The 57,671-nt window shown below is 48.3% G+C and carries 55 protein-coding genes and 1 other annotated feature (2 of these 56 only partly in view); of the genes, 45 read left to right on the forward strand and 10 right to left on the reverse strand.

Annotated elements, in window-relative coordinates; translation table 11 throughout:
• From rnhA to P5G61_RS01050, 13 genes are all read left to right on the forward strand, one after another.
• A protein-coding gene (rnhA, locus tag P5G61_RS00990; RefSeq protein WP_301243480.1) for a ribonuclease H crosses the window boundary here: on the forward strand, positions 1-543 show its 3' portion. 120 nt of this gene lie to the left of the window's left edge; 543 of the gene's 663 nt are visible here — the last part of the coding sequence; its start codon lies beyond the left edge, outside the window; its stop codon occupies positions 541-543.
• 194 nt (positions 544-737) lie between these two features.
• Positions 738-1,607 (forward strand): alpha/beta fold hydrolase, encoded by an 870-nt coding sequence (locus tag P5G61_RS00995; protein WP_024628556.1) that lies wholly within the window; start codon positions 738-740, stop codon positions 1,605-1,607.
• A 155-nt stretch (positions 1,608-1,762) separates the two neighbouring features.
• The gene (locus P5G61_RS01000; protein WP_301243481.1) at positions 1,763-2,752 is read left to right on the forward strand and encodes a serine/threonine protein kinase; all 990 of its coding nucleotides are present in this window, start codon (positions 1,763-1,765) and stop codon (positions 2,750-2,752) included.
• 263 nt (positions 2,753-3,015) lie between these two features.
• On the forward strand, positions 3,016-4,329 hold the full coding sequence (locus P5G61_RS01005; protein ID WP_301243482.1) for an ABC transporter substrate-binding protein: 1,314 nt from the start codon (positions 3,016-3,018) through the stop codon (positions 4,327-4,329).
• 67 nt (positions 4,330-4,396) lie between these two features.
• The gene (locus tag P5G61_RS01010) at positions 4,397-5,278 is read left to right on the forward strand and encodes a carbohydrate ABC transporter permease (protein ID WP_301243484.1); all 882 of its coding nucleotides are present in this window, start codon (positions 4,397-4,399) and stop codon (positions 5,276-5,278) included.
• 26 nt (positions 5,279-5,304) lie between these two features.
• Complete coding sequence (locus P5G61_RS01015; protein ID WP_363325722.1) at positions 5,305-6,123, forward strand: carbohydrate ABC transporter permease; 819 nt, start codon at positions 5,305-5,307, stop codon at positions 6,121-6,123.
• Between the two features lie 26 nt (positions 6,124-6,149).
• Positions 6,150-7,715: a DUF4127 family protein gene (locus P5G61_RS01020; RefSeq protein WP_301243488.1), complete on the forward strand. Its 1,566-nt coding sequence runs from the start codon at positions 6,150-6,152 to the stop codon at positions 7,713-7,715.
• Positions 7,716-7,720: 5 nt separating this feature from the next.
• Positions 7,721-8,437 (forward strand): N-acetylmannosamine-6-phosphate 2-epimerase, encoded by a 717-nt coding sequence (locus tag P5G61_RS01025; protein ID WP_301244286.1) that lies wholly within the window; start codon positions 7,721-7,723, stop codon positions 8,435-8,437.
• A complete protein-coding gene (locus P5G61_RS01030; RefSeq protein WP_301243490.1) occupies positions 8,415-9,242 on the forward strand; it encodes a MurR/RpiR family transcriptional regulator in 828 nt (275 codons plus the stop codon). The genes P5G61_RS01025 and P5G61_RS01030 overlap by 23 nt, the downstream gene beginning before the upstream one ends.
• Before the next feature lie 28 nt (positions 9,243-9,270).
• Complete coding sequence (locus P5G61_RS01035) at positions 9,271-10,224, forward strand: ROK family protein (RefSeq protein WP_301243492.1); 954 nt, start codon at positions 9,271-9,273, stop codon at positions 10,222-10,224.
• Positions 10,214-11,806 carry an FAD-dependent oxidoreductase gene (locus P5G61_RS01040; RefSeq protein WP_301243494.1) on the forward strand — a complete coding sequence of 531 codons (1,593 nt, stop codon included), beginning with the start codon at positions 10,214-10,216 and terminating at the stop codon, positions 11,804-11,806. Before P5G61_RS01035 ends, P5G61_RS01040 begins: the two co-directional genes overlap by 11 nt.
• A 143-nt stretch (positions 11,807-11,949) precedes the next feature.
• On the forward strand, positions 11,950-12,393 hold the full coding sequence (gene imm48, locus P5G61_RS01045) for an Imm48 family immunity protein (RefSeq protein ID WP_024628546.1): 444 nt from the start codon (positions 11,950-11,952) through the stop codon (positions 12,391-12,393).
• Positions 12,394-12,481: 88 nt separating this feature from the next.
• The gene (locus P5G61_RS01050) at positions 12,482-13,018 is read left to right on the forward strand and encodes an RNA 2'-phosphotransferase (protein ID WP_301243497.1); all 537 of its coding nucleotides are present in this window, start codon (positions 12,482-12,484) and stop codon (positions 13,016-13,018) included.
• A gap of 503 nt (positions 13,019-13,521) precedes the next feature.
• On the opposite strand, the gene P5G61_RS01055 is transcribed toward P5G61_RS01050, so the two are convergent.
• The 5 genes from P5G61_RS01055 to P5G61_RS01075 all read right to left on the reverse strand — a co-directional run bounded on the left by P5G61_RS01055 (position 13,522) and on the right by P5G61_RS01075 (position 18,140).
• Positions 13,522-14,379 carry an SDR family oxidoreductase gene (locus P5G61_RS01055; RefSeq protein WP_301243499.1) on the reverse strand — a complete coding sequence of 286 codons (858 nt, stop codon included), beginning with the start codon at positions 14,377-14,379 and terminating at the stop codon, positions 13,522-13,524.
• A 140-nt stretch (positions 14,380-14,519) separates the two neighbouring features.
• Entirely contained in the window at positions 14,520-14,939 is a 420-nt protein-coding gene (locus P5G61_RS01060) for an Rrf2 family transcriptional regulator (RefSeq protein WP_301243501.1), read from the reverse strand.
• A gap of 100 nt (positions 14,940-15,039) precedes the next feature.
• On the reverse strand, positions 15,040-15,864 hold the full coding sequence (locus tag P5G61_RS01065; RefSeq protein WP_079349693.1) for a carbohydrate ABC transporter permease: 825 nt from the start codon (positions 15,862-15,864) through the stop codon (positions 15,040-15,042).
• Complete coding sequence (locus P5G61_RS01070) at positions 15,865-16,737, reverse strand: carbohydrate ABC transporter permease (RefSeq protein WP_024628540.1); 873 nt, start codon at positions 16,735-16,737, stop codon at positions 15,865-15,867.
• Between the two features lie 101 nt (positions 16,738-16,838).
• Positions 16,839-18,140, reverse strand: coding sequence for an ABC transporter substrate-binding protein (locus P5G61_RS01075; RefSeq protein WP_301243505.1), 1,302 nt, complete (start codon positions 18,138-18,140; stop codon positions 16,839-16,841).
• Positions 18,141-18,316: 176 nt separating this feature from the next.
• Here P5G61_RS01075 and P5G61_RS01080 point away from each other — a divergent pair, with 176 nt between their 5' ends.
• Both P5G61_RS01080 and P5G61_RS01085 read left to right on the forward strand, forming a co-directional pair.
• Positions 18,317-20,218, forward strand: coding sequence for a cache domain-containing sensor histidine kinase (locus P5G61_RS01080; RefSeq protein WP_301243507.1), 1,902 nt, complete (start codon positions 18,317-18,319; stop codon positions 20,216-20,218).
• Positions 20,208-20,960 carry a response regulator transcription factor gene (locus P5G61_RS01085; RefSeq protein ID WP_301243509.1) on the forward strand — a complete coding sequence of 251 codons (753 nt, stop codon included), beginning with the start codon at positions 20,208-20,210 and terminating at the stop codon, positions 20,958-20,960. The genes P5G61_RS01080 and P5G61_RS01085 overlap by 11 nt, the downstream gene beginning before the upstream one ends.
• A 52-nt stretch (positions 20,961-21,012) precedes the next feature.
• Here P5G61_RS01085 and P5G61_RS01090 read toward each other — a convergent pair whose 3' ends face one another.
• Positions 21,013-21,642: a YfbR-like 5'-deoxynucleotidase gene (locus tag P5G61_RS01090; RefSeq protein WP_024628536.1), complete on the reverse strand. Its 630-nt coding sequence runs from the start codon at positions 21,640-21,642 to the stop codon at positions 21,013-21,015.
• Positions 21,643-21,893: 251 nt separating this feature from the next.
• Between P5G61_RS01090 and P5G61_RS01095 the strand changes: the two genes are divergently transcribed.
• Positions 21,894-22,601 carry a metal-dependent hydrolase gene (locus P5G61_RS01095; protein ID WP_285078158.1) on the forward strand — a complete coding sequence of 236 codons (708 nt, stop codon included), beginning with the start codon at positions 21,894-21,896 and terminating at the stop codon, positions 22,599-22,601.
• 149 nt (positions 22,602-22,750) lie between these two features.
• Here the strand turns inward: P5G61_RS01095 and P5G61_RS01100 are convergent, their stop codons facing one another.
• Positions 22,751-23,824 (reverse strand): M42 family metallopeptidase, encoded by a 1,074-nt coding sequence (locus P5G61_RS01100; protein ID WP_079349688.1) that lies wholly within the window; start codon positions 23,822-23,824, stop codon positions 22,751-22,753.
• Positions 23,825-24,428: 604 nt separating this feature from the next.
• On the opposite strand from P5G61_RS01100, the gene spoVAC reads away from it, so the two are divergent.
• The 16 genes from spoVAC to leuS all read left to right on the forward strand — a co-directional run bounded on the left by spoVAC (position 24,429) and on the right by leuS (position 40,409).
• Positions 24,429-24,932, forward strand: a complete 504-nt coding sequence (gene spoVAC / locus P5G61_RS01105; protein WP_301243515.1) for a stage V sporulation protein AC — start codon at positions 24,429-24,431, stop codon at positions 24,930-24,932.
• Positions 24,929-25,945 carry a stage V sporulation protein AD gene (spoVAD, locus tag P5G61_RS01110; RefSeq protein ID WP_094937958.1) on the forward strand — a complete coding sequence of 339 codons (1,017 nt, stop codon included), beginning with the start codon at positions 24,929-24,931 and terminating at the stop codon, positions 25,943-25,945. The genes spoVAC and spoVAD overlap by 4 nt, the downstream gene beginning before the upstream one ends.
• Positions 25,946-25,948: 3 nt before the next feature.
• Positions 25,949-26,299: a stage V sporulation protein AE gene (gene spoVAE / locus P5G61_RS01115; RefSeq protein ID WP_053781314.1), complete on the forward strand. Its 351-nt coding sequence runs from the start codon at positions 25,949-25,951 to the stop codon at positions 26,297-26,299.
• 217 nt (positions 26,300-26,516) lie between these two features.
• A complete protein-coding gene (locus tag P5G61_RS01120) occupies positions 26,517-27,473 on the forward strand; it encodes an AAA family ATPase (RefSeq protein WP_024628526.1) in 957 nt (318 codons plus the stop codon).
• A 3-nt stretch (positions 27,474-27,476) separates the two neighbouring features.
• Positions 27,477-28,724, forward strand: coding sequence for a DUF58 domain-containing protein (locus tag P5G61_RS01125; protein ID WP_094937957.1), 1,248 nt, complete (start codon positions 27,477-27,479; stop codon positions 28,722-28,724).
• Positions 28,721-30,934, forward strand: a complete 2,214-nt coding sequence (locus P5G61_RS01130; protein WP_301243527.1) for a DUF4129 domain-containing transglutaminase family protein — start codon at positions 28,721-28,723, stop codon at positions 30,932-30,934. The genes P5G61_RS01125 and P5G61_RS01130 overlap by 4 nt, the downstream gene beginning before the upstream one ends.
• Before the next feature lie 109 nt (positions 30,935-31,043).
• On the forward strand, positions 31,044-31,571 hold the full coding sequence (locus P5G61_RS01135) for a YqeG family HAD IIIA-type phosphatase (protein WP_064636329.1): 528 nt from the start codon (positions 31,044-31,046) through the stop codon (positions 31,569-31,571).
• Positions 31,568-32,695 carry a ribosome biogenesis GTPase YqeH gene (yqeH, locus tag P5G61_RS01140; RefSeq protein WP_024628522.1) on the forward strand — a complete coding sequence of 376 codons (1,128 nt, stop codon included), beginning with the start codon at positions 31,568-31,570 and terminating at the stop codon, positions 32,693-32,695. The genes P5G61_RS01135 and yqeH overlap by 4 nt, the downstream gene beginning before the upstream one ends.
• Positions 32,696-32,736: 41 nt before the next feature.
• Complete coding sequence (aroE, locus tag P5G61_RS01145; protein ID WP_301243530.1) at positions 32,737-33,600, forward strand: shikimate dehydrogenase; 864 nt, start codon at positions 32,737-32,739, stop codon at positions 33,598-33,600.
• An 89-nt stretch (positions 33,601-33,689) separates the two neighbouring features.
• Positions 33,690-33,983, forward strand: coding sequence for a ribosome assembly RNA-binding protein YhbY (yhbY, locus tag P5G61_RS01150; protein ID WP_024628520.1), 294 nt, complete (start codon positions 33,690-33,692; stop codon positions 33,981-33,983).
• Positions 33,984-33,998: 15 nt separating this feature from the next.
• Positions 33,999-34,589, forward strand: coding sequence for a nicotinate-nucleotide adenylyltransferase (locus P5G61_RS01155; protein ID WP_301243532.1), 591 nt, complete (start codon positions 33,999-34,001; stop codon positions 34,587-34,589).
• Positions 34,573-35,139: a bis(5'-nucleosyl)-tetraphosphatase (symmetrical) YqeK gene (yqeK, locus tag P5G61_RS01160; RefSeq protein ID WP_301243534.1), complete on the forward strand. Its 567-nt coding sequence runs from the start codon at positions 34,573-34,575 to the stop codon at positions 35,137-35,139. The genes P5G61_RS01155 and yqeK overlap by 17 nt, the downstream gene beginning before the upstream one ends.
• 22 nt (positions 35,140-35,161) lie before the next feature.
• The gene (rsfS, locus tag P5G61_RS01165; RefSeq protein ID WP_024628517.1) at positions 35,162-35,509 is read left to right on the forward strand and encodes a ribosome silencing factor; all 348 of its coding nucleotides are present in this window, start codon (positions 35,162-35,164) and stop codon (positions 35,507-35,509) included.
• Complete coding sequence (locus tag P5G61_RS01170) at positions 35,506-36,411, forward strand: CvfB family protein (protein ID WP_024628516.1); 906 nt, start codon at positions 35,506-35,508, stop codon at positions 36,409-36,411. The genes rsfS and P5G61_RS01170 overlap by 4 nt, the downstream gene beginning before the upstream one ends.
• Before the next feature lie 100 nt (positions 36,412-36,511).
• The gene (locus tag P5G61_RS01175) at positions 36,512-37,321 is read left to right on the forward strand and encodes a class I SAM-dependent DNA methyltransferase (RefSeq protein ID WP_301243536.1); all 810 of its coding nucleotides are present in this window, start codon (positions 36,512-36,514) and stop codon (positions 37,319-37,321) included.
• Positions 37,322-37,626: 305 nt separating this feature from the next.
• Positions 37,627-37,893 (forward strand) — a binding site (T-box leader).
• 71 nt (positions 37,894-37,964) lie between these two features.
• The gene (leuS, locus tag P5G61_RS01180; protein WP_301243537.1) at positions 37,965-40,409 is read left to right on the forward strand and encodes a leucine--tRNA ligase; all 2,445 of its coding nucleotides are present in this window, start codon (positions 37,965-37,967) and stop codon (positions 40,407-40,409) included.
• Here leuS and comER read toward each other — a convergent pair.
• Positions 40,390-41,235, reverse strand: a complete 846-nt coding sequence (gene comER / locus P5G61_RS01185; protein ID WP_301243539.1) for a late competence protein ComER — start codon at positions 41,233-41,235, stop codon at positions 40,390-40,392. The two genes, leuS and comER, sit on opposite strands and share 20 nt — an antisense overlap.
• Positions 41,236-41,421: 186 nt before the next feature.
• Between comER and P5G61_RS01190 the strand changes: the two genes are divergently transcribed.
• From P5G61_RS01190 to P5G61_RS01200, 3 genes are all read left to right on the forward strand, one after another.
• Positions 41,422-42,012, forward strand: coding sequence for a ComEA family DNA-binding protein (locus tag P5G61_RS01190; RefSeq protein ID WP_301243541.1), 591 nt, complete (start codon positions 41,422-41,424; stop codon positions 42,010-42,012).
• 133 nt (positions 42,013-42,145) lie between these two features.
• On the forward strand, positions 42,146-42,667 hold the full coding sequence (locus P5G61_RS01195) for a deoxycytidylate deaminase (protein ID WP_024628511.1): 522 nt from the start codon (positions 42,146-42,148) through the stop codon (positions 42,665-42,667).
• 103 nt (positions 42,668-42,770) lie between these two features.
• Positions 42,771-45,635, forward strand: coding sequence for a ComEC/Rec2 family competence protein (locus P5G61_RS01200; RefSeq protein WP_301243543.1), 2,865 nt, complete (start codon positions 42,771-42,773; stop codon positions 45,633-45,635).
• A gap of 617 nt (positions 45,636-46,252) precedes the next feature.
• On the opposite strand, the gene P5G61_RS01205 is transcribed toward P5G61_RS01200, so the two are convergent.
• Entirely contained in the window at positions 46,253-46,555 is a 303-nt protein-coding gene (locus P5G61_RS01205) for a hypothetical protein (RefSeq protein ID WP_053781298.1), read from the reverse strand.
• A gap of 351 nt (positions 46,556-46,906) precedes the next feature.
• Between P5G61_RS01205 and P5G61_RS01210 the strand changes: the two genes are divergently transcribed.
• The 3 genes from P5G61_RS01210 to holA all read left to right on the forward strand — a co-directional run bounded on the left by P5G61_RS01210 (position 46,907) and on the right by holA (position 49,977).
• The gene (locus P5G61_RS01210; protein ID WP_024628507.1) at positions 46,907-47,455 is read left to right on the forward strand and encodes an RNA polymerase sigma factor; all 549 of its coding nucleotides are present in this window, start codon (positions 46,907-46,909) and stop codon (positions 47,453-47,455) included.
• Positions 47,452-48,702 (forward strand): anti-sigma factor family protein, encoded by a 1,251-nt coding sequence (locus tag P5G61_RS01215; RefSeq protein WP_301243547.1) that lies wholly within the window; start codon positions 47,452-47,454, stop codon positions 48,700-48,702. The genes P5G61_RS01210 and P5G61_RS01215 overlap by 4 nt, the downstream gene beginning before the upstream one ends.
• Positions 48,703-48,960: 258 nt before the next feature.
• Positions 48,961-49,977 carry a DNA polymerase III subunit delta gene (holA, locus tag P5G61_RS01220; protein WP_301243549.1) on the forward strand — a complete coding sequence of 339 codons (1,017 nt, stop codon included), beginning with the start codon at positions 48,961-48,963 and terminating at the stop codon, positions 49,975-49,977.
• Positions 49,978-50,143: 166 nt separating this feature from the next.
• On the opposite strand, the gene rpsT is transcribed toward holA, so the two are convergent.
• Positions 50,144-50,416, reverse strand: coding sequence for a 30S ribosomal protein S20 (gene rpsT, locus P5G61_RS01225; RefSeq protein WP_024628504.1), 273 nt, complete (start codon positions 50,414-50,416; stop codon positions 50,144-50,146).
• Positions 50,417-50,590: 174 nt separating this feature from the next.
• Here rpsT and gpr point away from each other — a divergent pair, with 174 nt between their 5' ends.
• The 7 genes from gpr to hrcA form a co-directional block, all read left to right on the forward strand.
• On the forward strand, positions 50,591-51,592 hold the full coding sequence (gene gpr, locus P5G61_RS01230; protein WP_301243565.1) for a GPR endopeptidase: 1,002 nt from the start codon (positions 50,591-50,593) through the stop codon (positions 51,590-51,592).
• 161 nt (positions 51,593-51,753) lie between these two features.
• A complete protein-coding gene (locus P5G61_RS01235) occupies positions 51,754-53,049 on the forward strand; it encodes a stage II sporulation protein P (RefSeq protein WP_301243567.1) in 1,296 nt (431 codons plus the stop codon).
• A gap of 45 nt (positions 53,050-53,094) precedes the next feature.
• Entirely contained in the window at positions 53,095-53,454 is a 360-nt protein-coding gene (locus P5G61_RS01240; protein WP_024628501.1) for a hypothetical protein, read from the forward strand.
• A gap of 146 nt (positions 53,455-53,600) precedes the next feature.
• Positions 53,601-55,415 carry a translation elongation factor 4 gene (gene lepA / locus P5G61_RS01245; RefSeq protein ID WP_301243570.1) on the forward strand — a complete coding sequence of 605 codons (1,815 nt, stop codon included), beginning with the start codon at positions 53,601-53,603 and terminating at the stop codon, positions 55,413-55,415.
• A 157-nt stretch (positions 55,416-55,572) separates the two neighbouring features.
• Entirely contained in the window at positions 55,573-56,757 is a 1,185-nt protein-coding gene (hemW, locus tag P5G61_RS01250) for a radical SAM family heme chaperone HemW (protein ID WP_024628499.1), read from the forward strand.
• 116 nt (positions 56,758-56,873) lie between these two features.
• Positions 56,874-57,344: an N-acetyltransferase gene (locus tag P5G61_RS01255; RefSeq protein ID WP_301243572.1), complete on the forward strand. Its 471-nt coding sequence runs from the start codon at positions 56,874-56,876 to the stop codon at positions 57,342-57,344.
• 254 nt (positions 57,345-57,598) lie between these two features.
• Positions 57,599-57,671, forward strand: partial view of a heat-inducible transcriptional repressor HrcA gene (gene hrcA / locus P5G61_RS01260; protein WP_062328691.1) — the start only. 959 nt of this gene lie beyond the right edge of the window; the window shows 73 of its 1,032 coding nt (coding positions 1-73); the start codon lies at positions 57,599-57,601; the stop codon falls past the right edge of the window.

The following is a 57,671-nucleotide window of genomic DNA, read 5'->3' on the forward strand; positions in this document are numbered from 1 at the left end:
TCGAAAGCTGCCGCCGAAGAGGCATATCGTGCAGGATGGAAAGGAAACTGGGGTACTGGTGCAAGTGGTTCAGGGGCTTCTTCGAAGACGAAGTCTGGCAGCAGCGGAAGAAGCGCAGGCATGGAAACCTCTGCAGAAATCGACTATGACAGCATCTCGGTTGATGTGGGTACGCGCGGGAATCCAGGGCCTGTGGAATATAAAGGCGTAGATACCCGCACGGGTGAGATTATTTTCTCCGTTGGGCCAATCTCCAAAGGTACAAACAACCTTGGGGAATTTCTGGCCATCGTACATGCCTTGGCGTATCTCAAAAAAGAAGGGAGCACCAAGACAGTCTATACGGACTCCGTCAATGCGATGAAATGGTTAAAGCAAAAAGCGGTGTCCACGACACTCGCAAGGGATGCTTCCACGGAAGAGATTTGGCTGATGATTGACCGTGCGGAGCAGTGGCTTCGGACGAATACGTACAGCAATAAAGTGCTAAAATGGCAGACCAAGCAGTGGGGCGAAATCAAGGCAGATTACGGCCGAAAATAGCCCTATTTCTCTACAATTTCTGTATTATTAATTTTCTATGAGAAACGATGTTTACAATTTCCAGTTTCCATTCTATAATCAGTTCATTATGATAAGTTACACATATGAAGGAGCCTGTCATCAGCGGGCTCTTTTATATTTATGGACATTAAATCCATAGATTGTTGAAAGAGTATACTTTGCAGGAGGCAGACATGAGTTCCATTTATAGAAGTGAAGAAGGCAAGAGCAGCATACTTGAGGAATACGAAGCGTATGTTGAGCAATTGGGCGATGGTTTTACACGAGAGTACGTCGAGACACGTTTTGGACAAACGCATGTTTTATTAACAGGTCCAGAAGACGGTAAGCCGTTATTTATTCTCCAGGGCGGAAATTGTGTGAATCCGATGACGTTGTCATGGTTCTCTTCCCTATTCAAAGAATACCGGATCATCGCGCCGGATACGATCGGTCATCCAGGCTACAGTGAAGAAACACGAATTTCGGCAAGGTTTGATAGTTTGGCTTTGTGGATTTCTGATTTGCTGGACCACTACAAGATCGAAAAAAGTGCGTTTATCGGACCTTCCTTTGGAGGCGGAATAATCCTAAGATTGGCAACCTACATTCCGGACCGAATTGCATGTTCTGTTCTGGTAGCACCCGCTGGCTTGGCCGTGGGATCCAAAATTAAAATGGCTCAGGATATCGTGCTGCCACTCGTAACGTACAGAATGACTTCTTCTCCTACTTCTTTGCAAAAGATCGCGGATATCATGTCATGCAGCTGTATGAAGGAAATAGATAAAAATATTATCGGGAAAATCTTCAAATACGTCAGTTTGGAGCAGGATATGCCGAAGCTTACAGAGCAGGAGGAACTGGTGAATTATACATCGCCAACACTGCTGCTGGTGGGAGAGAAGGATGTCTTTTTCCCGGCAGATAAGGTTATTGAAAGAGCTCAGAAGATTATTCCGAATGTCAAAGCAGTCAAATACGATACAGGTCATTTTCCATCTCAGGATGTGTTAATCCAGATGAACCAGGAAATTCAGCAATTTTTACAGAAGAATTATTAAATTTAGAATTTTTTCAATATTTCCGCATGAATGTGATTCAAATTGCATCATTTGGTTTATATAGATGGTTGGCGATGAAACGCCTGTCTGTTGGAACTGAATGATGCAACATGCGGCAAGTCTTCCGATCGACAAGGTTGAAAAGAGGGTCTGTTATGAAAAAGGACAACTGCAAAATGGCATTGCAACGCAATGTAATTTTAAATGATACATATCAGGTAAGACATCTTATGGCTAGCAGCGAGCTGGCTATTGTATATGCAGGAAGAGATCGAAATACAGGGGCGAAGGTAGCGATCAAAGAGTTTTTCCCGCAGAGACTGGCAGCACGGCAGACCGACAAGCGGAGTGTGTTCTGTTCTTCCCGAGGGTTCAGTGGTCAGTATCAGGAACTTCTTGCCGCATTTTTGGTAGAAGGAGAGCTGTTATCCACGCTGGAGCATCCTCATATTGTTCCGTATGTGGACCATTTCGAAGAAAATGACACAGGGTATCTTGTAATGGAGTACTGCCCAGGCATAACCCTGACCGAATATCTGATTGAGCGAAATCATGCGCTGGATGCTGCATTTATTACGGAGACGCTGCTTCCACTGATAGATACACTCGACTATATTCATAAGCAGGGAATTCTTCATCGCGATGTGAAGCCATCCAATATTATGGTGATGGAAGACGGTACGCCCAAACTACTGGACTTCGGCTCGGCAGCTCGCTGGCCTGTACAATCCGGAGAAAAACAGGCGATCTTTACCTCTACAGGGTATTCACCGCTTGAGTTCTATTCTGAGAAATCCAGTCAGGGACCGATGTCAGACATATATAGCCTGGCAGCGCTGCTTCATTATTGGACATGCGGGCAACCCCCAATGGATGTGAAGCAGCGATTGTTCCGCGATGAATTACCGTCGGTGCGTTCTCATAATGAGTATGTGAACCGATGGCTCGCACGTGTGATTCACTGGGGATTGTCGGTCCGTTCGGAGCAACGCTGTGCATCCCTCGCTTGGATTAAGAGATCGCTTCAAGTACAAGCCTGGATGTGGAAAATACGCAAGCCTGGCACGGTAGAATGGGCATTGTCAGAAAATGAACATACCCAGGTTTACGAAGCGGAGCCGAAGAAACAGCATGAGACGGCTTGAATTCAGCATGGTTCTACCCATGTAGTGAAGCTTAAAAAAGAAGTCAGTTTGGTCCTTTCACGGATCGAACTGGCTTCTTTTTTTGCATTAAAACGCTGGAGCATATAAAGAAAAATTATTTCTTTTTTTTATTTATTTATGGAAGAATACTTCATTCTAACTCCAGAGTCTGCATATACTCCATTGGAAAGATGGAGTGATAAGCCAGGAAACTGACATAAGCGCCGACTCCCGTCTTACACCAAACTGAGGGGGAATGTTGTGTGACCACCAACAGAAAGGGCTTCACAGTATCTTTGCTGCTAGTCGTCATGATGTCTATGCTGCTTGCCGCCTGTGGAGGAAATGGCAATACGGCGGGTACGCCGAGTCCGGGAAGCACTGGGGAGGCGGGTACGGAAGCTGGAAAGCCGGTGACGTTGGAGTTCTGGACGATTGCGCTACAGCCAACCTTCAACGATTACTTCAACGATTTGATTTCTGCCTATGAGAGCAGCCACCCCGGGGTAACGGTGGAGTGGAAGGACTATCCTTATGATGCAATCTCCCAGCGTTTGTTGACCAGCACAGCCAGTGGCAACAGCCCTGATGTTGTGAATCTCAATACCGAATTTGCCAGTCAATTGGGGAGCAAGGGAGCGCTGCTGAATCTGAACGAATACCTGACAGATGAGGAAACGAAGAGTTACTTTGAAGGTATTTATAATTCTACGGTTTTGGATGGTAAAGCTTACGCGCTTCCATGGTACACAGGTATCGAAGTGCTGTTCATGAATACAAAGCTGGTGAAGGAAGCAGGCCTTGATCCGGCAAATCCCCCTCAGACCCGAGAGGAGCTGGTGGAGTGGGCTCGTCAGGTCCATGACAAGACGGGAGTGGCCGGATATGCGCAGCAGCTTGTCTCCAAGCTGTTTCCAATCGACGGCATCCCGATTCTAAATGAGGACAAAACGGCCGCGGCTTTTAATACGCCGGAAGCAGAAGCAATGATCGCTCATATGCGCGACTTGATGGCCGAAGGCGTGGTATTGAAGGAGGATGCGGAATTCAGCAAACAGATCCAGTATTTTTCCGGAGAGCAGGTAGCCTTCCAATTGTCAGGTCCGACGTTTATCAACTTCATCAAGAAGTCGGCGCCGGATGTCTACAAGAATACAATTGCGGTAACGCTTCCAACGGGCAAAGCGAACCTGAGGCTCTCCAATTCCATGGATCTCGTCGTTCCACAGAAATCCAAAAATCCCGAGCAAGCTGTGGAGTTTGCCGCCTTTATCACCAATGCAGCGAATCAGACCGCTTTCTCTAAGGTAGCCAACACACTCCCGTCAAGCAAAGCCTCCATTGAAGATCCGTTCTTTACGGAATCTGACGGTTCACTGGAAGCCGAAGCCAAGGTAGCCTCCTCCCAAAGTCTCGATAAAGCTACGGATTACATGGTCGGTGTGCCGAATGCAGGGGATATCAACTCGGCGCTTGCACGGGGCTTACAGGAAATTCTGATGAACGGGGCAGATATCAAAGAAACGCTCAATGCGGTGGAGAAGGAAGTTAACCGTATTCTTAGCCAGGATTCCTGATTTTTGGTGTATAGCTTGATGAGGGGGACATTCCCCCCTCGATCCTGAAGGAGAGGGAGGCGTAGTGGTGTACAAGGCGATTCGATCTGAATCTTTTGCTGCATGGGCGTTTATGGCACCGGGATTGTTGTGTCTGGCGGTTTTTACCTTTTGGCCGATTATTTACGGGATACCCCTCTCATTAACGGATTATTCTGTCATCTCGGAGACGCATTTTGTTGGTCTGGATAACTTCACTCGGGCCTTCCAAGATCACAATTTCCTGATATCGCTGTGGAACTCGCTGGTGTATGTACTGATTGTGCCGGTGATCCAAATCATCTCGATCCTCATGGCCATTCTGGTCAACAGCCGCATTCCGGGCGTCAAAATGTTCAGGGCAGCCTATTACATCCCTGTTGTAACCTCCATGGTTGCGGTGGCACTGATCTGGAGCTGGCTGTTGGGCAATAACGGAGTGGTCAATTATCTTCTGATGAAGGTTGGCATTCTCAGTGAGCAGGTCTCCTGGCTTTCCACGAGTAGTACGGCGCTGTATGTTCTGATGTTCATCACCATGTGGAAGGGTCTCGGTTATTACATGATGCTCTATCTGGCAGGACTCCAGAACATTCCGGCAGATCTGTACGAAGCTGCAAGGGTGGACGGAGCGGGATCGCTGAGACTGATTGTTCATGTGACGCTTCCGCTGCTGCGGCCGCATATTCTCTTTTGCACTGTAATTTCGGTGATGGGTGCCGTTCGTGTGTTCGATGAGGTCTATATTCTGACCAAGGGCGGGCCGGGAACGTCCACATTGACCTCAAGTGTTTATATTTTTCAAAAAGGGCTGGAGCAGTTCAATTTCGGTTATGCCTCGGCGCTTGGGCTGATCGTCAGTGTAATGATAGCAGCGCTCAGTGTGTTGGTGTTCCGGCTGAACCGGAAAGGCGGGGTGAATACCTATTGATGCGGAGTACGCTATCGTCTAAAAAAATGAAAAAAGGCCTTCGTTATTTGATCACTTACGTATTGCTGATCCTGCTTGCCCTGTTTATGATGGGCCCTTTTCTGTGGCTGCTCAGCGTATCGCTGATGCCTGGCCGTAATGTGTTTGCGAATCCGCCGGCGATCCTCCCGACCTTCATCGCGTTTGATAACTACGTACAGGTGTGGGCGTTCATGGATTTTCCACGCTATATCATAAATACGGTGGTGATTACGCTCCTTGGAGTGGTATTCAACATCTTCTTGTCCTGTCTGACGGCGTATCCACTCGCAACCTTTCGGTTCAAGGGACGTACTCTGGTCTTCACACTGCTCATCTCGACCATGATTATTCCGTCGGCAACGGCGATGATTGTGCATTATTTAACCATTCAGGCCTTTCATTTGGGCAATACGTTTCTTGGGGTTGTGCTTCCGGCTGCGGTGTCGGTATTTAACATCTTTCTGATGCGGCAAACGTTTCTGGGCATACCGACGGATATTCGGGATTCGGGCAAAATGGATGGGGCCTCCGAGTTCCGTATCTTTGTGCAGCTTGTCATGCCATTGGTGAAACCGGGGGTTGCCGTCATCGGTTTGCTTGAAGTTATGGCATTCTGGAACAATTTCCTGTGGCCGATTGTGGTGCTGGATGATCCGCAGAAATACCCGCTGGCTGCGGCCCTGACGTATCTGAACGGGCAGTTCTCGTATAACTTCGGCTGGATTGCCGCGGGCACTATGATCTCGGTGCTGCCGATTATCGTTGTGTTCCTTTTCACCCAAAAATATTATATGGAGGGCATTGCGGGTGCGATTAAAGGATAAGAAACACAGAAAGGGTGATGGCATTCATGCCGAAGCAGTTTAAGCTAACATTTGTCCCGCTGGATGAGCGGCCTTGCAACTATGAGTTTCCGTATTTATTGGCGCAAGGAACGGAATTTTCATTGGAGCGGCCCCCGCTTGAACTCATGGGTCTGAAAAAGCGTCCGGGCGATGTGGAGCAGTTGTGGGCCTGGTTTGAGGAGAACTGTGCCGGGGCGGACGGAGCAGTCGTTGCACTGGATACGCTGCTCTATGGCGGGATCATTCCTTCAAGGCTGCACCAGCTGCAGCTGGATGAACTGACTGCCCGTCTGGAGCGGCTGCGGGGCATTAAGCAGCGGTATCCGCAGCTAACCCTGTATGCGTTTCAACTGATTATGCGCTGCCCGCAATATTCTCTGTCAGATGAGGAGCCGGATTATTACGCCGACTGGGGACGGGAGATTTTTCGAAAAGGTTTCATCAGCCATCGGCTGGAACTTGGGATGGCGACTGAAGAGGAGATCCGCGAGCTGGCTGATATCGATAACCGTCTACCAACGGAAGTGCTGGAAGATTACCTTGGACGCAGGGCGATCAATATTGAAGCGAACAAACAAGTGTTGGCCTTGGCTCAGGAAGGAATTATCGAGTTCATGATTGTTCCGCAGGATGATTCGGCGCCTTATGGACATACAGCCAAGGATCAGGAGAAAGTGCGGTCAAGTATTACGGCCCTTGATCTGGAACTTAAAGTCTATATGTATCCCGGTGCGGACGAAGTTGGCTGCGTATTGCTCACTAGAATGATGAACAAGGCTCGCGGCCAGATGCCGCTGGTGTACCCACGGTTGTCTTCTGTTCAGGGGGCGTTTGTTACGCCGCTGTTCGAGGATCGGTTTTTCTATGAGACGCTGAAATATCAGATTTTGGCTGCAGGGGGGCTGATTGTGCCCAGTGCGGCTGAAGCAGATCTGGTGCTGTTGATCAGCACACCGGGGGAGACGATGGCAGAGGCGGTGTCGCAGCAGCATTCTTTTTACAGCTATGATGTATACCGGAATCTGATGGAACTAGTTGAATATGGACATTTTCTACTCAGGAGCAAGGAGAAGCCAGTCGCTGTAGCGGATGTCGGATATGCCAATGGTGGGGATCAGAAGCTGGTCAAGATGCTGCGGCAAAAAAACATGTTATTTGATTTGGCTGGATACGCCGCCTGGAATACCAGCTCCAACTCGCTTGGAACCGTCATTTCGCAGGCCATGATTTATCTGCTCTATGGTCGTACACCGTCGCATCTTGATTTCCTGGCCCTCCGGTATGCTGAGGATGTCTGCTATTGTTCAGTCGTGCGGGGAGAGCTTAGCAATGGGCCCGTGCAGGATATGGGCTACGGCAAATATTTGCTGGATGGGCCTCGCGGCCGTATTGCCGCTCGGGTAGAGGAACGGCTGCGCCAGGAGCTCGCTGAGCGGATTGACAGTGCGGAGGGGAGCGTCCAGATTACCGACTGTTATATGCCGTGGAACCGGATGTTCGAGGTGGGCTTGTGTGTGCGGTTCATGCCATCCAGCCATATCAAGGGAAGCAGAATAGAAGAGAGAGGGTGAGAACCCTGACTAAAGTAGTGCTGGAGAAACTGCATTTGGGGCTGATTGTCTCCTGCCAGGCGTTGGCTGACGAACCGCTGCATGGCGCGGCGATGATGGCCCGGATGGCTGCGGCTGCGGAGGAAGGTGGGGCCGCTGGCATTCGGGCGAACGGGGCAGCTGATGTGCGTGCAATCAAGCAAGCGGTTTCGCTGCCGGTTATTGGCATCGTGAAACGGAATTACCCGGATTCTGCTGTATACATCACGCCAACGCTCAGAGAAATTGACGAGCTGCTGGAGGCCGGCGCAGATATCATTGCATTTGATGCGACCCGCCAGAACAGACCGGATAATCATACATTGGAGCAAATCACCACTTATCTGAACGCAAGTGGGGCATCTTCCATGGCCGACATCTCCATTCTGGAGGAAGCTTTATACGCTGAATCGCTTGGAGTGAGCTGTGTTTCGACTACCTTATCAGGTTATACATCGTATTCCCGGCAGCAGGAAGGACCGAATTTGGAGCTGCTGGAGATGTCCGCACAACGGTTGAAGATTCCGGTCATTGCCGAAGGACGGATCAGTCAGCCCTCCCAGGTGGAAGTTGCGTTTGATCTGGGGGCATACGCTGTTGTGGTAGGCTCCGCGATCACCCGGCCACAGCTGATCACCCGGCAGTTTGCAGCAGCGACCAGAAAAGTGAGGATGAAGAGCAATGGAAATGAACGACCGAATTAATACGTATTATCCTTCCATGACCAGATCAGAGCAGAAAGTGGCCCGTTGTGTGCTGGAAAACCCGGACAATATCATCTATCTTTCTGTGACCGAGCTGGCTGATTTTGCCGGTACCGGAGAGACCACAGTGATGCGATTTTGCCGCAAAATCGGGTTTAAAGGCTACCAGGATTTCAAGCTAATGCTGGCCCAAGGGCTGCCGAAACGGCAATACCAGTCAGACGGCGAGCAGGGAGAGGACGATTACGCTGACCATCTGTATGCCTCCATGGTTGGTGTGCTGCAATCCAGCTTGGGTATGCTGGATCGGGAGCAGTTGGAGCAGGCGGTGAAGTGCCTGGATGGCGCACGTCATGTGCAATTTTTCGGTGTAGGCTCGTCAGGCATTACCGCTATGGATGCCAAGAACCGCTTTCTGCGCATCGGGCGGCGTGCGGAAGCGAATTCCGACAGTCATATCCAGTCCATGATGGCGGTAACGATGGGAGAAGGGGATGTGGCTTTTGGTATCAGCGTGTCCGGCAGTACACTGGATACCAACGATATGCTGATGAAGGCCAAACAAAATGGGGCTAAGGTGATTGCCATGACCAACTATGCCAAATCTCCGATTGCTTCCATTGCGGATATCCTGCTCTTGACCGCCGGGAAGGAGTCTCCCCTTGAAGGCGGTTCTGTAGGCGCTAAAATCTCTCAGCTGTTCATTATCGACCTGCTCTGCCAGGGACTGGAGCGTCAGCATGGCGAAGAGACCAAAAAGATGAAGGAATTAACGGCGAGGGCGGTTATCGACCGTATTTATTGAAGTGTTGATGTGAATAGGGGGAAAGCAGATGCCGCAGGTTATTGGCGTGGATGTAGGAGGCACAGGCATCAAGGGGCTTGTGGTCAATGAAGCCGGAGCTGTTCTGGCGGAGGCTACGTATGCAACAGAGGCCAGGCTGGGGCGGAACGTCGTACTTGGTCAGCTCTGTGGGTTAGTAGGTGAACTGCTGTCTAGCTATGGAGAAGTGGAGGCACTGGGCATTGCCTCAGCGGGGAGGGTGAATGTGGAAACGGGAGAAGTGATCCACGCTACGAACAATTTACCTGGCTGGCAGGGAATGCCGCTAACCGAGTGGGCAACCGGGGAATTTGGCCTGCCTTCGACTGCCGATAACGACGCTAATGCTGCACTGCTCGGCGAGGCGTGGCTTGGTACTGGCCGCGGTAAGCAGAACCTGGTGATGCTGACTCTTGGTACAGGGGTCGGAGGGGCAAACATGGCATTTGGCAGGCTGCTGCGGGGTGTAAACTGGCGTGGAGGCGATTGGGGACACAGCGTGCTGGTGCCTGAAGGTCGGCCCTGTAATTGTGGTAAACGCGGCTGCGTGGAGCAATATATTTCCGGTAGCGCACTGCTGCGGTTGGCGCGGGAAGAGAAGGACAACATCTATACTCATGGTCGAGAGATTATGACCGCTGCGGACCAGGGAGAAGCAGCGGCACTGTACATTTTGGAGCGTTACATAGCTGATTTGGCTTTGGTTGTTGAGAATATCGCTGCCTCGGTAGATCCCGAGGTAATTATTCTTGGCGGTGGAGTGACCCAAGATCAGGCTATATGGTGGCCGATGCTTACTGCTAAGCTAACCAGTGTCGGGTTAGCAGACCGGGTATCCGTAGCAGAACTCGGTAACTGGGCAGGCTGTTTCGGGGCGGCGCAGCTGGCATTTGAACGCCTGCACGAGGAGGGTGTTGGCTGGTCTGGCGGCAGTGAAGGGGAGGAGACAAAGCATGAGAATTGAACAGGAGAAACGCAGTGACATCATCATTATTGGTGGAGGTCTTGGTGGGACGGCTGCTGCGCTGGCTGCAGCGAAGGCTGGGCAGAGGGTGCTTTTGACGGAAGAGACGGACTGGCTTGGCGGTCAATTAACCTCACAGGCAGTGCCGCCGGATGAGCACCGCTGGATTGAACAATCTGGCAGTACTGCATCGTACCGCGAGTTCCGCAGCAGGGTCAGGGATTATTACAGAAGGAACTACCCCCTTACGGATGCTGCCAAGAGCAATCCTGTTCTCAATCCCGGTAATGGCTGGGTGAGCCGCTTGGCGCATGAGCCGAAGGTCGCGCTTGCCGTTTTGCATGAAATGCTGGCCCCTTACGTGAATACCGGCCGGATCGAGGTGCTCTATCATACCGTGCCAGTTCATGTGGATACAGCAGGTGAGCGGGTGACAGGCGTGACTGTGCGTGAAGGGGGAAGCGGGAGATTGATTAAGCTCCAGGGTGCCTATTACTTGGATGCCACAGAATGCGGCGATTTGCTTCCCCTTGCCGGAGTTGAGCATGTAAGTGGGGCGGAATCTCAGCGGGATACGGGTGAGCCGCATGCCCTGGAAGATGCGGACCCGCTAGACATGCAGTCGATTACCCATGTGGCGGCGGTGGATTTTGTACCGGGTGGAGACTTCAAGATCCCCCGCCCGCAGAATTATGATTACTGGCGTCAGTATGTTCCTTCGTTCTCACTGTATCCGATTTTGAGCTGGTACGCTTCGGATGCGAATGATACCTCCAAGCTGAAGAAGTTCACGATGTTCCCGAATGATCAGGGCATTGTCTCCTTGTGGGATTATCGGCGGATCGTTGACCCGGCTATCTGGACAAAGCCACTGAATGATGGTGAAGTCACGTTGCTTAACTGGGCACTGAACGATTATTACGCCGGGCCGATCATTGGCGTATCGCCGGAGGAACGTGAGCAGCATCTGGAAGGGGCGAGGCAACTCACCCTTTCCTTAGTATACTGGCTTCAGACCGAAGCTCCCCGTCTGGACGGCGGACAGGGTTATCCGGGCGTAAGGCTGCGTGGAGATGTGCTCGGTACGGAGGACGGTCTTGCGAAAGCCCCGTATATTCGGGAATCACGGCGAATCCGAGGATTATATACCATTACCGAGCATGATGTGAGCAAGGAGTTGCGCGGAGCAGAGGGGGCCAAACGTTACCAGGACAGTGTGGGGGTAGGAAGTTATCATCTCGATCTCCATCCGACAACCGTGAGCCAGCGGACCTTTTATATCCCAAACCATCCCTATGAGATCCCGCTGGGTGCACTCATCCCGGTGCGAGTTAAGAACTTGCTCCCAGCTTGCAAAAATATCTCCATGACCCAGATTGCGAACGGTTGTTACCGTCTGCATCCCACCGAATGGAATATTGGCGAGGCTGCCGGAACCCTTGCCGCTTATGCCATTGCACAGCAAGTTGAACCCTCTGAGGTGAGGGCTTCGACGGAGCATCTTCACGCCTATCAGGAGCAGCTAATTCGGCAGGGTGTTCAGCTTCATTGGACAGATGCGGAGCTGGAAGGGGAGTTTTAGATAGACTTTTAGTAGAAGAATGGAAAGAACTCCTTATACTATTTAATCATTATATTTGAACTCATGACCCTAACTCCGATACAATGTTCTCATAGAGTCTGAGAGAATGGATTCAATATAGCTCAGAAATGGAGAATTACAATATGACTGATTTTATTAACGCTGAAGATATTAATGACATGATTCTGGCTGCGGCTGCTTCAGAGCTGGAGCAGATGGTGGATAAGATATGCGACCTGTTGGGTACGCCCTTGGAACAAACGACCGAACTGGAGCGGCAGGTCATGGCTGCATTTGGTTTTGGGGCGGTATACGGCATTACTCATCGGGATCAACTTAAGGAACCACAGGCTCATGCACTGAGCATCCGGATGCTAATCAAGCCGTTTAACTACAGTGAGCAGCAGGCTGTGGATTTCGCCGATGATCTGATCCGGGTGGCTTCAGACCGTGAGGCTCATCCGGTAATGAACACGATTATTCATCGTGGAATTGATGGACACCGTCAATTTAACCAGGAGGACGACGAAGGGCTGGCCCGCAACATTCAAGAGATTTTGGCGGCGGTACAACCGGAGAGAAACTGAAGAAGCAGAGCGTACACCTTTTAAAGTAATGGTACAGTCATTATATATGTCTAATGAATTGTTTAACTTGAGTGGGGAGATGATGGCAATGGATTGGATGAAATTAAGTAAAGAGCTCTCATACGCCTTGCGTCACGCCCCGTGGGAGTATGAGCTGGAGTTGGACGAAGAGGGCTGGGTAGAGATTCCGCAATTATTGGTGGCTTTACATGAAAGTCCACAGTGGAAGGGTGTCACGGAAGTGGATCTGGAGCAGATGATTCTAGCCTCGGAGAAAAAGAGACATGAGATCCGTTCTGGCCGCATCCGGGCATTATATGGTCATTCGACCCCGCAAAAGATATCCAAAACACCTGCCGATCCGCCGGAAATACTCTATCATGGCACCCCGCTGCGGTCGGTTGCTCCCATTATGGAGCAAGGTTTGCAGCCGCGGCAAAGGCAGTATGTACATCTGTCCGCAGATATCGATACCGCCAAACAGGTGGGACGAAGACGTGATGATCAACCTGTAATACTGAGAATTAATGCCGCTCAAGCGGTCAAGGACGGACTTCTCTTCTATCATGGGAATGAAAATATATGGCTGGCTGATCACATTCCTGCACGTTACATCGAGAAATAAGCACGGTCTTGAAGTCCAAGCCGGCTAATCCTGGCTGGCGAATAGTAGACCATTTTCTAAGGAACTCAGTACGTCTTATTTCGCCTTCAGATGCTCTTTCTAATAAGTAAGGAACCTCAGACACGTTATTTTCTGAAACCACCTGTCAAAACCGCAATAAACCGCTGTTATTCTGATATAGCGTGTCTCAGGTTTCTTAGATTTCTGCGGTCACTTCAAATCCCTGAATAAGACGCCTCCGATTCGTTAGTGCGCGCTTGCTTGTACATTCAAGATATCATGCGCTGACACGTTCAGGTTGGCTTCCGATTAAGTGGGTTTCAAACCACGCACTAGAATAAGTAATCTGTTCAGCTTCCATATCGTGTTATAGTCTTAGCTACACCAAAAGGGACACATCCAACATTCGTTGGTGTGTCCCTTTTTAATTTTTTCATTATTCTCTTCTTCACTGTTTATAAAGCAGAGAGAATTCGGATCAGGAAAGCTCTCATACTCAAAACTTACTTACCCAAAATCGCTTTAACACCCTCGCTCAATGGTTGAGCCGGACGGCCAAGCAATTTCTCCAATGTATCACTTTCTACAGCCAGTGCGCCTTCACGGATGGCACTTTGCATTTCTACAAGCATCGATACCACAAAGTCAGGCAGACCTGCACCTTTCATAATGTCAGCATATGCGGCATCGTCCATGTTTTGCACGTTAATGTCCTGTCCAAGCACTTGCCCAACAATAGCGGCGAGTTCAGCTTGGGTACGCAGTTTGCCGGACAACTCATATACTGAATTTTCATGTCCCTCACCTGTAAGTACTGCAGCAGCAGCATGTGCATAATCACTGCGAGTAGCCCAGCCCACTTGGCTGGAGTTCGTTGCATGCACCCACGGTGCGCCTTGGGTAACTGCTTGAACGCTTCCTGCTTCATTCTCCAGGTACCAATTGTTACGCAGGAAGGAATAAGGGATGCCCGATTCACGGATAGCCTGTTCAGTGGCACGATGTACTTCAGCCAAGGAAAGGGTGTTTTTCTCTGCATTCACAACGCTGGTATAAGCGATAAATCCAACGCCTGCTTTCTTGGCAGCATTCACGGCAGCCTGATGTTGGCGAATACGCGTCTCGTTGTCACCATCGGTGGAGATCAGCAGCAGCCGATCTACCCCTGCAAATGCTTTTTCCAGCGTTTCGGGTTGATCGAAATCACCGTGACGAATGTCAACGCCTTGAGCACGAAGGGCGTCAGCTTTCTCCGGGTTGCGTACACTTACAGCTAGATCCCCAGCAGATACCGTTTTTAACAAAGCCTCTACGACCAGTGAACCCAAGTGACCTGTTGCGCCAGTAACCAAAATTTTCATTGTCTTTTCCTCCTAGGGGATATGTTTTGTTTTGATATTCGGTGATACACCAATTGGAAACATATGATGTAATCGTATGTGTTATAACAGGTGTGATTACAACGAAAGGTTTAAAAAAAGCTCGCAATGAGCTTTTTCATTCAGACTTTAACCTGATCCATCATCTGCTGTATCGTTACACGATTCAAGCGCTGCTCCATCGCTGTCTGAGCCTCAATCAGCTCAGCACGCAAGGTTTGTTCGATCATGCTGCCAATAGGACAATTCGGATTCGGATGTTTGTGAAAGTTAAACAACGCACCGTCCTCCACGACCTCAAGAGCACGGTATACATCCAGAAGTGTGATGTCTGCCGGGTCCTTTAGCAAGGAGGCACCGCCCACGCCGGGTCTGACCTCAATCAAGCGTGCTTGTTTGAGTTTGGACATAATCCGCCGGATAATGACGGGATTGGTATTCACACTTTGCGCGATAAAATCTCCCGTGCACTCGTTGGGTACAACAGCGATGAGTGACAGCGTATGAACCGCAATGGAAAAGCGACTGCTGATTTGTTTCATTTGTGATCACCACCGTTGTAACTATAATAGTTACAAATAAACCCGATGTCAATTATAAATTTAGAAGTAACAGGTGAATGAGTTTCATTTCGGACATGTCTCAACCTTTAACAGCTCCGGAAGTCAGACCACCCACAATATATTTTTGCCCAATCAGGAACACAATCAACACAGGCAGGGAGGTAAGCACGATATCCGCACTGACCAGATTCCACTGAGCACTGAATTGTCCGAAGAAGTTATATACAGCGAGTGTCATCGGCCACATCTCGACGGTATTGAGCATGTAGAGTGGTGCGGTAAACTCATTCCAGACGCTCAGGAAATTAAGAACAAAAACCGTAACCAGTACCGAGGTTAACAAAGGCACAATAATTCGGAGAAACAGCTTGAACCCGTTGCATCCGTCCATAATTGCCGCTTCATCCAGTTCTTTCGGAATATTGGATACAAACGCATACGTTATAAATAGCGAGATCGGAATGCCCATAGCTGTATAGAGCAGAATCATGCCCACATGCGAATTAATCATGCCCAGCGACTTCATGACTTCCATTAATGGAATATAGTTTAGGGGCAGTGTAATGCCCAGAATGAGAAAGAAGTACAGGAACTTGCTTAGCTTCGAATAATTACGCGACAGAGTGAAGGCCGAGAACGCCACAACAAACACCAGTAGCAGGGAAGAAGCAGTTGAATGCAGCAGACTGTTGAAAAAGGAACCACCCAAGTGTCCCTGCTCATAGACGATTCTATAATTTTCAAAAATAAACTTTTCGGGAAGCGTCAGTTTCAGCACTTTGGCTTCGGCATCGGATTTGAATGAATTCAGTACAATGACGACAAAAGGAATCAGTACCACCAGGCTAAGCAGCCAGGCGAGTATATTCAACCCGATGGAAACCAGCCGTTTCTTCATTCGCATCTAGTATTCCACCTTTCGGTTCATCAAGCGGATGATGAAGAAGGAGATGATCGCCATAATGACAAACAGAATCGTGGATAATGCACTGCCGAGTCCCCAATAACCTTTGGCAAAAGAGGAATACACCGCCGTGTTAATCACATCTGTCGCGTTGCCTGGCCCACCATTGGTTAGTACATATACCGCATCAAATACCCGCAGCCCGTACGTAATATTGAGCACCGTGGCGATCGTGATTGTAGGCATCAGCATCGGAATCGTGATCCGAAAAAGCTTCTGCCAGAAGCCGGCACCGTCAATCGATGCCGCTTCGTAATAATCGCGAGGAATGGCGAGAAGTCCGGCGATAAATAGCACCATGATATACCCCATGCCTTTCCACGTATCCACCGCCATGATGGATGGCATGGCCCAGGTCAGGGAACCCAGCCAGTTTTGCGCCAGAGCGTCCAGCCCCAGTGAACGCAGGGTTACGTTAACGAAGCCGTTGTTGGGATCGAGCAGGCTTTTGAAGACCAAGCCGACAATCAGGAACGACAGGACTTGGGGTGAAAATATGATCATCCTATGCAGATTCGCAGCCTTCACACCGCTGACCAGCAATAGAGCTAGGAATAGGCCCAGTACGGTTTTGGCGATGGATGTAATCAGGGTGAACAGAACAGTATTCTTGATAAAAAGTAAATACGTTGGATCACCCGCCAGAATGGTGCGGAAATGCTCAAGTCCAACAAAGTTCTTCTCTGAACTGTAGCTGTTCCAGTCGGTGAAGGAATAATAAATGCCCAGCAGGGCGGGAGCGACAATGAACAGCACATACAGCACAATCGCTCCGGAGGAGAAATACCAGGGATAGATTTTGTTTGCATTCATAAGTTGTACCAACGTCCTTCCTGCCAGAATGGCATGAGCGAGGGTTGCCTCGCTGCATGTCAATGGTGGTCAGCTTCATAAGTTTGCCGGGATATGCGTTGTTATTGCCAAGCTTCATCTTTCAGTACCTTGGCTTGTTCGGCTCGGCGTTTGTCAATATTTTGAAGAATCTGATCAGGGGTCATCGATCCGGCGAACATGCCGGAAAGGTCCTTGCCGATATCCATCCATTGCGGATCAATATACTTCACAGCTGCCTGCATGACCGTACCTTTCTCATGAGTTTTCTCATAATCGATGTAATCTTGTGTCAGCTTCGGTTCAATTTCCGGCCAGCAGATGGTCAGGTTGCCTTCTCCGCCATCAAATACACGCTGCAGATGGTCATGCTCGGTGATCCAGCGGAAAAACTTTAACACCTCTTCCGGGTGTTTGCTGTTTTTGTTGCCAAACATCGCAGCCGAACCACCCGGGTTCACACCAATAGTCTGATTATCACCCCATGGCATTACGAAAAATCCCATATTGTCTTTCATGTCTGGATAAGCTTCGGACACTTCCTTTTCGGTACCCGGAACCCGGAGCAGCATCGCTGCCTTCTCCTGACCAAAGGCTTCAATTCCAGCCTCCACCGTATTGGACAGAAAATCCTTGCCGAAGTAACCAAGATCCGCAAACTCCTTCAGCTGTTCAATGACCGTTTTGAGCTGCGTCAAATCCGCGACGTTCATCTCATTGTTGTTTAGCTTCTCGTACGTTCCCGGCGAAGCCTGCTCATAGTTCGGTCCGGTTTCGAATAATGGCAGCACCTGATACCATCCGCTGGCAGGCGCCTGATAGAATGGAATGATGTCCTTGTCCTTGATTTTCTGGCTGATCGCTTTGAACTCGGCATAGGACGTTGGCGGCTCAATGCCAAGCTCTTCGAAGATGCGTTTGTTATAGTACACATACCATATTTTCGATGGTGCAAAAGAAACCCCGTACACCTTGTCGTTATGGCTAACCGTTGGCAAAATCTCCTCGGACATGCGTCCTGTAAATTCCTCATTGGTCAGATCAATGGCATTTTCCTCCGGTCTAACATTGGCGGGCATGCTAAGCGGGTCTACATCCACATTAAAAATATCGGGTGCTTCACCAGAAGCGAGCTTGACCTTAATCAGGTCACGCCACTGGGCGTCAGGGACCACCTGAAAGTCAATTTTCACACCCGTTTCCTGCTCATACTCCTTCGCCATCGTCTGCATGATTCCCGTACGTGGAATGCCGCTCTGGCTTGTTCCGAAGGTTAGCGTAACCTTGCCTGTGCCTTCAGAATTTTCACTGGTGCTGCACCCGGCAAGAAGCAGGCTGGACAGCAACAGCACACCTACAAGGGATAATAGAAATCGTTTTCTCATCAATGAACCTCCCAGGGGATACAGAATATTGGCTCTTGCAGAAACGCTTTATGTAAGCGTATTCTTATGTGGATAACTTTACGCGGAACGAAGAAAGCGCTCAATAGACAAAAGCGTCCTGTTGGGTGGACATTTTCGAGTAAGTTGCAAGATATCAACCAATAACGAGGTGCGAAATGGTTAAGTACCGATTCAGGACGCTTCAGCAAAGCCTGTTTGCCTACTACTCTGCGGTATTCATTGTTTTTTCACTGATTGTGGCAAGCCTCTTGTATGTTTTCCTTGCCAATGACATTCGTAATCGCAGTGCCGAACAGCAGAAACAGCTGGGAAACTCGATGGTGGGCAATCTGGATCAGGAAATCGTCAAAATGAACAATTTCTCTATGAACATCGTATATTCCAACCTGGTCAAGGAGCATTTCAGTCACTACTTATCTCCAGCGGAAGACAATAAACAGATGATGACCAGTGACCCGGCATTTTACAAGGATACAACGACACTGATTGATGTCATTCTGGCGATTATTAGCAGTTCCAACACGGCCAAACAAGCCAATATCTATGATGTGAACGGTAACATGCTGGGTGCGGGCGCGTTCAATGGACAGCTGTCGGTAGATTTGACCCAAAGACCGTGGTACGAGGAAACGTGGACGCGCAATGGCTGGCGTGTCATAAGTGTACTGGATGGTGGAGCTTTACCGATGCCAACAGGGCAGGGGGAATCAGGCAAACGATATCTCTCCCTTACCCGAGTGTATAAGGATGGGAATTATGTCTCGCAAGGAGTCGTCGAAATTTTGCAGGATGCCGGAGCCCTGTTCCAGCATTTGAACGATGTGCAAGCCGGAAACGAAGAACTGAGCGTGTATGTATTGAATGAACGAAATGAGCTTTTATATCCTTTTTTGTCCCATGAGCAGCAGTTAAAGGCAATAGATTCCGACGTTGTAAACTTGATAGGGAACCATCTTTATCACTCAGGAACGATGCAGGAAGTGGTGGCTCCCAATGGAAATTCGAAGCAAATGATGACCTACACCACCTCCCAAGAAACGGGATGGACAGTTATCGTCATGCAGTCCAAACAATCCCTTTTCGCAAATCTGAATCGCATGGCTCTTCTGTTCATAGGGGCTACTTTAGTGACCTTGATTCTTATTCTGCTCCTCTCATATCTGATATCCAAACGCGTTACTTTGCCGCTCCATCGTTTGCAGCGTATTATTCAGAAAACAGGTGTCCATGATCTGACTACAGGCCAGGACTCTGGTCAGTTGTTCAAGCTGGAATATCCGGGTTCCATCCGTGAGATGGATGAGCTGAATGATACGTTTATCCAATTGAATCAACAGCTTGTGCAGTCCTTCCAGGACATGCTGGCGATCAAATCCCAGGAAACGGATGCCAGGTTGCTGGCATTGCAGTCTCAGATGAATCCTCACTTTCTGTATAACAACATTACGAACATCAGCATTATGGCAGAGGAGGGCATGAATGAACAGATCGTTGTGTTCTGCGGTCACATCGCATCCATGCTGCGTTACATCTCGGCTCCGAACAAAAACGGTGTTCCGTTGGAAAAAGAAATCGACTATTGTGAACGGTATTTGGAGTGTATGAAAATTCGGTTCGAGGATGATCTGCTTTACGAATTCCATGTTCCTGACTCAATGAAGAGCCTTCAGGTTCCCATGCTGCTGATTCAGCCTTTGCTGGAAAATGCCATGAAATATGGACTGCGTGATAATCCGCCCTGGAAGCTGCATATCATTGGAGAGCTGGACAGTATGCAGGAAACATGGCGCATCACTGTCGAAGATAACGGCCCGGGCATGGAACCCGAGGCACTTATGCTCATCCAGCAGTACATACAACAATCACAGGAATGGGAGCGTATGCCGGAACTTGAGATTAACGGTATGGGCTTGAAAAACATCTGGATCAGGCTCAAATTATGGTATGGTTCTGCGGCTTTTATGCATATTACAAATCATTCTTCTGGCGGGGTCAGCATCACGATTGGCGGTTCCATTCGAAAGGGGCACAGTGAGTCTCATGGTCATGACATATAGAACCATTATTGTGGAGGATGAGGCGTTAATTCGGCGCAATGTATCCCGGAAATTCAGCGAGCTGAGCACACGGTTTGAGGTTATAGGTGAAGCAAGGAATGGACAGGAAGCATTGGAACTGATTGAACATAGAGTGCCTGATCTGGTTGTTACCGATATTCAGATGCCCGTCATGAATGGGCTGGAACTAGCGAAGCATCTGTATTTTGCCTATCCGCATGTCAAGATCGTGATCCTGAGCGGTCACCATGAGTTTGAATACGCGCGTCAGGCGATCAGTTACAAGGTGGAGGATTATCTGCTTAAACCCCTCACGGAAGGACAGCTTCGGACGCTGCTGGATGCGATGGAATTAAAGCTCGGCAGTGCAGGAGACTCACTGGCACATGTTAGTGCAATGCTGGATGAACAGGTAAAGCCGGAGGATATTGCAGAGGCAGTCAAGCTGTATCTGAAACAGAATTATATGCATGAAATTACGTTGCAAGACATGGCAGGACAGTTGCATTTCAGCGTGGATTACCTGGGGAAGTGTTTCAAAAAGGTGACGGGTGAAACCCCGCTCAAATACATGACCGGGCTTCGAATCAACGAAGCAAAGCGCATGCTAGCGACCTTTAAAGAAATGGATATCAAGGCTGTAGGCAAAGCGGTGGGGTATAGCGATTCCCATTATTTTAGCCGTATTTTCAAAAACAAGACAGGACTGTATCCCAGCGAGTATCGCCAACAGCTGCTATAACGAAAAAAAGCCCTGTCCATGGTTCTTGAAGAACCACGATGACTGGAGCTGATTATTGTGACAAAGCATCTTCCGTGATTTGGCGGATATCGAATGGGGAGCGGTTGCCTTCCTCAATGATGTCGGGGAGAATATGTTCGAGGAAATAGTGTACACAGTGGAGATCAATATTTTTGATTTTGATCAGGGCATATCGATACATGACGATAAATTCCTTTTCGGTATTGCCACGTTGCAGTTCAGCAAACGCTTCGTACACCTGATCCATTTTGTCGGCTACTTCCAGAATGAGTCCTTCAACCGAGTTGTCTTTGCCTTCACGCAGCTGTCTGCGGAATATGGGCTGGAATTCCTCAGGAATATTTTCGTTAATAAAATGCGCAACCATGCCTTCTTCCACCTGCTGCAGCATTGAACGAAGCTCCAGTGAATAATGTTTGACTGGTGTTTTGATATCACCGATGAAGATTTCGCCATAATCATGACTGCTGGTGATTTCGTAAAGTTTTTTCCAATCAATAGCGACCCCATGCTGTTCCTCAATATCGGCAAGTGTTTTGGCATACTGCACGACTTTCCAGGAGTGAGCGGATACGCTGTGTTCCTCGAATTTGAATTTTCCCGGGGTACGAATGATGCGTTCAAGATCGTTGAGTGACCTGAAGTACGTATGAATTCCCATATAAGTAATCATCCTTTGTTGTTTGGGTATGAACCGACTATACACCAGAGATGTTAAGACAAGATTAACGTCGTTTGGCGTAAAGGTAAAAATCCGTTCAGATGATAGTCTGCCCATAGATACAGAGGTAATTCCACAGTTTGAATGGATGAAATGAGAAATGCGAACTATTGTTCTTATATTGTTTTCGTTGTAATATCTGGAGTGGACGGTTTATGTTCCCTATTTCTTCGAAAGGAAGTTTTTGCATCATGATGGGAAGATCCCACCTCATTATTGGGACCACTGTATCCCTCTCTGTTCTGCAATTGGCAGGTATGCCTGTGACTGCACCGGCGGTTACTGTGGCCCTGATCGGTTCGCTGCTGCCAGACATCGATGAACCGAATTCGCTATTGGTATCCAAAGCATTGCCGAACAGCCTGATTCGACTGCTGCAGACCATCCTGCTGCCTGTCGCTGTATTTGTGTACTTCTATGTTCAGGCGAAACCATGGAATCTGCTGCTTGCCATTCTGATTGCGATGGTATCTTTCCTGCCGTCCCGTTCGCTGCGCAAAGTGTTGATGTTTGCGATTGGATTAGGACTCGTATTTTATGGCCATGCATTTGCACCATGGAATCTGATCGCGGGCAGTCTGTTAATGCTGTGCACGACGCTAACTCACCGGGGATTGACGCATACCCTCTATGGAACCGCCGTATGGGCAGGATTGCTCTACAGTACGACTCATTTGCAGGGGCCTGAGATCTGGGTAGCTGGAGGTACGGCATATGCCATGCATCTGCTGGCTGATTCGTTGACGAATCGGGGTATTCGTCCATTGCCGCCAATCAAGTGGCGTATACGGTTCAATCTCATGAGTACAGGCACGAAACATGGGGCCGTTGTGGAGAATGTCTGCATTGTGCTGGCACTTATTTTGGCCTGGATTGCGTTTTCGCCTTTATTTCTGTAACCACCAAATCATGCCAGTCTTTGCTTCTGCAGAGGCTGGCATTGTACTATTCATTTCTATTTCTCACCTTAACCTGATGATTGAAACAAATGTCCTGTTCTGAACATAAAAAAAGATGCCCTTAAAATTAGGGCATCTCTTAATGGTAGTTACGCGTTTTCGATTATTGTGTTCAGTGTTGTCTGATCCAGACCCTTCACCAGCTTCACGAGCAACTCTTTTGCTGCATCATAGTCATCCGTATGAATAATGGAAGAGGATGTATGAATGTAACGTGCGCAGATGCCAATTACTGTTGAAGGCACACCGATTCCGCTCAGATGAACCGCTCCGGCATCTGTACCCCCAGGGGAGATGAAATATTGCATTTTGATCTGATTGGATGATGCTGTGTCCTGAACATATTCAACAATACCGCGATGGGTGAACATGCCCGGATCGAAGATGCGCAGCAGGGCCCCCTGACCAATATGTCCGAATGATTGTTTATCTCCGGTCATATCATTCGCGGCACTGCAGTCCAGTGCGAAGAAAATATCCGGCTCAATCAGATTGGCAGCCGTGCGTGCACCACGGAGTCCCAATTCCTCTTGAACGGTTGCACCGCAATAGAGGGTGTTTGGCAACTTTTCCTTATGTAGTGCTTCAACCAGCTCAAGCGCAAGCCCTACTCCGTAACGGTTATCCCAAGCCTTTGCCATAATTTTCTTCGGATTGGCCATCGGTGTGAACTCACAGATCGGTACGATCTGCATACCCGGATGAATACCCCAAGATTCTGCTTCTGCACGGTTATCCGCCCCAATATCCAAGTACATATGGTTGAGATCAACCGGTTTATTACGCTGGGATTCATCGAGTAAATGAGTAGGTGTTGAACCGACAACCCCGGGAATCCGGCGTTCCGGAGTGATGAGTTCCAGACGTTGAGACAGTACAGCCTGACTCCACCATCCACCGAGTGGACGGAATTTGATCATGCCTGTTTCCGTAATGCCTGTAGTCATGAAGCCAACTTCGTCGAAGTGACCTGCAACCATGACTTTGGGTCCGGACGCCTCTCCTCGCAATACGCCAAAAAGGCTGCCCAACCGATCCTGGACAAATTCATCTGTATAGGGAGACATTTGTTCCTTCATCCATCCGCGAAGTTCGCGTTCAAACCCGGAAACGGAAGGGAATTCCGTCAACGTTCGAAACATTTCCAACGTTTTTTGATTCATGTGTCGACAACTCCTCTGCTTGTATGTAGATCAGGTCTCAGCAGAACGGCTGCCGGACTGTTGTCCTTCGAAAGAGAAGAACGTTTTATTTAACCACTGGTCACACTACAGTATGAACCTTACGCAAGTAATTGTCCATGGTTATGTCACGTATCTCAGGCATGAATGACTGCTCGTTTGATGCTTCATCGGGCTATTAAATCCGCACCAATCACAGTCGCGAGGCAGCTACATTGAATATGCATATAGTGAGGAACAGTTTTGCTTAACCTTTATTTTTAATAAACCCGTCATTTCACTTGCCTGACAAGAGGAAGGAGCTTGGACAATAGATGATTCCACCCGATGAAGGCAATGAAACCATCCTTTGTATCGTCCTTTTTATTTTGCTCGTGATCATTCTGCTTTATTTATAAATTTCATCTGACCTCTGATCCGGCGCTGAGCGACTCATCTGATTCGGCTGCTTCATCTGCTGGAAACAAATGCTGTCTTCCGCCGGATACATAACTTTCCCAACCTTAACAAACAATGAATACAGGATTACACACAGTACATGCAGTCACATCAGTTGACTCATTTTCACTAAGGGAGGTTCTGTATATTGCCAGCTCAATCTAAAGGTAGTGGAAAAAAATCATCATCATCCCTGTCCATCAGTGAACAGGAATATAAAAAAGTCGCCAAAAAACACGAGCCTGCCCGTCCAATCTGGGCGAACTGTATTAAAGCATTCTTCGTTGGCGGATTCATCTGCGTCATTGGACAGGCTATCCAGGAAGCGTTTATGGCCGGGTTCCACATGACATCCAAGGAAGCTGCTAGTCCAACCGTTGCGGTCATGATTCTCATTTCAGTCATTCTGACTTGTATGGGTGTCTACGATAAAATGGCGCAATGGGCTGGGGCCGGGACGGCTGTCCCTGTCACCGGGTTTGCCAACTCCATGTGCTCGGCAGCACTGGAGCATCGTGCCGAAGGGCTGGTGCTTGGTGTCGGTGCTAACATGTTCAAGCTGGCCGGATCGGTCATTGTGTTTGGTGTCGTTGCTGCCTTTATTGTAGGGGTCGTATACGCCATTCTCGGCTTCGGAGGTGGACATTTATGAAACGCCTGGGCAAACAAACCTGGCAATTTGAGAACCGTCCACGCATTATCGGCAGGTCAGCAGTCGGAGGGCCGGATGAAGGCCAAGGGCCTCTTGCATCTGATTTTGATTATGTATATGACAATTTGGAGATTGGGGAGAAAACCTGGGAAAAGGCAGAGCGCAAGCTCCTTGAACAGGCTTCCCAAATGGCGTTAATCAATGCCAATATCACGAAGGAAGAGCTTCAATTCTTTGTTGGCGGAGATCTAATGAACCAGATTATCAGCAGTTCTTTTTCTGCCCGCAAGTTGGGTGTACCTTATCTGGGGGTATTTGGTGCCTGTTCAACCTCAATGGAGACCCTGGCTCTGGCCTCACTCATAGTGGATTCGGGTGCAGGGGATTATGTACTGGCAGGTACGGTGAGTCACAACTGTACGGTGGAAAAGCAATTTCGTTATCCAACAGAGTACGGTTCTCAGAAGCCGCCATATGCGCAATATACCGTTACGGGGTCGGGTTGCAGTGTGATATCCCGCACGGGTCAAGGCCCTGTAGTCACCAAAGCGACAATTGGCCGAATTATGGATATGGGCATTAAAGATCCGTTTAACATGGGGGCTGCAATGGCTCCTGCGGCAGCAGATACCATTGTTTCGCATTTCCGGGATACAGGCCTGGAACCCGGTTATTATGATCTGATTGTTACAGGTGATCTTGCTTCGGTTGGATTGCCCATCGTTAAGGAGCTTTTGCATAAAGAGGGTGTTCCGATGGAACAAACGGTCTTCAATGATTGTGGCCTGATGATATATAACCTGGAAAAGCAGCCTCAGGTTGTGGCTGGGGGAAGCGGCTGCGGATGTTCAGCGACCGTGACCTACGGTCACATTTTGAACCGGATGCAAAAGGGTGAACTCAATAAGGTATTGGTGGTCGCTACTGGTGCATTATTGTCTCCACTTTCATACCAGCAGGGCGAGAGCATTCCTTGTATTGCGCATGCCGTAGCCATAGAAAAGGAGGGATAAAGGATGCAGTTTTTGTGGGCATTTATTGTTGGCGGGTTGATCTGTGTTGTCGGACAGCTTCTGATGGATGGTGTCAAGCTGACTCCTGCACATACGATGAGTACACTTGTTGTGGCCGGTGCGGTTGCGGATGCGTTTGGACTATATGATCCACTCGTCAAATTCGCTGGGGCAGGAGCCTCCATTCCCATTACCAGTTTTGGTAACTCCCTTGTGCACGGGGCATTGACGGAGCTGGAGAAAGAGGGATGGATCGGTGTTATTACGGGGATATTCGATTTGACCGCGGCGGGTATTTCCTCAGCGATTATCTTTTCATTTCTCGCGGCATTGGTGGTTCGACCTAAAGGATAACAAACAAAGGATGCAGAGCTAGACACTATAAACATTATATGGACCCAGCAGGGGCTTCGGATAACTTCTATCCGGGCCTCTTTTTGTCGTAATCATGCGATAACTGCGGTGAATCTGACGGCTGGAAACAAATTATGAGTTCCTTCGAGTGTACTCGCGCCCGTGGATCATGTACAATAAAAGGAAATCTGTATGCTTTTTTAGGAGGTTAGACCATATGCCTGTGCGCAAAGAGTCGATCCAAATCATATCAGCAGTTCGTTCTAATCTGGAATCATGCATAATGGGGAAATCCTTTGAAATTCAACTTTTGCTCACAGCTTTGCTTGCAGGCGGACACGTTCTGATTGAAGACGTACCGGGAACAGGCAAAACGCAGTTGGTTAAAGCGTTATCGAAATCCATGCGCGGAGAGTACCGCCGCATTCAATGTAATCCTGATATTTTGCCGAGTGACATTACAGGGGTATCCGTTTTCCATCCGCGGGACGAGCGCTTTTACTTCCGCCCGGGTCCGGTTATGACCAACATTTTGCTGGCAGATGAGATTAACCGGGCTACAACGAAAACGCAGTCCGCATTGCTGGAAGTCATGGAGGAGCGCAGTGTAACGGTAGATGGTGATACGTATGATCTGCCCCATCCATTTATGCTCTGTGCAACCCAGAATCCAATCGATTTTGAGGGAACGTACACATTGCCGGAAGCGCAGCTGGACCGGTTCATGTTGAAAATAAGTCTGGGTTATCCCGACAAAGATATCGAGAAAACGCTACTGAAACAGCATCAGTCCGGTCAGCCTGTGGACCGGCTTGAATCCGTAACCCACATGGATCAGATATCTGCCATTCAACAGGAAATCAAGGAAGTATTTCTCGGTGATCCAGTCATGGATTATCTGCTTGATGTAGTTCGCAAAACACGCTCCCACCCATCCGTATTGCTGGGCGCCAGCCCAAGGGCAGCGATTTCATTTATGATGGCCGTGAAGGCTTTTGCCTTCTTGCAGGAACGTGACTACGTGCTTCCGGATGACGTGAAAACGATGGCACCTTACGTAATCTCTCATCGGATCGTGCTGCGTCCCGAATCGAGACTGGACAGCATGAGCTCCGAAGCTGTATTAAATTCCGTACTTCAGCAGGTTCGTGTGCCCGTCTCCATGGGGCAATAATTGATGAAGCCGCTTTTGAGTACAGTCCGAAGGGGAATACGCCACCCTCGCGTATGGAGCATCGCGGCGGTGTGGATGTGCTGTTTGGCTTATGTTTTATTCCAGGGCGGGAAGACCTCCCTGATGTTGCTGTCGATGGTGACTCTGCTTTGTCTTTACCTTGCGATTGCTGGTTTTAGCGGTGTACGGCGTACTCAAGGCGTACGCAAGCTCTCTTCCGGTCAGGATCATGAAGAGCTGCTGCATGCCGGTGACCAGGTACAGGTGCAGTTAAGTCTGAACATCCCGGGATTTTTGCCCCTCCCTTATGTGGTTGTGCGTGAAATGCTGCATCGGCATAACGGCGAATCCTGGTCTTTCAAAGAAAGCCTTATTCCGAGCATGCGTGGGTATGGTGAATTGTCATTTCAGACCCCACCGCTGGAGCGAGGCAAGTATGTCTTTTCAGAAACGGAATGTGCCAGCGAGGACATCTTTGGGCTGATTGAGCATCGGGGCACGTTCAAAGCGAAAGGGGAATTCCGGGTTCTGCCGCGGACCGTATTTATTCCGTACTGGCAGCTATATGACCGCAAATCGCGGTTATCCGGCCCGCAGACGGCCCTGACCCGCTCGCGCAGGGAAACGACCCAGATCAATGGTGTGCGTGATTATGTGTACGGAGACCGTCTTTCCCGCATTCACTGGAACGCTACTGCGAAGACGGGCGCGTGGAAATCCAAGGAATTTGAACATGAGTCGGTGCCGAAAACGATTCTGGTGCTGGATGCGCTGGCAGGCAGCTATGAACATGGTGAGGCCTTTGAACTGGCTGTGTCCACGGCTGCCTCTCTGCTGGAGTATGGTACAAGAGAACGAATGGGTATGGGACTGCTGACACTGTCGGAGAAGACTTCATTTTTTGCTCCCAGCGAAAGTTCGCTGGAACGGCAAAAGATGATTCATCATCTGGTGGATATCCAATATAACGGCCAGGAGAATCGTTTGCTGCCTGGTGTCGAGAAGATGTCGCGTCAGTTTCCTCAAGGCGCTTATTTTGTAGTGATTTCTCCCCAGAAAGATGAAAAAGTTCTGGAGCTGCTTCGATGGGCTGACACACGGGGAATGACTCCTTGTCATATTCTAATTGAGCCCAGTGATTCCCGCCGGAGTTCCGAGTGGAATGCGATGCTGCGCGGAAGAGGTACAAGATCCTTCACCGTTTCCCATTTGCAGGAGCTTCCAACGGTTATGGGGGGAGGTAGTGTATGAGTACTAAAGGCAAAGAGCTGGCAGCGGGGAGAAGATCCTGGTATCATGCAGCTTCGTTGCTCTGGATTTTCCTGATTGGGATGCAGTGGATAACATTTACACAGGAATCTTGGTATACCGAGACAACTTCATTAGTGCTGTGGACGCTCGCAGCGGTAAGTATTCTGGAAGTGATTCTGCCTTTCAAAATTATGGTTCGAACTATAATCAAGGCGATAGTCCTTGTATATATTTTGCATAAGACATTAATCGATTATACGGTTTATATCCCTTACGGCACGTTAGCGGAGCGCACAGAGCAGTTCATAATGCACCTGACGCCTTACATCTGGTTCACTCTGTGCGCATGGGTCATGCTTGAAGCTGCCCTTCGCCTGGTGAACACGACACGCCGAATTCTTGTTTTTCTGGGCATCAACATTATTTCGATGGGAATTCTGGATTCCTTCACCCAGATTCCACTCTGGATTGAAATTGCCTGGGTCATGTTTGCGGGAATGGGATGGCTGGTATGCCAGCACTTCCGTAATTTTCAACTGCAATATCCACAAGGCTGGAAGCGAATTATCCGGTATCCTTACAAAATTCTGGCGAACATTGCAATCATATTTTCTTTAATTATCGTAGCCAGTGTGAATATGCCAGAAGTTCCTCCTACCTTGACGGACCCGTACACCGCGTGGCGTAATTATACCGGAAGTTCGACGAATCAGGCGGGGAACGGAACACTGGACATTCCGGCAGCAACCGAGTCGGGATACAGCAGGGAAGACAACCAGCTAGGCGGAGGATTTAACTTCGACTATACACCTGTCATGTCCGTCACCACCAATGAACGCAGTTACTGGCGTGGGGAGACACGCGCTGAGTATACGGGAACAGGCTGGGATGATCGCGGACGAAGTGCGACAGAGGATGTTGAGGCGGGACAGGCCCTGGAGAATGACGAACCCGGAAATGTGAGCACCAAACAAGTCACTCAGAAAGTGACGATGTTGAATGACAACGTGTATCCGATCCTCTTCGGAGCCTATTCTATTTCGGAAGTAACGTCTGTCAATGGGGAAGCTAATTCGGAACGGATGTTATGGAATCCGGAGCAGGCAGAATTGCATGTCGTTACAGACCGCCAGCAGCCGCAATATCCGAAGACGTATACGATTGTATCCGAGGCGCCAGTCATTGTGGAAGATGAACTTCGCACCAAATCTTTTGATGATCTGTATACGAGCAATCCGACAGATGATATGTACCTGCAGCTGCCATCCCGATTTCCTGATCGGGTGACGGATCTGGCTGCTGAAATTACAGCATCGGCAAATACGCCGTATGAAAAAGTAGCATTACTGCAAAACTATTTACAACAAAATTTTGATTACACAAACAATCCGGATTTATCCCGAAAAGTAAGCAGTGACTTTGTCGAAGGATTTTTATTTGACATTCGTGAAGGGTATTGTGATTACTTCTCGACTGCGCTGGTTATGATGGCGCGCTCTGAGGGAATTCCTGCCCGCTGGGTGAAAGGGTACGCGCCTGGTCAGCTGTCGCTGAATTCAGACATGCAGGCCCCGCGCCAGCCTGGGGCCGAGATCGAGACGACTTACACCGTAACGAATGCAGATGCGCATTCCTGGGCTGAAGTTTATTTTGGTGAGTATGGCTGGATTCCGGTTGAAGCGACGCCGGGCTTTGATATGCCATTGCTAACCGAACAACCCGATGTACAACCTGTAGATGAGCCTGAAGAACAACCTGAAGAGGAACCGGTAAAAGAGGAAGAGCAGACTCCTGCGCCTGAGCAGGCCTCATCCAGCATCCCGGCTTTTGTGATCTGGGCTGCGGGAGCCATCATTGTATTGTGGGTGGCTTATATGTTCTGGCGGAATCGCCTCTCACTTCGATTCTTCGTGCTTCGACTGCGGACAGGTGGACCTCTAACGCCTGAACAAAAGGTTGTGGCAGAGACCGAGCGCTGGATTCGTTATGCGAAGCGCAAAGGGTTAACCCGGAGCGGGGACGAGACACTACGTGAATCGGTAACCCGCTGGAGTCAGGCGAAGCCAGCTGCAGCAGCGACATTGTACGAACTTCTCGCGAAGTTTGAGCAGACTCGCTATAGCCCTGCGTCTGTAACTGCAGACGATTGGAAGGCCGTCTATCAGACAGCCTCGAAGCTGCGTAAGGAACTTAAAGCGGAACGGGCGTAATGTCGCCCGTCCCGTTTTTCCTTTTTTCCTAAGCTATCAGGCGCTGTATGCATTTTCAGGAAAGACGGATTTGTGATATAGTGTGTCGTATGAAACTGAGGTGACTTCTTTGTTTGAAATGTTAATGCCCAAGCTGCGTGTAGACACGGTTTTTGACATTAATCTGGAAGAGCTATACGCTCAAGGCTACCGTGGAATTATAACTGATCTGGACAATACGCTCGTTGGGGCCAAAGCTCCTGACGCCACGCCCGAACTGATCGAGTGGTTCGCACGTGTCAAAGAGGCTGGTTTCCAGCTCATGATTGTGTCCAATAACAATTTGAATCGTGTATCCCTGTTTGCGACGCCACTGGATATCCAGTTTGTGCATAGTGCACGCAAACCATCGAATGTTCCGTTTCGTAGAGCAATGAAGATGATGGAGTTAACTCCAGAAAAAACGATTGTGGTAGGCGATCAGATGCTTACGGATGTCTATGGAGGTAATCGGCTGGGACTCTATACGGTTCTGGTGCTGCCGATCTCCATTGGAGATGAAGGCTTCATGACCCGCTTCAATCGGCGCGTGGAACGGATTGCTCTAACGAGTTTGCGCAAGAAAGGCTTATGGCTTGAGGAGGAAAAGAAGAAATGACAGAACCGCATAACGGCAATATTGCCGTAAGGTGCAGCGGATGCGGAGTGCATCTGCAAACGGAAAACCCGGAATTACCAGGATTCATACCCGAGAAAGCGTTGGATCGTGAACCCGTTATTTGCCAGCGTTGTTTCCGTATCAAAAATTACAATGAGTCATCATCCGTTACAGTGGATCAGGATGAGTTCCTGGCCCTGCTGAGCAAAATCGGGGATAAGGATGCACTTGTCATCCATATCGTTGATCTGTTTGACTTTGATGGCAGTATCATCTCTGGTTTACAGCGTTTTGTAGGCAACAATCCGGTATTGCTTGCCGTGAACAAAACGGACTTGCTCCCGAAAGTAACCAATTGGAACAAGGTTCGTAACTGGGTACAAAAGCAAGCCAAGGAACAGGGTTTGCGTACGGTAGACGTCGTTCTGTGCAGTGCGAAGCAAAATCAGGGCTTCGATCGACTGCTTGAGCTAGTCGGAACGTATCGCGGAGATCGTGACGTATATGTGGTTGGTGGTACGAATGTGGGTAAATCCACATTGATTAACCGTCTGATTCGTGACTACAGTGATCTTGAGCAGGAACTCACAACATCTCGTTATCCGGGAACGACGCTGGATATGGTTAATATTCCGCTGGATGATGGAAAAGCTATTATTGATACACCGGGAATTGTATACCCTTGGCGTTTCAGTGAGATTGTATCCCGTAAGGATCTGGCTGCCATTATGCCTGAAAAACCGCTTAAACCTGCTGTTTATCAATTAAATTCTGGTCAGACGCTGTTCTTTGGCGGCATGGCTCGTTTTGACTTTGTAGAAGGGGATCGTCAGTCCTTCACTTGTTTTATCAGCACTGCGCTTGATATTCACCGGACGAAGCTGGAACGTGCAGACGACTTGTACCGTGACCATCTGGGTGAATTGCTGTCTCCGCCAACGCGTGAAGATGCTGCGGATATGCCTGAGTGGACCAGACATGAATTCCGTATCAAACGTGGCAGTCAGTCGGATGTATTCATTTCCGGTCTGGGCTGGATTAAGGTTAACGGAGAGAATGGGGCGCTTGTTGCTGTTCATGCTCCAAAAGGTATTCGTGTACTGATCCGTCCATCCTTGATCTAATGTAATCTCAGCAGCATTTTACTCAGATCGGAGGCGGAAGTATGTCGGAACAGAAAAAAGCCAATCCTTCACTCCCTGTCCTGCTTGGCGTTATGGGTGATCCCATTGCACATTCCAAATCGCCTGCCATGCATAATGCGGCTTTGCAGGCTGCAGGAGTGAATGGAATGTATATGCCATTGCATGTTCATCCCGACCAGCTGGAAGCAGCCATTCGTGGCATAGTGGCGCTGGGGTACCGTGGTGTGAATGTAACTATTCCGCACAAGGAACAGGTCATGCAGTATCTTGATGTGATTGATGAAAGTGCACGTCTGATTGGTGCGGTAAACACCATTGTCAATGAAGAAGGCAAGCTGACAGGGTATAATACGGATGGTATCGGTTACGTGCGTTCTTTGAAGGAAGAAGCTGTTCCGGAACTCGCAGGTAAGCGTATCGCTGTTCTGGGGGCTGGAGGAGCAGCAAGAGGTGTGATTTATGCCCTCGCTTTGGAGAAGCCTGAACGGATTAGTATTCTTAACCGTACAGCCGACAGAGCCGTTGCGCTTGCTTCCGATCTGCGGGCTCATGGACTGGGTAATATCACAGGTGGCGGAATGGAAGAGGCCGCTGCGGTGTTGGCTTCGGCCGATATTGTGATTAACACAACAGCCGCAGGTATGCATCCACATGTAGATGACGTGCCTGTAGATCCTGCACTCATTCGAGTAGGTGCAGCAGTAAGTGACCTCATCTACAATCCCCTGGAAACTCGCCTGCTCCGTGAGGCAAGGCAGCGTGGATGTACCGTGCACGGTGGCCTGGGTATGTTTATATATCAGGGCGCGGTAGCGTTCGAGCACTGGCTCGGCATCCCGGCTCCCGTGGAGACGATGAGACGAGCTGTATTAGACAGTTTTTGATATTGTAAAAATATAATTGAACGGTCAAGCCTCGGACAGACATTGTACTGTTACTGAGGTTTGCTCACCATAAGGAGTATGGAGTATTCATGTTAAACGGTAAACAAAAGCGCTTTTTGCGTTCACAAGCACATCATCTGACCCCTGTGTTTCAAATTGGTAAAGGGGGAACGAATGAGCACCTGTTCCGTCATATCGAAGATGCGATTGAGAAGCGTGAATTGATGAAAGTGCAAGTGCTGAACAACAATCTGGATGACAAAAATGAAATCGCAGAAGAAGTTGCTCGTGAAACAGGAAGCGAACTGGTGCAAGTCATCGGTAGCACCATCATCCTGTACAAAGAATCACGTGACAACAAACAAATTGAACTACCTAGGTAAGGGAGAGTGACACGGGTGAAGATCGGCATCATGGGTGGTACGTTTGATCCGATCCACATGGGGCACCTGCTGGCAGCCGAAGCGGCCAGGGATGCATATGCATTGAATGAAATCTGGTTCATGCCTTCCCATGTTCCCCCTCATAAACGCGGAACAGGGGCATCGGGACAGCAACGTCTTGAAATGACGGAAGCGGCTGTGAAAGATGTGCAGCACTACGAAGTGCTTGGCATTGAGATGGAGCTTGGCGGCGTGTCTTATACCATCGATACGATGAAGGAGCTTTGGAACCGTTATCCGGAGCATGAATTTTACTTCATTGTTGGAGCGGATATGGTGAACTATCTTCCCAAGTGGGAACAGATCGAAGATCTCGCCGAACGCTTGATCTTCATCGGTGTGGGACGCCCAGGATTCCAGCTGCATCTGGATGACCTGCCTGACGTATTACAGGATCGGGTACTGTTGGCAGAGATGCCTTTGGTGGACATATCATCCACGGCAGTACGCAGACGTTTCTCCAAAGGGCATTCCGTGCGCTTTATGATTCCTGACGCGGTCCATCAATACATTGTAAGGAGCGGTTTATATGGAACTAAGCCGTGACGAACTGATCCGCGCTGTTTCCGGTCAAATGCCGGAGAAGCGTTGGAAGCATACGCTTGGTGTCATGGAGTCGGCAGTAATGCTGGCTGAAAAATACGGTGCTGACCCTGTAAAAGCGGATCTGGCAGCGATATTGCATGATGTGGCCAAGTATTGGCCTGTATCGGAGATGGAAGCGGTCATCCGTGACAATGGATTGAACGAAGAACTTTTGCAGCATGACAAGCAGCTCTGGCATTCCGAAGTGGGTGCTTTTATTGCAGAGCGTGACTACGGGATTGATGATGCCGAAATTATTAATGCCATCCGCTGGCATACCTCAGGTCGGGTCGGCATGAGTCTGCTGGATAAAGTGGTATGTCTGGCGGATTATATTGAGTCTGGGAGAGACTTCCCGGGAGTGGATCATATCCGTGAACAGGCTGAACATAGTCTGGAAGAGGGTTTAATTGCCGGTTTTGACTCGACGATCAGCTTGCTGATCTCGCAGCGCCGTGTCATTTATCCTTTGACCATGTTGTCGCGAAATGACTTGATTGCACAATTATAGATTAAATTATGGAGGTTGGTTCATGACAGTATCATCGAAAGAACTTATGAATATGGCGGTTGCTGCCGCTGACGATAAAAAGGCATCCAACATTGTAGCGCTGGATCTGATTAACATCTCGCTTGTAGCGGATTATTTTGTTATCTGTCACGGGAATTCCGATACACAGGTACAAGCGATTGCAACAGAAATTCGCAAACAGGCACATGCAGCCGGAGTGAATATCAAAGGCATCGAAGGCATGGATTCTGCGCGTTGGGTATTGATGGATATGGGTGATGTGGTTGTTCATATCTTCCACCGCGACGAGCGTGAGTATTACAACATTGAACGACTGTGGTCTGATGCCAAAGTGGTGGAAACGGTATGAGTTTGATCGCAGGAACAGTTGTCAATTTGCCGGTTTCACGTGAAGTGTCTCCGTTTGGCTACTTTTTGACGACAGGATCGGAAGATGTACTGCTTCACTATACGGAGCTTACACGGGACGTTAAAATTGGTGAAATGCTGGAGGTCTTTCTGTTCTTTGATACGGAAGATCGTCTCGCGGCAACCATGAAAAAACCATATCTCACACTCGGTGAAATGGGACGACTGGTTGTGGCTGATATTCATCCACGCCTCGGCTGTTTCCTCGAAATGGGGCTTGGACGGCAATTGCTGCTCCCGATTCGTGAATTGCCTGAGTTGGAAGAATTGCGTCCCCATGTAGGGGATGAAGTTTTTGTTCTTATGGAGCATGACAAGCAAGGACGTTTGCGGGCAAAATTGGCTGGGGAACGTGAGCTTGCGCCATTGTCTTTCCATGCGCCAACCTCTTGGGTGAACGAATGGGTTGAAGCAACAGTGTACAAGCCACTTCAGATGGGGACTTTTGTACTTGTTGACGGTGGTGTGCTCGGATTTGGCGCGATCGGCATGATTCATTCCTCGGAGCGAAATCGTATGCTGCGTCTTGGTGAAAAGGTGAAATGCCGGGTAACCATGGTACGTGAAGACGGACGTGTCAATCTGGCGATGTCCCCTCTCAAAGAGGTGGGTCGCAATGAAGATGCGGACAAACTGCTCGCTTTCATGAAAGAGCGCCCTACGGGCGGCATGCCTTATTCGGATGCTACCCCGCCGGACATTATCAAGGAGCGTTTTGGCATCAGTAAATCTGCTTTCAAGCGTGCCTTGGGCAAACTGATGAAGGACGGTCTGGTCACTCAAAAGGAAAACTGGACCTATCTGACAGAGTCTGTACCCCAGGATCAGAACGAGGACAAGTAAGCAAACAGCTATCATGGATCAAGCATGTGCTTGAATCCAAACGTAAAGGCAGGGCAAGGCTGGGTGAACTCCGGACGCCCCTGCTTTTTCTTTTGTTCAAATGAGCTTCGAAAATGAAATTGAAAGTGCGGTGCCTGACATGTCTTACCGGAAATTTGCCTATGTGTACGATGAATTAATGGAGGATATGCCTTATCCGGACTGGATAAGGTTTGCGAGAACGGCTTGGGAACGGCATGGCATGCCGAAAAGTGTGGCTGAACTGGGCTGCGGTACCGGTTCAATTACGATCCCCCTGGTCAACTCCGGCTTCGAAGTTACAGGCATTGACCTGTCAGCGGACATGTTGTCTGTTGCACGCAGTAAAATGGAGGCTACACCTCAAGGTCACCGCTTATATCGGGAGGGCAGCGTCCGCTGGGTGCAGCAAGATATGCGGGACTGGAGAGTACCGGAGCCCGTGGACTCGGTGATATCGTTCTGTGATTGCGTGAATTATTTGCTTGAAAAAGAAGATGTTGTCCGTACATTTCAGCGTACTTACGAGATGCTGAAGCCGGAGGGGACTTTCCTGTTCGATGTACATCATCCGAATACCCTTATTCGATACGAAGAGGAGCAACCTTTTGTGTTGGATGAACGCTCCGTGTCGTATATTTGGACCTGTGATATGGATCATGATCGGTGTGAGATCGAGCATCATCTGAGTATCTTTTCGCGTGCTGCTGAGAGCGGCAAGGATATGTACCAGCGGTTTGAAGAGGTTCATGTTCAGCGTGCATACGATCCAGACTGGATGAAGCTGGAGCTCACGAAGGCTGGTTTCAGAGATGTGCGTGTGTATGCTGATTTTGAGTGGAAAGAAGCGGGAGAAGGCGCACAGCGTCTGTTCTATGTAGCTGTGAAATAGGTAACTAAAGAACTGTCCTTATGATACATAGGGGCAGTTTTGTTACAACAGATAGTGAACGGAAAAGAAGAAGTTTATATGAACTCTACTTTGATCTGATGCTGAGAGGGAATCAAGTGTCCTTATCGTCAATACAATAACAAGGAACACATTCAGTGAACGATGGATAACCTGGAAGAAGGAATCAAGCGATTCCGGTCGTCTTGATGTGTATACTCATGCATGGCATTGTTTATAGTCAACAAACAGTGTAATATTGACTTTAATGCTTCTTTTTTATATAATGTTCCCGATCATATCGTATACATATTTCGATGATAAGGATCAGTAGTGAGTCCTGTACATGACAGAGAGCCGACGGTTGGTGCAAGTCGGTTGACAGTATTTCACGAACTCGCCTTGGAGAAATGCGGTGATTACACCATCTTGCAACCGACGAAGCAACACTCGTGTTCAGGAATGGAAATCCGCATCGGTTAACCGCCGTTACAGGTCCAAAGGGAGTGGATGACGAAGCACGATCGTCCGCTAACTAGGGTGGTACCACGGGAATTCAACCTCTCGTCCCTAGCGCTGCAAACGCTACGGGATGCTGAGGTTTTTTTGTTGCAATAAATGTGAATAACCAGAGGAGGAACAATAGATGAGCGAGAATCAACAGCCAAAACACGGCTATAAGCCACAAGTTATGGAAAAAAGTTGGCAGCAATACTGGGATGACAATAAAACGTTTAAAACGGGTGAGGACCCTTCTAAACCGAAGTTTTACGCACTGGATATGTTTCCGTATCCATCCGGCTCAGGCCTGCACGTAGGTCACCCGGAAGGATACACGGCAACGGATATCGTATCCCGTTTCAAACGTATGCGCGGCTTTAATGTACTGCATCCAATGGGTTGGGACGCTTTCGGCCTGCCTGCCGAGCAGCATGCATTGGATACGGGTGAGCATCCGCGTGATATCACCTTCCGCAACATTGATAATTTCCGTCGTCAGATCAAATCACTCGGTTTCTCCTATGACTGGGATCGGGAGATCAGCACAACTGACCCTGAATATTACAAATGGACGCAATGGATCTTTATCCAGTTGTACAATAAAGGCCTGGCTTATGTTGATGAAGTACCTGTTAACTGGTGCGAAGCTTTGGGTACGGTACTGGCGAACGAAGAGGTTATTGACGGCAAGAGTGAGCGTGGTGGACATCCGGTCGTTCGTAAACCAATGCGCCAATGGGTATTGAGAATTACGGAATATGCAGAGCGTTTGCTGGAAGATCTGGAGGAGCTGGACTGGTCGGAGAGCATCAAGGATATGCAGCGCAACTGGATCGGCAAATCGACCGGGGCAGAAGTTACTTTTGCCATTGAGGGTCATGAAGAAGTTATCAAGGTGTTTACGACACGTGCAGATACGTTGTTTGGCGCAAGTTATGCTGTAATGGCACCTGAGCATGAGCTGGTGGATGTCATTACAACCCCAGAACAGCGTGAAGCAATCAAGGCATATCAGGAACAGGCTGCTCGCAAGAGTGATCTGGAACGCACCGACTTGGCTAAAGACAAATCAGGTGTGTTCACAGGAACTTACGCAATCAATCCGGTAAACGGAGCGAAGGTACCGATCTGGATCGCCGATTATGTTCTGGCTGGTTACGGCACAGGGGCAATCATGGCCGTTCCGGGGCATGACACTCGTGACTGGGAGTTTGCGAAACAGTTTGGTCTGGACATCATCGAGGTTGTACAGGGTGGCGACGTAACCCAAGAAGCTTATTCTGGAGACGGACCGCATGTGAACTCCGATTTCCTGAACGGATTAAACAACGAAGAAGCGATTGCGAAGATGATTGCCTGGTTGGAAGAGAACGGTAAGGGACAAGGCAAAACGACCTATCGTCTGCGTGACTGGTTGTTCAGCCGTCAGCGTTACTGGGGTGAGCCAATCCCGATTCTGCATCTGGAAGACGGAACGATGAAGACAGTGCCGGAAGATCAACTGCCTTTGCTGCTGCCGGATATTGACCAGATCAAACCTTCGGGTACTGGAGAATCACCGCTGGCAAATGTTACGGAATGGGTTAACACCATAGATCCGGAAACAGGAATGAAAGCACGTCGCGAGACGAACACGATGCCACAATGGGCCGGTAGCTGCTGGTATTACCTGCGCTTTATCGATCCACATAATGACAAGGAACTGATCTCTCAGGAGAAACAGCAGCAGTGGCTGCCCGTTGATCTGTACATTGGTGGAGCGGAGCACGCGGTGCTTCACTTGCTGTACGCTCGTTTCTGGCATAAAGTGCTGTATGATCTGGGTGTGGTGCATACCAAAGAGCCATTCCACAAATTGGTCAACCAAGGTATGATCCTGGGAACCAACAACGAGAAGATGAGTAAATCCCGTGGTAATGTTATTAACCCGGATGAGATCGTCAATGAATTTGGTGCAGACACATTGCGTCTGTATGAAATGTTCATGGGGCCTTTGGAGGCTACAAAACCGTGGAACGCTAACGGGGTTGAGGGTATGCACCGCTTCCTGTCACGTGTATGGCGTCTGTTCATCAATGAAGATACAGGTGCAATCAATGACAAGATTACAGCAGATGGTGGTACCGATGAGTTCAAACGGACGGCTCACAAAACCATCAAAAAGGTTACAGAGGATATGGAACATCTGCGTTTCAACACAGCAATCAGCCAGTTGATGATTTTCATCAACGATGCATACAAAGCAGATACGCTGTCACGTGAAGCGATGGAGAACTTTGTACAGTTGCTGTCACCACTGGCACCACATATGGCAGAGGAGCTGTGGAGCCGTCTCGGTCATGAAGGTGGAATCTCTTATGTAGCTTGGCCTGAGTATGATGAGTCCATGACGGTGGATGCCGAAGTGGAGATTGTTGTTCAAGTGAATGGCAAAATTGTAACTCGTGCTACGATCGCTAAGGACCTGGACGCACAGGGTATGCAGGACTTTACAATGGAACTGGCACCTGTGAAACAGGCACTGGAAGGCAAGACCGTTCGCAAGGTCATTGCCGTTCCAGGCAAACTCGTTAATATTGTTGCCGGTTAATCTCACCGGCTTTGAACTGCTCATCCAGCTTCAATAAATCTTCATCATATTTGTCATGAGTCGTCTGGATCAGGCTGTCAAAAACACCATCTAGACTCACCTTCAGCAGGGCAAGTGCCTGTGCGGTGATGCCGCCAGGTACAGCCACGCGAGCCTGAAGTTCTTGCGGGGTATATCCTCCTTCTGTGAGCAGCTTGCCTGTTCCCAGGAGCATCTCGCCAGCAAGAGCGCAGGCATCGGCTCGTTTGATATCTGTGAGCTTGACAGCACTCTCGATCCATTGCTCCAGAAAGAACGATATGAATGCAGGTCCGCAGCTGGAGAAGTCGGATGTGATCCGGGTACAGGCTTCATCCACTTGATAGGGTCTGCCGATATGACTGAGCAGCCCTTCCAGCAAAGCGCGGTCTTCGGTAGTCATTCGCTCACCGTGTATACACAGGGACGCTCCGCTGCCGACCTGGTGCGTAACACTGGGGATAACTTTGGAGACTTTGCAAGGAAGTGCAGATTCCAGATGGCGCAGCTGCACGGGACTGGTGATCGAGACGATTATATGATTGGGATTCACGACAGGCAGGATGTCGTCAATGACATGTTTGAATTCAAGTGGCTTTACGCATAGAAAGACGATATTGCTGCGGATGACGGTTTCCCGGTTGCTCTGTGATTCATGCAGACCAGGGTAACGGAGGGCTAGCTGCCGTACTTTGGAAGGGGTTCGATTGCTGGCGGCGATCTGCCGTGGCTCAAGTGCACCGGATTGAATCAAGGCATAGATCAGCAGGCTACCCATGCTGCCGGTTCCGATAAATCCAACCTTCATTGTTCAGGCCTCCTTTCATGCTTTACGGTAATGGCGCAGTTCTTTCCCTCTAGTGTATGCGTCAGGACCTGCTTGACATGACATGAAAAAAGTACAGCTTGGTTTACGAGGCAAGTCCAACGGTTCGGAAGCACCGCCCGTGTTCAGAATAGATTTATTTTGAATCCAGGGAGAGGTGTGGAAGACATGAGATGGAACAAGGGATTGACCATTGCTGCTGCGGTGGTTGGATGTATATTGATATTATGGTCGGGCAAAAGTGAACAGCCACCTTCAGGCTGGGAACCTATGCAGCTCGCCACCGAGAAGCCGACGATAGAGCAGGAAACCTCTGCTGTACAGTCGGCTACTTTGGTTCAGGAACAAACGAAGGCTCCCGATGCAGATCAGAAACCTTCAACTGCAGAGGCCTCCACAGAGACGAACCAGATTAATGCCACGACGGAAAAGGTAGCTAATCAGAGCGTTGCAGGCAACAACCAAACGGATGTCTCTATAGGTGTGGCAGAAACGAAATCAGATGTACCTGTGGTTTCACCAGACAATAATCAGGCATTGGTCGGCAATGAAGCTGTTGACAATGGTAAAGTTGATGTCAATACAGCTCCGGTAGCCAAGCTTATGGACCTCCCTGGAATTGGGGAGAAAAAGGCGCAAGCCATTATTGATTATCGTAATTCTCATGGACCTTTTACCAAAGTCAGCGACCTGACCAAAGTGAAAGGAATCGGAATGAAGATGCTGGAGAAAATGGCTCCTTATGTGCAGATCAGGTAGTAACAATATATTAAATATTACGATATAAGTTGGATTTGAAATGACATTACAGCAATCGAAAGGTTTCTGTACGCTGGGTGTCTGGATGACATCTATATGGGTTCAGCTTTTATCGGACGGGAGGGAAACGGTTATGAGTACAACAGACGTACGCAAAGACTGGGATACGTATTTTATGGACATCGCCTATATGGTCTCAACCCGTTCCCGCTGTTCACGCCGTCATGTTGGCGCCGTACTTGTTCAGGGGAAGAAACTGCTTGGAACAGCTTATAATGGTGCGCCCATGGGAGTTCCGGACTGCTCTGAAGCAGGGTGCATGATCTCGGAAGAATATGAGCTGGTGGTAACCGACGGTCAGGAGGAAATGGTCAAAAAGCAACGCTGTATTCGTACCATTCATGCGGAGCAGAATTTGCTTTTGTTCACTGATCGCATTGACCGCGAAGGCTCTTCTGTATATGTTACGGATGAACCTTGCTGGACGTGCTCCAATATGCTCGCGAATAGCGGCATTACAGAAATCGTATTTCATCGCCCATATCCGAAGGATACAGGCAAGGTTACGGACATGATGAAGCAAAAAGGCATTACGTTTCGCCGACTGGAAAATTACCAGCCTCCGCGTGAGACGATGATGACGGTAAGTGACTAGAACAACTACAATATTCAAATTAGCGGGGAAGAACCTCCGGTTGCTGTATCAGCTGCCGGGGGTTTTTCTGCGTTCATACGCGTGAAAAGAAGGAGGCAAAGTAATGAAAGGCAGACCTTTACTGGTATTTACCGTCTGCTGGTTATGCGGTAGCGGGATGGCATGTGCATTATCAGGCTGGTCCCTGTTCATAGGAATGATTGGCGCGCTTGTTTGTCTGCCGTTGTTGCTACGAATGATTGATATACGCGGTTGGCCCATCTTGTTACTGATCGGAGCACTCCTCGGCGGTGCTGTGCACTGGGAATGGAATGATACGCGGAATCGGAGCAGTCTGCCCGAGATCACACATACGGCTGCCGAGGATTTGGATGGTTATGCAACTACATTTGAAGGAACCCTGATGTCGGATGTACGCATAGATGGGGATCGGGCCGATTTTCAAATGCAGATTACCTCCATGCTTCCACAATCCGATACAACATCGGCACCAGCGTCGGAAACGCAAACTGAGCCTAACTTGAGAGAACGTCTGATGGTCCAAGTTCGTCTGGCTGAGGAAGAAGAACAGCAGGTAGCAACAGGCTGGAAGCGAGGGGATACGATAACGTTGACGGGTTCGCTTGCGCTTCCCGGCGAAGCCAGAAACTTTGGCGGATTTGACTATCGAAATTACTTAAGGACTCTTCATATCCATTGGTTGTTTAAAGTGAAGGGTGCCAGCTCGGTAATGAACATTCCCCCTGAAGGGCTGGGGAAACTCAATATTCTCCGGTGGAATGACGTGGTCAGACATAAGCTCGGCGCAGCGGTAGAACAGTTATTCCCCGAACCTCATGCTGGATATATGAAAGGTCTGATTATCGGGATGTCTAAAGATATCGATCCAGATACATATGGTCAGTTTTCACAGCTTGGTTTAACTCATATCTTGGCGATCTCCGGAACGCATGTCGCGGTATATGTGGCATCGTTGCTGCTCCTTTTATCCTGGCTTAGGTTAACCCGGGAAACATCGCTCACCATTGTGTTGCTGCTAATACCAGCATACGTACTGTTGTCCGGGGGTGCACCGTCGGTGATTCGTGCAGGAATTATGTCGATGATTGGTTTGTATATGACGCGGCGCGGGCTTGCCAGGGATGGGTTGCAGATGATTAGTGCAGCAGCGTTGTTGATGATGTGGTGGAACCCGTATTTTTTATTAAGTGTGAGCTTCCAACTATCCTTTCTGGTAACAGCCGGACTGATGATCTATATGCCGCTGATTAACCGACTATTTAGCAGTTGGCCCAAAGGACTTGCGGCAACAGCTTCTGTGACGGTAACGGCACAGCTGATTTCTTTTCCGGTAACGATTCTATATTTCAACCAGTTTTCACTGCTGTCATTTGTTGCAAACTTCCTGCTAGTCTCCTTGATTAGCGCGATTGTGCTTCCGCTTGGAACGGTTGCCCTGATTTTATCGCTTCTTTGGATGCCTCTGGCTAAACCGTTGGCGTGGATTGCTATTTTGCTGAACAAAATGACCTTTGCAAGTACGGAGTGGATGAACAGCTTGCCGGGCTTTGTGCTGATCTGGGCTACACCTTCGTTGCTGTGGATTGCAGCATATTATGCTGTTCTCTATGCGCTTTTGCGTACCCTTCATCGCGGCTCAGGTGAACAGCCTATTGCCCAGGGCACAGAAGAGGACACGGCTCCTCTGGTTCATCGGCATGCTGGAGGATCGTCCAGAGCAGCTCTGGGGCTATCTGCGTTGTCTAACGCATCATCACCATCACAAGGATTAAATAAAGGTGGACGTGAAGCTAATCATGGTTCAATGACCACATTAAGTGCAAGCATTGCCTGGCCGGAATATACCAGTGCATTTGCTGCGCGTGGGGCGGGTTTTTACTCTGGTGAACGGATGAACAGCTTCCACAAATGGTTATGTGGGCTATTGGCTCTCAGCTTTGTAGCGGGACTATGGTGGGCATACCAGACGCCCCAGCCTGCGGGTGCGGGAGTGGTGCAATTTTTGGATATTGGACAAGGCGACAGCACACTAATTACAACTCCCGGAGGAAAACATATTTTGGTCGATGGTGGGGGCACGGTCCAGTTTGGAAAGTCCGAACACTCCTGGAAGACACGGCGTGATCCATATGAAGTAGGGGCCAAGGTGGTAGTTCCTTTATTGAAAAAACGAGGCATTCATCGGCTGGACGCTGTAATCGTAACCCATGCTGATCAGGATCATGCCGGGGGATTACAGGCGGTGCTCGAACAAATTCCGGTGGAACGATTCATGTTCAATGGGACAACCAGCGGTACGGCCAATTTTGAGAAATTGCTGGATACAGTTATTGAGAAGAAGATTCCGTTATATGCCATTCGCCAAGGGATGTCCTACGCGCCGGATGGAGAGACCAGATTACATTTTATATATCCGGATCTGGAGAAAACGATGGATACAGGAGAAAGATTGCCCGTTTCGGAACATCAGAATCATGATTCGGTTGTCTTTATGCTAGAAATGGCAGGCGCCTCCCTATTGTTCACAGGAGACATGGATGCTGCAGCCGAGCAGGATCTGCTCTATATGATTCAGGATGGATCGCTCGCAGCCTCGTTTGGACAGCAGGATGTAGATGCTGCATTAGCAGATGTTTCCGTTCAGGAGATGTTTACAAGTCAGGCGGGGGAAAATCATGAGGATGCTTCGGTTATCATTGATGTGTTAAAAGTGGCACATCACGGGAGCAAAACTTCTTCTACTGAAGCTTGGTTACATTACTGGAATGCATCGGCATCCGTGATATCTGCAGGAGCCAACAATACATATGGACATCCCAATCCTGGAGTGCTTGAACGTCTTGTAGATTCGGGTACAGAAATCTATCGAACAGATCAAATGGGGGAGATTCAGATGAGGATTAAAGATGGGGAGATTGATGTGCGTTACAAACTAGAGGGTGGATGACGTTACCTGTATAACTAGATAGATAATTCATCTTAAGTAATGAGTAAACCTTTTCTTACTTCTTATAGTAGAGGGAAGATCTACAACGAATGGGCGGAACGCTACGTAATTACTTAGGGGAGCTGACTAAAATGAATTATTTTCTTGCCTTCAAAATGCCTACTGTTAAGCTAATTATCGTAACACTGAATAGGTTTAGCATATAATCGATTTCATTCCATGTTTTATGCTGTATCCCAATATTAAATACAATTATTAATAAATTATAGAGAACAAATAATCCTAAAAAGTATTTTAAAAAGATTTTTAATTTCATTTAATCTGCCACATTTCTGTTTAAAGTGTGTTACCGGACTAACTCTCTTCAACTTTGGTTGTTGTATCCAAGGACAGGATTTACCACTAAGTGTATATAATTTCTATTTTATATTATTATTTGAATTAAATTGTATTCGCTTTGTTAATTTAATGTAAGTTATGATATTACAGTTTCAATAACAAGTTGGTAATCACATTTGCACGTAGAATAAAATAACAAAAGCCCGCTTTCCGTTATACTCCTCGGGGAGAATACCGGATAGCGGGCCATTTTTTAAACATTTGGAATAATGTAAAAATTATTCAACGCCATCTTTGAAATGTTTGCTCCAATGTTTGTCGCCTTTGTGCAACAGATCTTCTACTGTTTTCTCCAGCGTCAGCAAGAGCTGTGCTCGTACATCAAGCACGGTTTCTCTGTACAAGCGTTCTTCCGATCCGACGATTTTGTCGCCGTATAATGCCTGTGCAGCGGTGTATTTCCGATGTTCCTCGACCAGGGTATCAATAGACTGCAATGCATGTTCCACAAAATGGGATATGCTTTGATATTCTTTGGGCATTTGTTCTTTTAACGCTTGAATTTTTGCAAGAGCTGGCATGCTCATCACCTCGTGTTATGAATGTAAATTTACAATACACTGTTTTCATGAAAATTACATTAAAATGAGCTTAAATTTGTACAAAATTTGAACTTTTTTATTTTCAATGCTATAAGTTGTTGTTAGCTATAATGTATGCCATTGTAATTAAATTGAGTCGTGTAAGTACTGGAATGACTTTTGAGCTGGCTTGATGACTCATTATGCAATTTCTGTTATTCTAAGAGGAGATTTCAGCGGCCCCAATACATAAGCCGTTATTTTGTTATGGCAATATAAAAATATACTTAACTTTGCAACAATTTTATTGATGGTCACGTCTGTAAGGTTGCAGGGAGAGGGGGATCCTTTGTGGTAGAGCCGGAACTCATCAGAGCCGCTCAATCGGGCGATCGCGACGCTCTAATTACCCTATTGCGGGACATTGAACAGCATGTTTATCGGACCGCATATTACATTCTAAATAATGAACAGGACGCTTTGGATGCTGCTCAGGAAGCGTTGATCCGAATTTACACCAAGATTAACTCATATGAGGAAAAGGCCCAGTTTAAGACATGGGTACAGCGCATCGTCACGAATATCTGTATTGATAAATTCAGAAGAACCAAGCCTTCCGTCTCCATTGACGAGCATGATATGGTTTTTCAGGACAATCAGGACGTGGAATTCGAAGTGATGTCCACGTATGTGGCAAAGGATATACAGGATGCTATTAATAAGCTACCTGAGCATCACCGTACCGTTATTGTTCTAAGATATTTGCAGGACTTATCCTATAACGAAATTGCGGATTGCCTCGATCTTCCGTTGAATACGGTTAAATCTTATTTATTTAGAGCCAGACAGCAATTACAGAATCTACTACAGGAGTATCAGAAAGGTGGTGTGACAGGATGAAATGCGAAGAGGTGGTGGAATGGATGCACCGGTATCTGGATCATGATCTGGGCGAGGCCGAAACCGCGCAGATGCTACAGCATGTAGCCCAATGCGCGGAGTGCGCCGAAAATTTTAGTTTGCTCAGAGCTCTCTCCAGAGAACTGGAAGATTTGCCGCAGGTAACCCCGAGATTCAGTCTGGTTGATGCCATTATGCCGCAATTGGATGCAATCGACGAAGCGAAGAGGGAACAAAGCAGTACAATACAGGAAATGAGTCCTGTCCCTGCTGCATTTGAGAATTTACAGCGTTCAAGTGAGCGGAAACCGAAGCAAAAATGGTTGAATTCCATGGCTGGTCGGATGTCCATGGGTGCAGCAGCAGCAGCTGTTGTTCTCGGTATTGCAATCTTTGGATATCAGCCAGAGAAGATAGAGAATGCCGAAGTGATGATGAGCACTGGAAGTAATCAAGAAGGCGGAAATGCCGATCAAAATCCAGTGAGCAGAGAGATTAACAACGATGAACCATCCGCTGCATCGAGTGATAGCAGTTCATTAATTGAAGATTTTAACCAGCCATTTGTTGAAGATAAAAAACCTCAAGAGACTGCTCCTGAGGAAGATGGCTCCGAGAAGGCACAGGAACCTGTAACAAAGGAAGATCCAACGCCTAAAAAGCCAGCTTCCGGGTCCGAAACGAACAAGAGTACTGATACGAAGGGCACTCCTTCCAGTTCCGATTCTGCTGATAGTACGAAAAGTGTGAATCAGAAAAATAATCAGGATACAGGAACTGCTACCGCACCACCAGCAGGCTCTGATGGAAATGGAGCAACGGAGCCTGAAACTGGGGACGCGCAATCATTCACTTCTCAGGATATGCCCGACATTAAGGTGGAAGAGCCAACGGAGAGTACGACGACTCCTGATTCCGAGACGGGCATGGATGCAGCAGGAGGTAACAAAGGATTCGCTGCCACAGATTCGGGTGCCCTTTCCAATACAACTCCAAAAGAATGGAAGTCACCAGATGGCTCCTATCTGGTCATGCTGCTCGACGATCAGATCAGCATCTACTCTAAATCTGCCAATGACCCGGATGTGCTTAATTTGGTCGAGCAGCGAAATGTGGGGGGGACGCTAAAATCTGCGAGTTGGTCCACGGATAGTACCGTATTCAATTATGAGACGGATAAAGATGGGACAACAGTGAAGAAATCATTTAATGTTTCCACTGCTTCGAGTGGAACTTCTGCCAAATAGGCGGTAAATCACACATTTGGACTCCAGACTTGCCGAACATTTCTGTTGCATTGAGAATATACTGGGAGTAACAACAACGTCCTATCTCAGTTACAACAACTGACGTCGTATGACCGCTATACCAGCCTTTTCTAGAATTGTTGGTGTTAGCGTTTATATAGATGTAGGACAGGGGGCCTTCATCCGTTAAGCGGATGTAAGGCCCCTTTGTTGTCTGTCACGTTTTCTGGTAGGATAAGAGGATAAGGGGGCACCGTGATGGATGTAAAGAGTGCGACAAAGGCAATACGCAGTGGAGAAACGGCTCCGGTATATGTGCTGTACGGAACGGAGAAATACCAGATACAGCAATTTACGGATATGTTAAAGGAACAGGTTATTGAAGAAGAACACCGTGATTTTGCAATCATTCCATATGATCTCTCCGAAACAGCTGTGGAGGTGGTCATCGAAGAAGCGGAGACGGTTCCTTTTCTTGTTCCACGTAAACTTATCATTGTTCGCGATGCCAATTTGTTTACAGCGGGCAAGGATTCCAAAATTGATCACCAGGTTGACCGACTGCTTACATATATGGACAATCCGGCAGATTATAGTACTATTGTGTTCCTGGCTCAAGGGGATAAGCTGGATGAACGTAAAAAACTGGTCAAGGCAGCCAAGAAACAAGCCGTTGTCCTTGCATTTGCTCCGCTAAGTGGTGAGGAGCTGCTGGGTTGGATTGTAAAGCTGGCGAAGCAAAGGGATGTATCTTTTGAGGCTGGAGCGGCTGACACGCTTGTGAGTTATGCAGGAACAGGCCTGCAGACGTTATCTGCGGAAGTGGACAAGTTGTGTTTGTTCGCTGGTAACGGAGGCACGATCAAACGCGCGGATATCGAATCACTGGTGGCACGAAGTACGGAGCAGAATGTATTCGCATTGGTTGAGGAGCTTGCTAACTTGAGGCTGGAGAAGGCTCTAGGTCTATTTTATGAGTTGCTGAAGCAACGTGAAGAACCGATCAAAATTGCAGCGTTAATCGCGCGTCAGTTCCGAATCATGATCCAGGTGAAAGAGTTAGGGCACCAGAGTTACTCTCAACAGCAGATTGCCAGCCAGCTTGGTCTGCATCCGTACGCTGTGAAGATCGCCGGCGAGCAGGCCCGTAAATTTCAGGCTGAACGTTTGAGGCTGATTCTGAGTCACCTCAGTGAACTGGATTATCAGATGAAGACGGGGGCAGTGGATAAAGTGTTGGGATTGGAGCTGTTCTTATTAAGGCTTGGTGCATAAACATAGATATAACTGTAAGATAAAGCGGCCTCTATTTCGTTGATGGTGAGATCATCGGAATAAAGGCCGCTTTGTCTGTGTGAGTGCTTATAGAATCAGATACTAAAAAATCCTGAAAGCTCGTGCTGTTCAGGATTTTTCCATTAGATCGTATAAGTAACGCTTCTTACGCTTGTGCGGAAAGAGCGTTCAGTTTTTTCGCCAAGCGAGACTTTTTGCGGGCTGCAGCATTTTTATGAACCAGACCTTTAGTTACAGCCTTGTCCAGCTTTTTGGAAGCAGCTTGAATCGCAGCTTTTGCAGTATCAACTTCGTTACTTACCAGAGCAGCATCAGCAGCTTTAACAGCTGTACGGAGTGCAGATTTCTGGGAAGCGTTGAGTGCGCGGCGCTTGTCGCTCGTTTTTACGCGTTTAACAGCGGATTTGATGTTTGGCATTACATTCACCTCCTGTAAGGCATTTGCATGAATACAAACGTTTCACAACTTAAAATATTCTAGCACGCTGGCATGCAAATTGCAACCAATTTTCCTATGATATTCGTAGTGCTGCATAAAGCACACCATTTCCCCACACAATATGCTCAAATGCGGTAAGGGAGGCAGGGACAGATGACACTGGATTTGCAAAATTATGCAGTTCGCACCGACTTGGCGATTGACTCCAAGGAAATGGCTCAGGGTGGGCAGAAACAGACGATTCCCGGGCTACGGGAAGATGTGGAAAAGAAAGATGGTATCACTATCACGCGTATTGATGTGCTAAATGAAGCAGCTGCTACAGCCATTGGACGTGTGAAGGGGCACTACGTCACATTGGAGGTCCCTTCGCTTCGTAACGGGGATACCGATCTTCAGGAACGGGTGGCTGCAGAATTCACGCGAGAGATGGAGGATTTTTTGGCAAAGGCGGGCATCAACAAGACGTCCAAGGTGCTGATTGTCGGTTTGGGCAACCTGAACGTCACACCCGATTCACTGGGTCCGCTGGTGGTGGAGAATTTAATGGTTACGCGCCAGTATTTTGAACTGGTACCGGATCAGGTTGCACCCGGTTATCGTGAAGTCAGTGCCATTGCGCCGGGTGTATTGGGCACAACAGGTATTGAATCCAGTGACATCGTGCAAGCGATTGTGGACCGGACGAAGCCGGATGCAATCATTGCGATTGATGCGTTGGCCTCACGCTCCCTGGAACGTGTCAATACAACGATTCAGGTCGCAGACATCGGCATCCATCCTGGCTCGGGCATTGGCAACAAGCGACGTGGATTGACACGTGAAATATTGGGTGTTCCCTGCATCGCCATCGGTGTGCCTACCGTATGTTATGCGTCCACTATCGTGAATAACGTCATTGAAATGATGCGTACTCATTTTAGACAAGAGACCGATCAGACGAAACAGATCATGGGCATGCTGGACGATATCGATGAAAATGACCGCCTCAGTTTAGTAAAAGAAGTATTGGAGCCGCTGGGTCATGATCTGATTGTAACCCCCAAGGAAATCGACGAATTTGTCGAAGATATTGCCAATATTATTGCAACAGGTCTGAACGCGGCTCTCCATGATGCGGTAAATGCTGAGAATGTAGCTGCTTACACCCATTAATTGGAATTCTGTAACTTAAATATTTGAAGCTCCTGAGAAGAAGGTCCGAATCTATCGGACTTTCTTTTTTTGTGCAATCTTCTTTTTCCTGTTCTATCAAATCTGGCAGGCTCATAGAGTTGAAGTATAAGCGTTGTCCAGCAGGGAAGGAGACAGAAGCAATGAACAAAATATTGGCATGGAATATTGGTAAATGGAAAAAAAGATGTTTGCACGTGCTGGCCATGGGCCGTACGTTGTTGTTGCTTATGATTATATCTGCCTTGTTTTTTGTAGTACTTGGTCTGGGAGGCATGGCAGAGAAGCGTTTGAATAACTCGCCAGTCTCTTCTATGAAAGGATTTGCGGGAGCTGTATCAAGCAGTTTTTTTGTGGACATGCTCGGCATGGAAATGCCGCATCTAACTCAAAAGGAACAGGCTTCTGCATTTTCTGGTGAAAATCTCACTTCGTTTGTATTTCAACTGCTAACGAATGTAAACCCGCAGGATCCCAAAAGCCTGATTGCTAGAGAAATGCCAGGCATGGGTTCCAATCAACCTGTACTGCTTCGACCGGGGTCAGGTAACGCCAAGGCTGAAGCCCCAGAAGATTATCAGCCGGGTCCGGGACTCATTGATACCGCCTCCGCAGGCGGTGGAAAGTCAGGTGGCGAGCAGCATGTTCCGCCAGGTCAGGATAATACCGATCCATCCGATCCGCAGGATTCGGGTAATGGCGAAGTGAAGGGAGATCCACCACCGAAGAGTGGCGGGAAGGATCAACCTAGCACACCAACGACAGGGAAAAAAGCGATCCTTGTCTATCATTCCCACCCACGTGAAGGATACAACCCACTCTTGGGCACGAAAAGTGACAATCCTTCCTCTGGTAAATCTACGGGCAATGTTTTTCAAGTGGGAACTTACTTGTCCGACAGTCTGGAGAAGCTGGGCATTGGCGTGGAACACGCGCAGGAAGATTACCCGACCAAGGTTAAGGATTACAACTGGAATTATTCCTATAAATACTCCCGTCAGACCGTGAAAGCTGCACTCGCTCAAAATGATGATCTTACGTATCTCATCGACATTCACCGTGACTCACAGCGTCATAACAAAACAACGACGACCATTAATAATTTGGGCTATGCCAAAGTATATTTTATTATTGGACATGAAAACCCAAACTGGCAGCAGAATGAAGCCTTTGCAGCGAAAATCCATAAAAAGCTAGAAGCTAAATATCCAGGGGTATCTCGCGGCGTGTGGGGTAAGGACGGTGGCGGCGCCAACAATGGCGAGTATAATCAGTCGCTCTCACCTAACAGCATATTGATTGAGATTGGCGGCATCGACAATACAGCTGCTGAACTGGAGCGGACATCCAAAGTGCTCGCCGACATGATTGCAGAGGTGTACTGGGATGATCAGAAGGTGGACAAAGCGAGTGCGGAAAAAACATCTCAAGGCGGCTAGTATTCTTAAATAGAAGAATCAAAGATATAACAGGAGGCGAGGCATGTGTCCAGATTCGGTAAAAGATTGTTTTCCATCTGTGTATTAATGTTGCTGGGTGTTCTGTTTGGAATGCAGCTGGCAGGCAGCAACTTTAATAGAGGCGATGATTCGGCCGGCAACCCTGCAGTTGTGAAAACTCAGCCGGTGTCACCGTCTGCCGAATCTGTTCCGACCGAGCCGGTACAACAGGAGGTCAAAGAACCTCCAGCTGTACCTGTTCCGACACCGAGTCAGGTGCTTGGCGCAGAACAGAGTAAAGCACCCGTGGACGTGCTTGCCGACAAAACGGCAGGACTTCTTCAAAACTTGTCTCATAACGGAATGAAGTGGGTTGTATCCTTATTTAGCGGGGTCGCTGAATAAAAGACTAGGGAATACAGGCAAAATAAACCCTTGGAAGTTTGCGATTGTGACGATTATGATAAAGTTGAGGCAACGCGGGATTGATGCACTCTGCTTCAACTGTTATAATGAAGTGATTGACACTAGGCTGTTTCTGGGGGTAAGGAATGACTGACATTCGGGCAAGACAACGTAAAATTCGTAACTTTTCAATTATTGCACATATAGATCACGGCAAATCAACACTTGCGGACCGGATCTTGGAGTACACAGGTGCGCTAACTACACGTGAAATGCAAGAACAAGTACTGGACCAAATGGAGCTTGAGCGGGAACGTGGGATTACGATCAAGCTGCAGGCGGTTGCACTGACCTACAAAGCGGATGACGGTGAAGAGTATCTGTTGAATCTGATTGATACGCCGGGGCACGTAGACTTCACGTATGAAGTTTCACGCAGCCTTGCTGCATGTGAAGGTGCGTTGCTTGTAGTGGATGCGGCACAGGGAATTGAAGCCCAGACGCTCGCTAACGTATACCTGGCTTTGGATAATGATCTTGAAATTTTACCGGTAATCAACAAAATTGACCTTCCAAGCGCTGACCCTGAACGGGTGAAACAGGAAGTGGAAGATGTCATTGGCTTGGATACAAGCAATGCCGTTTTGGCATCAGCCAAAGCAGGAATCGGAATCAAAGAGATTTTGGAGCAAGTGGTGCTAAGTGTTCCAGCACCGCAAGGTGATCCTGAACAGCCGTTGAAAGCGCTGATTTTTGACTCCCACTATGACCCGTACAAAGGCGTAATTGTGTACGTGCGTGTTATAGACGGGATGATCAAATCAGGTTCCAAAATCAAAATGATGGCAACAGGTAAAACATTTGAAGTTATTGAGGTTGGCGCGTTCAAACCACGCATGACGATTGTGGACGAGCTGAACGTTGGTGATGTTGGTTTTATCGTTGCAGGTATCCGGCATGTCGGAGATACACAAGTCGGGGATACTGTTACGGATGCCAAAAATCCAACACCTGAACCTTTGCCGGGTTATCGCAAAATTAATCCCATGGTATATTGCGGTCTATATCCAATCGAGACATCGGATTATATTGATCTGCGTGAAGCATTGGAGAAATTGCAGTTGAACGATGCATCGCTTAGTTTTGAGCCGGAGACTTCCAGTGCACTCGGTTTTGGATTCCGTTGCGGATTCCTTGGACTGCTTCACATGGACGTTATTCAGGAGCGGATTGAGCGTGAGTTCAACATTCCATTGATCACGACTGCACCAAGTGTAATTTACCACGTGACGTTGACGAATGGTGAAGTGATGAAAATCGATAATCCATCCAACTATCCTGAGGTGGGAAGAATTGATTTTGTCGAGGAACCGTATGTTAAAGCTTCGATTATCGTACCGAATGATTATGTGGGTACGATTATGGAGCTTTGTCAGAACAAACGCGGTGAATATGTGAATATGGAATATTTGGATACAACTCGGGTTACCATTACGTATGAGATCCCATTGTCCGAAATTGTATATGACTTCTTCGACCAGCTGAAATCCAGCACCAAAGGATATGCGTCGTTGGATTACGAGCTGTCCGGTTACCGTCAGTCCAATCTGGCGAAAATGGATATTGTCCTCAATGGTGAGCAGGTCGATGCCTTGTCCTTCATCGTTCACCGTGACCGTGCATATAACCGCGGACGCATTATTTGTGAGAAGCTGCGCGAGCTGATTCCACGACAAATGTTCGAGGTGCCGATTCAGGCATCTGTAGGTACCAAAGTTGTAGCTCGTGAAACGGTAAAAGCATTGCGTAAAAACGTACTTGCCAAGTGTTATGGCGGTGACATCTCGCGGAAACGTAAACTGCTTGAGAAGCAGAAGGAAGGTAAGAAGCGGATGAAGCAGGTCGGTAACGTAGAGGTGCCGCAGGAAGCGTTCATGGCGGTGCTGAAAATTGATGATTAAGAACGCAATCTTCGGGTACATCAAGGCTTTGTGTATCGGAGAATGCATTTAAAAAGACGTTTGCTCGCAAACATGAGTACAACACAGAATAACCAATAAACCAAGCTGAAAGGGAAGCCGGATGGCTTTCCTTTTTTCAAATAGAGGGGGACTTGCCATGACATTGGCAGCACACAGCCGGAAAACAGGTGCACCCCAAGCGGTGTATCTTCACATTCCCTTTTGCACAAATAAATGTTTCTACTGCGATTTTAACTCCTATGTATTGAAGGACCAGCCTGTTATGCAATATCTTGAAGCGCTGGAACGGGAGATGGAACATACAGTTAAAGCGAATCCGCCGGGAGAAATCAAAACCATATTTGTAGGCGGCGGCACGCCGACTGCACTGAAACCGGACGAAATGGCCGTATTCCTGAAGTCCGTTAAAACCTATTTCCCAAACTGGGCGGATGATATCGAGTTTTCGATGGAAGCCAATCCGGGCACGACCGATGCAGAGAAGCTCGCAGTCATGAAAGAAGGCGGAGTAAACCGCGTCAGCTTTGGGGTACAAGCTTTTCAAAATGACCTGCTGACAGGCATTGGCCGGATTCATAATACAGATGATGTATACCGCAGTTTGGAAAATGCCCGAGCAGCTGGATTGCATAACTTGTCCATTGATCTGATGTTTGGTTTGCCAAACCAGACTGTCGAGATGCTGAATGAGAGTATCGACAAAGCGCTGGAACTGGATCTGCCGCATTACTCCATATACAGCCTGAAAGTGGAAGAGAATACCCTGTTCCATACGTTGTATCAGAAGAATCAGCTGCCGCTTCCTCATGAAGATGACGAGTTGCAAATGTATCTTCTATTAATGAAGCGAATGAAAGAAGCGGGCTACGGACAATACGAGATCAGTAACTTTGCCAAACCCGGCTTTGAGAGCCGTCACAATATCACGTACTGGCGCAATGAAGACTATTACGGTCTGGGTGCAGGTGCACATGGATATGTAGGCCGCGAACGCCATATGAATATAAAAGGTATAAACCCGTATGTTGAAGCTTCCAAAGGAGGGCTGCCGCGTCTCGATCATTTTGAAATCAGCCGTGCCGAGGCCATGGAAGATTACCTGATGGTTGGGTTGAGAATGCTGGAGGGTGCTTCCTCTTCACGGTTTAGCGATCAGTTCGGGGAGCCTATGGAGGAAGTGTTTGCGAAGCCTTTGGGCAAAATGTTGAATGCAGGACTGCTGGAGAAGACGCCAGACGGCTTCCGGCTTAGTGAACAGGGCATCCTGTTCGGAAATGATGTTTTTGCCGAGTTTATCGGGTCCATATCGCTGAATTCGTAGCTTGAAATTCTATACGCTCTGTTGTATATTTATTCATATTGATTTTACAGAGCGTGTAATTTATACAACTACGAAGTCGGCTTTCCTCTGGAAAGCTTCTATAGGAGGAGAGCTGGATGTCGGCCATATGCAGAAAAGCTGTACCGGAAGATGTTGAACCATTATTTGAAATGATTAAGGGCTATGCAGAGCGTGGGATCATGCTTCCGCGTTCACGGGAAGTACTGCAACGGCAGCTGGATCACTTTGTCGTAGCTGAAGTGAACGGTGAGGTTGTGGGCTGTGGATCTCTCTGCCGTTTGGGGAATGATCTGGTGGAAGTCAGATCGCTCGGCATCTCGGAAGGCCACAAAGGCATGGGCATTGGCTCACTGCTGCTGGATCGGCTGGTAGAGGAAGCAGAGAAACAACAGATTCCCAAGGTCATGGCGTTGACATATGAGGTTTCCTTTTTTCTTAAAAACGGTTTTGCCGTGGTGAACAAGGATATTTTCCCTGAAAAAGTATGGACCGACTGTGTTCATTGCAGTAAACAGGATTGCTGTGATGAGATTGCCGTATTGAAAGAGTTGAATATTTCAGCCTGAACAACGAATGAACCGTATGGATTGAGCCGAGTAACACTCTATCTCACCTGCGGTTCTTTTTAATTCATGAGATATCGAGTAAAGTTGTTATGTCTTGGAGACATTGGTCTATACTATAAATAGATGAGCGTACTCATCAAACTGACTTGACAATGTTCACGTCATTTTGGTATTTTTGTATTACCGCTTAGCACTCATCTAACCGGAGTGCTAACGACATGGGACAGTACAGTCAGAAGGAGGGAATACTCACCATGTTAACAGAGCGTCAACGAATGATTCTGAACGCTATAGTGGATGACTATATCCGTTCAGCTGAGCCCGTAG

The sequence above is a fragment of the Paenibacillus vandeheii genome, assembly GCF_030433635.1.
Taxonomy (GTDB): Bacteria; Bacillota; Bacilli; order Paenibacillales; family Paenibacillaceae; genus Paenibacillus; species Paenibacillus vandeheii.

Bases quoted from the DNA above. Each gene is read 5' to 3' on its own strand.
- spoVAE (WP_053781314.1), top strand. From the start codon at position 25,949: ATGCAGTTTTTGTGGGCATTTATTGTTGGCGGGTTGATCTGTGTTGTC.
- P5G61_RS01090 (WP_024628536.1), bottom strand. From the start codon at position 21,642: ATGGGAATTCATACGTACTTCAGGTCACTCAACGATCTTGAACGCATC.
- P5G61_RS01125 (WP_094937957.1), top strand. From the start codon at position 27,477: ATGAAGCCGCTTTTGAGTACAGTCCGAAGGGGAATACGCCACCCTCGC.
- holA (WP_301243549.1), top strand. From the start codon at position 48,961: ATGGATGTAAAGAGTGCGACAAAGGCAATACGCAGTGGAGAAACGGCT.
- P5G61_RS01080 (WP_301243507.1), top strand. From the start codon at position 18,317: ATGGTTAAGTACCGATTCAGGACGCTTCAGCAAAGCCTGTTTGCCTAC.
- P5G61_RS01085 (WP_301243509.1), top strand. From the start codon at position 20,208: ATGACATATAGAACCATTATTGTGGAGGATGAGGCGTTAATTCGGCGC.
- leuS (WP_301243537.1), top strand. From the start codon at position 37,965: ATGAGCGAGAATCAACAGCCAAAACACGGCTATAAGCCACAAGTTATG.
- P5G61_RS01130 (WP_301243527.1), top strand. From the start codon at position 28,721: ATGAGTACTAAAGGCAAAGAGCTGGCAGCGGGGAGAAGATCCTGGTAT.
- P5G61_RS01035 (WP_301243492.1), top strand. From the start codon at position 9,271: ATGCCGCAGGTTATTGGCGTGGATGTAGGAGGCACAGGCATCAAGGGG.
- aroE (WP_301243530.1), top strand. From the start codon at position 32,737: ATGTCGGAACAGAAAAAAGCCAATCCTTCACTCCCTGTCCTGCTTGGC.
- imm48 (WP_024628546.1), top strand. From the start codon at position 11,950: ATGACTGATTTTATTAACGCTGAAGATATTAATGACATGATTCTGGCT.
- comER (WP_301243539.1), bottom strand. From the start codon at position 41,235: ATGAAGGTTGGATTTATCGGAACCGGCAGCATGGGTAGCCTGCTGATC.
- yhbY (WP_024628520.1), top strand. From the start codon at position 33,690: ATGTTAAACGGTAAACAAAAGCGCTTTTTGCGTTCACAAGCACATCAT.
- yqeH (WP_024628522.1), top strand. From the start codon at position 31,568: ATGACAGAACCGCATAACGGCAATATTGCCGTAAGGTGCAGCGGATGC.
- lepA (WP_301243570.1), top strand. From the start codon at position 53,601: ATGACTGACATTCGGGCAAGACAACGTAAAATTCGTAACTTTTCAATT.
- P5G61_RS01060 (WP_301243501.1), bottom strand. From the start codon at position 14,939: ATGAAACAAATCAGCAGTCGCTTTTCCATTGCGGTTCATACGCTGTCA.
- P5G61_RS01020 (WP_301243488.1), top strand. From the start codon at position 6,150: ATGCCGAAGCAGTTTAAGCTAACATTTGTCCCGCTGGATGAGCGGCCT.
- P5G61_RS01015 (WP_363325722.1), top strand. From the start codon at position 5,305: ATGAAAAAAGGCCTTCGTTATTTGATCACTTACGTATTGCTGATCCTG.
- spoVAD (WP_094937958.1), top strand. From the start codon at position 24,929: ATGAAACGCCTGGGCAAACAAACCTGGCAATTTGAGAACCGTCCACGC.
- rpsT (WP_024628504.1), bottom strand. From the start codon at position 50,416: ATGCCAAACATCAAATCCGCTGTTAAACGCGTAAAAACGAGCGACAAG.
- P5G61_RS01195 (WP_024628511.1), top strand. From the start codon at position 42,146: ATGAGTACAACAGACGTACGCAAAGACTGGGATACGTATTTTATGGAC.
- P5G61_RS01040 (WP_301243494.1), top strand. From the start codon at position 10,214: ATGAGAATTGAACAGGAGAAACGCAGTGACATCATCATTATTGGTGGA.
- P5G61_RS01235 (WP_301243567.1), top strand. From the start codon at position 51,754: ATGAACAAAATATTGGCATGGAATATTGGTAAATGGAAAAAAAGATGT.
- P5G61_RS01075 (WP_301243505.1), bottom strand. From the start codon at position 18,140: ATGAGAAAACGATTTCTATTATCCCTTGTAGGTGTGCTGTTGCTGTCC.
- gpr (WP_301243565.1), top strand. From the start codon at position 50,591: ATGACACTGGATTTGCAAAATTATGCAGTTCGCACCGACTTGGCGATT.
- P5G61_RS00995 (WP_024628556.1), top strand. From the start codon at position 738: ATGAGTTCCATTTATAGAAGTGAAGAAGGCAAGAGCAGCATACTTGAG.
- yqeK (WP_301243534.1), top strand. From the start codon at position 34,573: ATGGAACTAAGCCGTGACGAACTGATCCGCGCTGTTTCCGGTCAAATG.
- P5G61_RS01000 (WP_301243481.1), top strand. From the start codon at position 1,763: ATGAAAAAGGACAACTGCAAAATGGCATTGCAACGCAATGTAATTTTA.
- P5G61_RS01200 (WP_301243543.1), top strand. From the start codon at position 42,771: ATGAAAGGCAGACCTTTACTGGTATTTACCGTCTGCTGGTTATGCGGT.
- P5G61_RS01255 (WP_301243572.1), top strand. From the start codon at position 56,874: ATGTCGGCCATATGCAGAAAAGCTGTACCGGAAGATGTTGAACCATTA.
- P5G61_RS01070 (WP_024628540.1), bottom strand. From the start codon at position 16,737: ATGAATGCAAACAAAATCTATCCCTGGTATTTCTCCTCCGGAGCGATT.
- P5G61_RS01215 (WP_301243547.1), top strand. From the start codon at position 47,452: ATGAAATGCGAAGAGGTGGTGGAATGGATGCACCGGTATCTGGATCAT.
- P5G61_RS01120 (WP_024628526.1), top strand. From the start codon at position 26,517: ATGCCTGTGCGCAAAGAGTCGATCCAAATCATATCAGCAGTTCGTTCT.
- hemW (WP_024628499.1), top strand. From the start codon at position 55,573: ATGACATTGGCAGCACACAGCCGGAAAACAGGTGCACCCCAAGCGGTG.
- P5G61_RS01050 (WP_301243497.1), top strand. From the start codon at position 12,482: ATGGATTGGATGAAATTAAGTAAAGAGCTCTCATACGCCTTGCGTCAC.
- P5G61_RS01175 (WP_301243536.1), top strand. From the start codon at position 36,512: ATGAGCTTCGAAAATGAAATTGAAAGTGCGGTGCCTGACATGTCTTAC.
- P5G61_RS01095 (WP_285078158.1), top strand. From the start codon at position 21,894: ATGATGGGAAGATCCCACCTCATTATTGGGACCACTGTATCCCTCTCT.
- rsfS (WP_024628517.1), top strand. From the start codon at position 35,162: ATGACAGTATCATCGAAAGAACTTATGAATATGGCGGTTGCTGCCGCT.
- P5G61_RS01055 (WP_301243499.1), bottom strand. From the start codon at position 14,379: ATGAAAATTTTGGTTACTGGCGCAACAGGTCACTTGGGTTCACTGGTC.
- P5G61_RS01170 (WP_024628516.1), top strand. From the start codon at position 35,506: ATGAGTTTGATCGCAGGAACAGTTGTCAATTTGCCGGTTTCACGTGAA.
- P5G61_RS01100 (WP_079349688.1), bottom strand. From the start codon at position 23,824: ATGAATCAAAAAACGTTGGAAATGTTTCGAACGTTGACGGAATTCCCT.
- P5G61_RS01065 (WP_079349693.1), bottom strand. From the start codon at position 15,864: ATGCGAATGAAGAAACGGCTGGTTTCCATCGGGTTGAATATACTCGCC.
- P5G61_RS01205 (WP_053781298.1), bottom strand. From the start codon at position 46,555: ATGCCAGCTCTTGCAAAAATTCAAGCGTTAAAAGAACAAATGCCCAAA.
- P5G61_RS01190 (WP_301243541.1), top strand. From the start codon at position 41,422: ATGAGATGGAACAAGGGATTGACCATTGCTGCTGCGGTGGTTGGATGT.
- P5G61_RS01030 (WP_301243490.1), top strand. From the start codon at position 8,415: ATGGAAATGAACGACCGAATTAATACGTATTATCCTTCCATGACCAGA.